48 protein-coding genes, 1 other RNA gene and 1 pseudogene are annotated in these 55,890 nt (G+C 63.0%); 15 read left to right on the top strand and 35 right to left on the bottom strand.

Features of this window, described 5'->3' with window-relative positions; genetic code table 11:
• Positions 1-327 (top strand): OprD family outer membrane porin (locus G559_RS29100; RefSeq protein WP_036997585.1); only part of this gene is annotated, 327 nt, incomplete at its 5' end.
• 220 nt (positions 328-547) lie between these two features.
• Here the strand turns inward: G559_RS29100 and G559_RS0119170 are convergent.
• Positions 548-1,054 carry a DUF1993 domain-containing protein gene (locus G559_RS0119170; RefSeq protein WP_028629797.1) on the bottom strand — a complete coding sequence of 169 codons (507 nt, stop codon included), beginning with the start codon at positions 1,052-1,054 and terminating at the stop codon, positions 548-550.
• Between the two features lie 151 nt (positions 1,055-1,205).
• Here G559_RS0119170 and G559_RS0119165 point away from each other — a divergent pair, with 151 nt between their 5' ends.
• The 5 genes from G559_RS0119165 to G559_RS0119145 all read left to right on the top strand — a co-directional run bounded on the left by G559_RS0119165 (position 1,206) and on the right by G559_RS0119145 (position 4,523).
• Positions 1,206-2,114, top strand: a complete 909-nt coding sequence (locus tag G559_RS0119165) for a LysR substrate-binding domain-containing protein (protein WP_028629796.1) — start codon at positions 1,206-1,208, stop codon at positions 2,112-2,114.
• A gap of 98 nt (positions 2,115-2,212) precedes the next feature.
• The gene (locus tag G559_RS0119160; RefSeq protein WP_028629795.1) at positions 2,213-3,394 is read left to right on the top strand and encodes an MFS transporter; all 1,182 of its coding nucleotides are present in this window, start codon (positions 2,213-2,215) and stop codon (positions 3,392-3,394) included.
• Between the two features lie 16 nt (positions 3,395-3,410).
• Positions 3,411-3,758, top strand: a complete 348-nt coding sequence (locus G559_RS0119155; protein ID WP_028629794.1) for an MmcQ/YjbR family DNA-binding protein — start codon at positions 3,411-3,413, stop codon at positions 3,756-3,758.
• A gap of 68 nt (positions 3,759-3,826) precedes the next feature.
• Positions 3,827-3,961: a hypothetical protein gene (locus tag G559_RS30970; RefSeq protein WP_305955940.1), complete on the top strand. Its 135-nt coding sequence runs from the start codon at positions 3,827-3,829 to the stop codon at positions 3,959-3,961.
• A gap of 4 nt (positions 3,962-3,965) precedes the next feature.
• Positions 3,966-4,523 carry a putative glycolipid-binding domain-containing protein gene (locus tag G559_RS0119145; protein WP_028629793.1) on the top strand — a complete coding sequence of 186 codons (558 nt, stop codon included), beginning with the start codon at positions 3,966-3,968 and terminating at the stop codon, positions 4,521-4,523.
• A gap of 299 nt (positions 4,524-4,822) precedes the next feature.
• On the opposite strand, the gene G559_RS0119140 is transcribed toward G559_RS0119145, so the two are convergent.
• The 6 genes from G559_RS0119140 to G559_RS0119115 all read right to left on the bottom strand — a co-directional run bounded on the left by G559_RS0119140 (position 4,823) and on the right by G559_RS0119115 (position 13,503).
• Complete coding sequence (locus G559_RS0119140) at positions 4,823-7,882, bottom strand: efflux RND transporter permease subunit (protein WP_028629792.1); 3,060 nt, start codon at positions 7,880-7,882, stop codon at positions 4,823-4,825.
• Positions 7,879-8,895, bottom strand: coding sequence for an efflux RND transporter periplasmic adaptor subunit (locus G559_RS0119135; protein ID WP_028629791.1), 1,017 nt, complete (start codon positions 8,893-8,895; stop codon positions 7,879-7,881). The genes G559_RS0119140 and G559_RS0119135 overlap by 4 nt, the downstream gene beginning before the upstream one ends.
• 109 nt (positions 8,896-9,004) lie before the next feature.
• Positions 9,005-9,784, bottom strand: a complete 780-nt coding sequence (locus tag G559_RS0119130; protein ID WP_028629790.1) for an ABC transporter permease — start codon at positions 9,782-9,784, stop codon at positions 9,005-9,007.
• On the bottom strand, positions 9,781-10,713 hold the full coding sequence (locus tag G559_RS0119125) for an ABC transporter ATP-binding protein (protein WP_028629789.1): 933 nt from the start codon (positions 10,711-10,713) through the stop codon (positions 9,781-9,783). Before G559_RS0119125 ends, G559_RS0119130 begins: the two co-directional genes overlap by 4 nt.
• 114 nt (positions 10,714-10,827) lie before the next feature.
• Positions 10,828-11,448, bottom strand: coding sequence for a glutathione S-transferase family protein (locus tag G559_RS0119120; RefSeq protein WP_028629788.1), 621 nt, complete (start codon positions 11,446-11,448; stop codon positions 10,828-10,830).
• A 90-nt stretch (positions 11,449-11,538) separates the two neighbouring features.
• Positions 11,539-13,503 carry a HAMP domain-containing methyl-accepting chemotaxis protein gene (locus G559_RS0119115; protein WP_028629787.1) on the bottom strand — a complete coding sequence of 655 codons (1,965 nt, stop codon included), beginning with the start codon at positions 13,501-13,503 and terminating at the stop codon, positions 11,539-11,541.
• A 261-nt stretch (positions 13,504-13,764) separates the two neighbouring features.
• Here G559_RS0119115 and G559_RS0119105 point away from each other — a divergent pair, with 261 nt between their 5' ends.
• The gene (locus tag G559_RS0119105; RefSeq protein WP_028629785.1) at positions 13,765-16,440 is read left to right on the top strand and encodes a cation-transporting P-type ATPase; all 2,676 of its coding nucleotides are present in this window, start codon (positions 13,765-13,767) and stop codon (positions 16,438-16,440) included.
• Between the two features lie 55 nt (positions 16,441-16,495).
• Here the strand turns inward: G559_RS0119105 and G559_RS0119100 are convergent, their stop codons facing one another.
• The 7 genes from G559_RS0119100 to dnaX form a co-directional block, all read right to left on the bottom strand.
• Positions 16,496-17,104 carry a flavin reductase family protein gene (locus G559_RS0119100; protein WP_028629784.1) on the bottom strand — a complete coding sequence of 203 codons (609 nt, stop codon included), beginning with the start codon at positions 17,102-17,104 and terminating at the stop codon, positions 16,496-16,498.
• A 123-nt stretch (positions 17,105-17,227) separates the two neighbouring features.
• Positions 17,228-17,977 (bottom strand): tetratricopeptide repeat protein, encoded by a 750-nt coding sequence (locus G559_RS0119095; RefSeq protein ID WP_051246775.1) that lies wholly within the window; start codon positions 17,975-17,977, stop codon positions 17,228-17,230.
• Between the two features lie 614 nt (positions 17,978-18,591).
• Positions 18,592-19,125 carry a PaaI family thioesterase gene (locus tag G559_RS0119090; RefSeq protein ID WP_028629782.1) on the bottom strand — a complete coding sequence of 178 codons (534 nt, stop codon included), beginning with the start codon at positions 19,123-19,125 and terminating at the stop codon, positions 18,592-18,594.
• A 97-nt stretch (positions 19,126-19,222) separates the two neighbouring features.
• Positions 19,223-20,371, bottom strand: coding sequence for an acyl-CoA dehydrogenase family protein (locus G559_RS0119085; RefSeq protein WP_028629781.1), 1,149 nt, complete (start codon positions 20,369-20,371; stop codon positions 19,223-19,225).
• Between the two features lie 107 nt (positions 20,372-20,478).
• The gene (gene recR / locus G559_RS0119080; RefSeq protein ID WP_028629780.1) at positions 20,479-21,078 is read right to left on the bottom strand and encodes a recombination mediator RecR; all 600 of its coding nucleotides are present in this window, start codon (positions 21,076-21,078) and stop codon (positions 20,479-20,481) included.
• Positions 21,079-21,221: 143 nt separating this feature from the next.
• On the bottom strand, positions 21,222-21,548 hold the full coding sequence (locus G559_RS0119075; protein ID WP_009619439.1) for a YbaB/EbfC family nucleoid-associated protein: 327 nt from the start codon (positions 21,546-21,548) through the stop codon (positions 21,222-21,224).
• Between the two features lie 11 nt (positions 21,549-21,559).
• Positions 21,560-23,725: a DNA polymerase III subunit gamma/tau gene (gene dnaX / locus G559_RS0119070; RefSeq protein WP_028629779.1), complete on the bottom strand. Its 2,166-nt coding sequence runs from the start codon at positions 23,723-23,725 to the stop codon at positions 21,560-21,562.
• A gap of 142 nt (positions 23,726-23,867) precedes the next feature.
• Between dnaX and G559_RS29095 the strand changes: the two genes are divergently transcribed.
• Positions 23,868-24,485 (top strand): substrate-binding periplasmic protein, encoded by a 618-nt coding sequence (locus tag G559_RS29095; protein WP_245586521.1) that lies wholly within the window; start codon positions 23,868-23,870, stop codon positions 24,483-24,485.
• A gap of 140 nt (positions 24,486-24,625) precedes the next feature.
• On the opposite strand, the gene ffs is transcribed toward G559_RS29095, so the two are convergent.
• Both ffs and G559_RS0119060 read right to left on the bottom strand, forming a co-directional pair.
• Positions 24,626-24,722, bottom strand: an RNA gene (gene ffs / locus G559_RS29985) — signal recognition particle sRNA small type.
• A 104-nt stretch (positions 24,723-24,826) separates the two neighbouring features.
• Positions 24,827-25,105: pseudogene (locus tag G559_RS0119060) on the bottom strand (methyl-accepting chemotaxis protein); the annotation flags it as partial.
• Positions 25,106-25,360: 255 nt separating this feature from the next.
• Between G559_RS0119060 and G559_RS0119055 the strand changes: the two are divergent.
• The gene (locus tag G559_RS0119055; protein WP_256658019.1) at positions 25,361-25,660 is read left to right on the top strand and encodes an HU family DNA-binding protein; all 300 of its coding nucleotides are present in this window, start codon (positions 25,361-25,363) and stop codon (positions 25,658-25,660) included.
• 44 nt (positions 25,661-25,704) lie between these two features.
• Here the strand turns inward: G559_RS0119055 and G559_RS0119050 are convergent, their stop codons facing one another.
• The 14 genes from G559_RS0119050 to G559_RS29980 form a co-directional block, all read right to left on the bottom strand.
• Complete coding sequence (locus G559_RS0119050; protein ID WP_028629776.1) at positions 25,705-26,751, bottom strand: tetratricopeptide repeat protein; 1,047 nt, start codon at positions 26,749-26,751, stop codon at positions 25,705-25,707.
• A gap of 1 nt (position 26,752) precedes the next feature.
• A complete protein-coding gene (locus G559_RS0119045) occupies positions 26,753-27,721 on the bottom strand; it encodes a type II secretion system F family protein (protein WP_028629775.1) in 969 nt (322 codons plus the stop codon).
• 30 nt (positions 27,722-27,751) lie between these two features.
• Positions 27,752-28,738 carry a type II secretion system F family protein gene (locus G559_RS0119040; RefSeq protein ID WP_028629774.1) on the bottom strand — a complete coding sequence of 329 codons (987 nt, stop codon included), beginning with the start codon at positions 28,736-28,738 and terminating at the stop codon, positions 27,752-27,754.
• A 5-nt stretch (positions 28,739-28,743) separates the two neighbouring features.
• Positions 28,744-30,177, bottom strand: coding sequence for a CpaF family protein (locus G559_RS0119035; RefSeq protein ID WP_028629773.1), 1,434 nt, complete (start codon positions 30,175-30,177; stop codon positions 28,744-28,746).
• Positions 30,178-30,180: 3 nt separating this feature from the next.
• Entirely contained in the window at positions 30,181-31,398 is a 1,218-nt protein-coding gene (locus tag G559_RS0119030; protein WP_028629772.1) for an AAA family ATPase, read from the bottom strand.
• On the bottom strand, positions 31,392-31,883 hold the full coding sequence (locus G559_RS0119025) for a TadE/TadG family type IV pilus assembly protein (RefSeq protein ID WP_028629771.1): 492 nt from the start codon (positions 31,881-31,883) through the stop codon (positions 31,392-31,394). The genes G559_RS0119030 and G559_RS0119025 overlap by 7 nt, the downstream gene beginning before the upstream one ends.
• Positions 31,883-32,359, bottom strand: a complete 477-nt coding sequence (locus G559_RS0119020) for a TadE/TadG family type IV pilus assembly protein (RefSeq protein ID WP_028629770.1) — start codon at positions 32,357-32,359, stop codon at positions 31,883-31,885. The genes G559_RS0119025 and G559_RS0119020 overlap by 1 nt, the downstream gene beginning before the upstream one ends.
• 8 nt (positions 32,360-32,367) lie before the next feature.
• Positions 32,368-33,705: a TadE/TadG family type IV pilus assembly protein gene (locus G559_RS0119015; protein WP_036997580.1), complete on the bottom strand. Its 1,338-nt coding sequence runs from the start codon at positions 33,703-33,705 to the stop codon at positions 32,368-32,370.
• A 10-nt stretch (positions 33,706-33,715) separates the two neighbouring features.
• Positions 33,716-33,988 (bottom strand): hypothetical protein, encoded by a 273-nt coding sequence (locus tag G559_RS0119010; RefSeq protein ID WP_028629768.1) that lies wholly within the window; start codon positions 33,986-33,988, stop codon positions 33,716-33,718.
• A gap of 14 nt (positions 33,989-34,002) precedes the next feature.
• Positions 34,003-35,505 (bottom strand): type II and III secretion system protein family protein, encoded by a 1,503-nt coding sequence (locus G559_RS0119005; RefSeq protein WP_028629767.1) that lies wholly within the window; start codon positions 35,503-35,505, stop codon positions 34,003-34,005.
• A 66-nt stretch (positions 35,506-35,571) separates the two neighbouring features.
• Positions 35,572-36,387 (bottom strand): Flp pilus assembly protein CpaB, encoded by an 816-nt coding sequence (gene cpaB, locus G559_RS0119000; RefSeq protein WP_028629766.1) that lies wholly within the window; start codon positions 36,385-36,387, stop codon positions 35,572-35,574.
• A gap of 12 nt (positions 36,388-36,399) precedes the next feature.
• Positions 36,400-37,719, bottom strand: a complete 1,320-nt coding sequence (locus G559_RS0118995) for a P-loop NTPase family protein (protein ID WP_028629765.1) — start codon at positions 37,717-37,719, stop codon at positions 36,400-36,402.
• Between the two features lie 15 nt (positions 37,720-37,734).
• Positions 37,735-38,256 carry an A24 family peptidase gene (locus tag G559_RS0118990; protein WP_028629764.1) on the bottom strand — a complete coding sequence of 174 codons (522 nt, stop codon included), beginning with the start codon at positions 38,254-38,256 and terminating at the stop codon, positions 37,735-37,737.
• Positions 38,257-38,285: 29 nt separating this feature from the next.
• Complete coding sequence (locus tag G559_RS29980) at positions 38,286-38,486, bottom strand: Flp family type IVb pilin (RefSeq protein WP_081668115.1); 201 nt, start codon at positions 38,484-38,486, stop codon at positions 38,286-38,288.
• A gap of 380 nt (positions 38,487-38,866) precedes the next feature.
• Between G559_RS29980 and G559_RS0118985 the strand changes: the two genes are divergently transcribed.
• Positions 38,867-39,724, top strand: a complete 858-nt coding sequence (locus G559_RS0118985) for a helix-turn-helix domain-containing protein (RefSeq protein ID WP_028629763.1) — start codon at positions 38,867-38,869, stop codon at positions 39,722-39,724.
• A 3-nt stretch (positions 39,725-39,727) separates the two neighbouring features.
• Here the strand turns inward: G559_RS0118985 and ligA are convergent, their stop codons facing one another.
• The 4 genes from ligA to G559_RS0118965 all read right to left on the bottom strand — a co-directional run bounded on the left by ligA (position 39,728) and on the right by G559_RS0118965 (position 47,379).
• Entirely contained in the window at positions 39,728-42,103 is a 2,376-nt protein-coding gene (gene ligA, locus G559_RS0118980) for an NAD-dependent DNA ligase LigA (RefSeq protein WP_028629762.1), read from the bottom strand.
• A 68-nt stretch (positions 42,104-42,171) separates the two neighbouring features.
• Positions 42,172-42,987, bottom strand: coding sequence for a cell division protein ZipA (gene zipA, locus G559_RS0118975; protein WP_028629761.1), 816 nt, complete (start codon positions 42,985-42,987; stop codon positions 42,172-42,174).
• Between the two features lie 230 nt (positions 42,988-43,217).
• On the bottom strand, positions 43,218-46,706 hold the full coding sequence (gene smc / locus G559_RS0118970; RefSeq protein WP_028629760.1) for a chromosome segregation protein SMC: 3,489 nt from the start codon (positions 46,704-46,706) through the stop codon (positions 43,218-43,220).
• A 13-nt stretch (positions 46,707-46,719) separates the two neighbouring features.
• Positions 46,720-47,379, bottom strand: a complete 660-nt coding sequence (locus G559_RS0118965; RefSeq protein ID WP_028629759.1) for a GntR family transcriptional regulator — start codon at positions 47,377-47,379, stop codon at positions 46,720-46,722.
• Positions 47,380-47,958: 579 nt separating this feature from the next.
• Between G559_RS0118965 and xdhA the strand changes: the two genes are divergently transcribed.
• The 5 genes from xdhA to guaD all read left to right on the top strand — a co-directional run bounded on the left by xdhA (position 47,959) and on the right by guaD (position 54,267).
• Positions 47,959-49,398 carry a xanthine dehydrogenase small subunit gene (gene xdhA, locus G559_RS0118960; RefSeq protein ID WP_028629758.1) on the top strand — a complete coding sequence of 480 codons (1,440 nt, stop codon included), beginning with the start codon at positions 47,959-47,961 and terminating at the stop codon, positions 49,396-49,398.
• On the top strand, positions 49,391-51,787 hold the full coding sequence (gene xdhB, locus G559_RS0118955; RefSeq protein WP_028629757.1) for a xanthine dehydrogenase molybdopterin binding subunit: 2,397 nt from the start codon (positions 49,391-49,393) through the stop codon (positions 51,785-51,787). Before xdhA ends, xdhB begins: the two co-directional genes overlap by 8 nt.
• A gap of 57 nt (positions 51,788-51,844) precedes the next feature.
• Positions 51,845-51,994 (top strand): hypothetical protein, encoded by a 150-nt coding sequence (locus G559_RS30465; RefSeq protein WP_155945741.1) that lies wholly within the window; start codon positions 51,845-51,847, stop codon positions 51,992-51,994.
• On the top strand, positions 51,991-52,824 hold the full coding sequence (gene xdhC / locus G559_RS0118945) for a xanthine dehydrogenase accessory protein XdhC (RefSeq protein WP_028629756.1): 834 nt from the start codon (positions 51,991-51,993) through the stop codon (positions 52,822-52,824). Before G559_RS30465 ends, xdhC begins: the two co-directional genes overlap by 4 nt.
• A 135-nt stretch (positions 52,825-52,959) precedes the next feature.
• Complete coding sequence (guaD, locus tag G559_RS0118940) at positions 52,960-54,267, top strand: guanine deaminase (RefSeq protein ID WP_028629755.1); 1,308 nt, start codon at positions 52,960-52,962, stop codon at positions 54,265-54,267.
• 357 nt (positions 54,268-54,624) lie between these two features.
• Here the strand turns inward: guaD and G559_RS0118935 are convergent, their stop codons facing one another.
• Positions 54,625-55,395, bottom strand: coding sequence for a GntR family transcriptional regulator (locus tag G559_RS0118935; RefSeq protein ID WP_028629754.1), 771 nt, complete (start codon positions 55,393-55,395; stop codon positions 54,625-54,627).
• Positions 55,396-55,890: the final 495 nt, after the last annotated feature.

Raw genomic sequence — 55,890 nt, 5'->3', positions numbered from 1 at the left:
CTGGTCAACTACGTGCAGATCGGCGACTTCGCCAACAAGGACGAGAAATCCTGGCAGGCCCGTTACGACTACAACTTCGCCAGCCTCGGCATTCCCGGCCTGACCTTCATGACCCGCTACCTGACCGGCGACAACATCGACCTGGGTGCCGGTCGTGAAGACGGCAAGGAGTGGGAACGCAACATGGACATCGCCTACGTCTTCCAGGAAGGCCCGCTGAAGAACTTCGGCGTCAAATGGCGCAACGCAACGGTGCGCTCCACCAACTTCGGTAGCGATATCGACGAAAACCGCCTGATCCTCAGCTACGTGCTGCCGCTCTGGTAAGCCCACCGCAAACGAAGAAGCCCACCCATCCGGTGGGCTTCTTTCATTCGAACGTGGGAAACCACGCCCTTAGGGCGTGGCCATGAGTGATCGGCACTGCTTGTGACGATCGAATTGCCTGATTTACAGAATGAAGTCGGATTGTCAGTAGCCCGGATGCAATCCGAACCACGAACGGCAGACACGAAATGCGGTGTCCAACTGGCACCGGACGAACGCGTCAGACGCCGCCCAGGTAATCCATCTTGCCCACGTCCACGCCGTTGTGGCGGAGGATGGCGTAGGTGGTGGTGATGTGGAAATAGAAGTTCGGCAGGGCGAAGCCGAGCAGATAGTCGCGACCGCTGAAGCTGATCTCGCCACTGCGCATCTTCAGCACCACAGTGCGGCTTTCGCTGCCTTCCAGCTGGGCAGCGTCTATGCCCTGGATGAACGCCTGAGTCTTGGCGATGCGCGCCTGCAGTTCCTCGAAGGTGGTTTCGCTGTCGACCCAACTCGGTACCTCGATGTTGGCCAGGCGCGCCGCGCATCCCTTGGCCATATCGCTGGCGATTTGCACCTGACGGGCCAAGGCGTACATATCCGGCGCCAGGCGCGACTCGATGAACACCTTGGGATCGATGCCACGCGCCAGGGCGTTGGCCTCGCCTTTCTTGAGGATGTTGGACAGGTTGCCGAGCATGCGCGCCAGAACCGGGATAGACGCCTCGTACATAGACAAGGACATGGTGATCGCTCCGTTTTCGGGTGGATGGGAGAGGCTCAGGTATAGCGCTTGGCCGGCCGCCCGGCAATGTGCGCGAAAGTCCCGCCAGATCGGGCAATGGCGCGGTAAAGTCACCCAACGCGATAGCTCGTCCCACCCGCAGGACAAAACCATGCAAGACCTCAACGATCTCTTCTATTTCGCCAAGGTGGTAGAGCACGGCGGCTTCTCGTCTGCCGGCCGCCTGCTCGGCATACCCAAGTCGCGCCTTTCACGGCGCATTGCCGAACTGGAAACCCGGCTCGGCGCGCGTCTGCTGCAACGCACCACACGCAAGCTGGCGCTGACCGATGTTGGCGAGCGCTTCCTGCGCCATTGCCAGGCCATGCTGCTGGAGGCCGAGCAGGCCGAGGAAGTGGTGGCCAGTCTTACCGTCGAACCCCGGGGTCGCCTGCGGGTGTCCTGCCCGGTGGAGCTGGCGCACTCGATGCTCAAGCACGTGATAGCCGAGTTCCTCCAGCACTATCCGCTGGTGCAACTGGACATGATCCTCACCAACCGCCGGGTGGATCTACGTGAGGAAGGCGTGGACGTAGCCCTTCGGGTGCGCGAGGAAGGGGACGAAGACCCGACCCTGATCGCTCGTCCCTTGCGACCGGCGCAGGCCTTCCTGGTGGCCGCGCCCAGCCTGCTGGAGGGCAGGAGTATCCGTACCCCGGACGACCTCCAGCACTTGCCAGCCCTCGGCGGCCTGGAGGCTGACCGACGCATCCACCACTACCTGCATGACGGCCGCGGCAATCGCCGCGAAGTGGTCCTGGAGGCCCGCCTGGGCATCGAGGACTTCGATGTCCGCAAGCACGCGGTGCTGGCGGGCCTGGGTTTCAGCATGCTGCCGCAGATGAACTGCGAAGCCGAGTTGCGCGACGGTAGCCTGGTGCGCCTGCTGCCGGAATGGAGCCTGCCGGGCGGCCATCTGCAAGCGGTCTACACCCACCGGCGCGGCATGCTGCCGGCGGTCCGCGCCTGGATCGAGCACCTCGTGGAAGCCTTCTCCCACAGCCAGATTCCCATCATCTGAACCTTGGCCAGCAAGACAACCATTAGCTAGCTTCCTTTGCCGCCGCGAGTCGGGGATGATGGCGACATTCCCCGTCCGTCCCAATTCCAGGTTCTGCCATGAGCACGCCACGGCCGTCCGCGTCCTCCTCCACGCTGCAGATCATTACCGTCGTCTTCTTCACCTTCATCAGCTTCCTCTGTGTCGGGCTGCCGATTGCCGTGTTGCCCGGCTACGTGCATGACGACATGGGCTACGGATCGGTGATGGCGGGGATCGTCATCAGCGTGCAGTACCTCGCCACCCTCCTCTCCCGCCCCATGTCGGGAAGCCTGGCCGACCGGCTGGGCGCCAAGCGCGCGGTCATGTACGGCATGGCGGGCTGCGGCCTGTCCGGGGTACTGACGCTGCTCTCCACCTCGCTGGCGCAGTTCCCCCTGCTGAGTCTGGCGCTTCTGCTCGGCGGGCGCGTAATGCTGGGCATTGGCCAGGGCCTGGTGGGCACGGGTTCCATCAGTTGGGGCGTGGGCCTGGTGGGTGCGGAAAACATGGCGCGGGTGATTTCCTTCAACGGCATCGCCTCCTATGGCGCGGTGGCCATCGGCGCGCCACTGGGCGTGGTTCTGGTCGATGGCCTCGGCCTATGGAGCATCGGTGGGCTGATGGCAGTGCTCTGTGCCATTGCCCTGCTGCTGGCCTGGCCCAAGCCCCCCTCGCCCATCGTCCACGGCGAGCGGCTGCCCTTCAGCAATGTCTTCCTGCGCATCGCCCCCAACGGCACGGCCCTGGCCCTGGGCTCCATCGGCTTTGGCACCCTGGCCACGTTCATCACCCTCTACTACGCCAGCGTGGGTTGGGAAGGTGCCGCTTACTGCCTCACCGCCTTCGGCTGCGCCTTCATCGGTGCCCGGCTGCTGTTCGTCAACAGCATCAAGCACCTGGGCGGTTACCGGGTGGCCATCGTCTGTCTGGTGGTGGAAAGCCTCGGCTTGTTCCTGTTGTGGGCGGCGCCGACGCCTTGGCTGGCGCTGGCCGGCGCGGCGCTGACCGGTTTCGGCCTGTCGCTGGTCTATCCTGCCCTCGGTGTCGAGGCCGTCACGCGCATTCCAGCCGCCAGCCGCAGTTCGGCCCTGGGCGCCTACGCGGTATTCTTCGACCTGGCCCTGGGTATCGCCGGGCCACTCATGGGCGCAATTGCCAGTGGTGCGGGCTTCGCCACGATCTTCCTGGTCGCTGCGCTGATGGCCCTGACCGGCATGCTAGTGAGCCTCTGGCTGCTACGCAGCGAAACCCGAACCTGAAGGAACAGGAGCACGCATGACCCCTGATCAAGTCGCCGCCTTCTGCCTGCAGCTTCCCGGTGCCCGGGAAGACCTCAAATGGGGCAGCAACCGGGTGTTCTCGATAGCCGGCAACAAGATGTTCGCCATTATTAATTTCCTGGGTGATGGCCTGACCTTCAAGGTCGATAAGGACCTGTTCCTCGGTTACGTCGACCGCCCCGGCATCATTCCCGCGCCTTACCTGGCGCGGGCCCACTGGATCGCCATGCAACGCCCCTACCCCATGGGCGACGGCGAGTTGCGCGAGCTGATCACCCGCTCCCACCAACTGGTGGTCGCGCGCCTGCCGAAGATCCGCCAGGTGGGGCTGCTGCTCGACTGATTCCCCCAACGACAAGGAAGTCCCATGCCCGTTCGCTCGTTTGCCCTGATCGCCCTGCTCCTGTTCGGATGTACCAGGACAATCGCCGCCAGGGCCACAGCCTGGCCTACTTGCTACCCTTCTACCTGTTGACCGCAGCGTTCGCCTCCATCGGGCCACTGCTCTATCTGGTCCTGCGAAAGACCCAGCGCCACGAGGCATGAGCTGATGAGAACCACAGCCCTCTGGACCCACCTCTGGAACAACCGCGCCCCCACCCATGGCCTGGAGGACTTCCGTCTGGAGGGGCGCCGGGTGGACAGCGGCATGCTGGCCTTTGACGACGATGGCAAGCCGTACCGGCTGAACTACACCCTGGAATACGAAAAGGGTTGGGAACCCAGGGCCTTCAGCGCCACGGTGCGTGATGGGCGCGGCAGCCGCACCCTGACCCTGCGCCGTGACGGCCTGCACTGGTTCGATGGCAACGGCCAGAAGCTGCCCGAGCTGTCGGGTAGCCTCGACCTGGACCTCTGGCCCACCCCCTTCACCAACAGCCCGAGCATCTGGCGGCTGTTCCTCAACCCGGAAGAGCGCCGGGAGATCGAGGCAGTGTTCGTCGAAGCGCCGCATCTGAGCGTGCGGCGCATGCGCCAGGCCTACACCCGCCTCGACCAGAGCCATTACCTCTACCAGAACCTCGACGGCAGCGGCTTCGAAGCAGTGCTGACCCTGGACGAGGATGGGCTGGTGAACCGCTATCCGAAGTTCTTTCAGCGCTTGTAACGGGTAGGGGCAACCTGTTGTAGGGGTGAATTCATTCGCTCTGTCTTCGTTAGCTGTTGCGAGAGATTCACCCTCCGACCAAGGGCCCTGTAGGAGCTGGCTCGCCAGCGAAACGGGGCCATTCGCTGGCAAGCCAGCTCCTACGGGTAACGCGACTGCATGCAACACGTCATGCGGACAGAGCCAATACATTCGCCAACCGGACCGCAGGTTCGGCCTCAAGGACCTCAGGGGGGGCAGCTGCGCTGCCCTTGGCGATTGAAATCGCCCCCACAAGCGCAACCATCAGGTGAGCAGGATCACGCTGGCGCCGCCTCCAGCTTGTGGATCGGCTTCCAGCGGCGCAGCAGTTGATAGAGGGTCGGCACCACGAACAGGGTGAAGAAGGTCCCCACCAGCAAACCGCCGACGATCACCATGCCGATCTGCTGCCGGCTTTCCGCACCGGCGCCCGTGGCGATGGCCAGTGGCACCGAGCCCAGCACCATGGCACCGGTGGTCATCAGGATCGGCCGCAGGCGCTTCACCGAGGCTTCCATCACCGCTTCGTGCAGGTCCACGCCCTGGCGCAGCAACTGATTGGCGAATTCGACGATGAGAATGCCGTGCTTGGTGATCAGGCCGATGAGCGTGACCATGCCCACCTGGGAGTAGATGTTCAGGGTGCCGCCGAAGAAGGTCAGCGCCAGCAGCGCACCGGCCATGGAGAGCGGCACGCTGAAGAGGATGATCATCGGGTCGATGAAGCTCTCGAACTGCGCCGCCAGCACCAGGTAGATGAACACCAGGGCCAGGGCGAAGATCAGCGCCACGCCACTGCTGGAATCCTTGAAGTCACGCGAGGTGCCGGTGTAGTCGAACTGGGTGTCTGGCGGGAACACCTCGCGCGCCGCCACTTCCAGGTGGTCGAGGGCCTCACCCAGGGTGTAGCCGGAACCGACGTTGGCGGTCACGGTGACTGCGCGCAGCTGGTTGAAGTGATTGAGCTCGCGGGGCGCCACGGTTTCGCGAACGTCGATCAGGTTGGCCAGTTGCACCATGCTGTCGTTGCGGCCGCGCACGTACACGCGGTTGAGGTCGTCCGGGTTGCTGCGGTCGACGTTGGCCAGTTGCACCAGCACGTCGTACTGCTCGCCGTTCTGCTTGAAGCGCGTTACCTGGCGGCTGCCGAACAGGCTTTCCAGGCTACGGCCGATGGCCGCGGTGTCCGTGCCCACCGCCACCGCCTGCTCGCGGTTGACCGTGACCTTGAGCTGCGGCGCGTTGAGCTTGAGGTCGCTGTCCAGGCTTTCCAGCCCGGGAAAGTCGCGCACGCGCTCCATCAACTGATCGACGTACCCCTGCAGCTCGCTGTACTCCAGCGACGAGCGGATCACGAAGTTCACCGGCTGGTTGCGTGCGCTCTGCCCCAGCGGCGGACGGTTGATGGGGAAGGCCCGCACGCCGGGAATGTCGCGCAGTTTGGGCAGGAGTTCGTCACGGATTTCGAACTGGCTGCGCTCGCGGTCATCCCAGGGCTCCAGCTTGAGGAAGGACAGGCCCTGGGCCACGGTCGGGAAGCCCACCACCACCATGTAGCGGTTGGCTTCGGGGATGGTCTGGTAGGCCTCTTCCAGCATTTTCGCGTAGCGACTGGTGTATTCGATGGTGGCGCCGTCGGGGCCGTTGAACGAGCCGACGATGGTGCCGGTGTCTTCGGTGGGGGCCAGCTCGCTGCGCAAGCCGCTGAACAGCACCAGGCACAACACCAGGATCGCCGCCAACAGCAGGACAATGAGCATCCAGGCGTGCAGCACCCGCTCCAGCAGGTGGCGATAGCTGTAGGTCAGTGCGTGGAGAAAGGACTCCACCAGGTTGTAGAAGCGCCCATGCTGCTGCGCCCCGTGGGGCTTGAGCAGGTGGCCGCACATCATCGGCGACAGGGTCAGGGCGACGAAGCCGGATACCAGCACCGCACCAGCCAGGGTCCAGGAGAATTCGGTGAAGAGCTTGCCGGAGGTGCCCTGCATGAAACCGATGGGGGCATAGACGGCCGCCAGGGTCAGGGTCATGGCGACAACCGCGAAGGCAATCTCGCGACTGCCCTTGTAGGCAGCCTGGAGCGGCGACATGCCCTCCTCGATGTGCCGGTGGATGTTCTCCAGCACGACGATGGCATCGTCCACTACAAGGCCGATGGCGAGCACCATGGCCAGCAGCGTCAGGGTATTGATGGAGAAACCCAGTAGCACCATGAGGCTGAAGGCGCCGATCAGCGACACCGGGATGGTCACCAGCGGAATCAGGGTGGCGCGCAGGGAACGCAGGAACAGGAAGATGATCAGGATGACCAGCACCACCGCTTCCCAGATGGTGGTGTAGACGTTGTCGATGGACTCGCGGATGAACAGCGAGCTGTCGTTGGCGATGGTCATTTTCATGCCGTCGGGCAGCAAGGCTTGCAGTTCCGGCAGCGCGGCATTGAGACCGTCGGAGATTTCCAGCGGATTGGCCGTAGCCTGTTTGACCAGCCCGAGGGACACGGCCGAGCGCCCATTGAAGCGCACGATGCTGCGCTCGTCTGCGGCGCCGATCTCGGCATGACCGACGTCGGCCAGGCGCAGCAGGTAGCCGCGCTGGTCGTTGAGGATCAGGTCGTTGAATTCCTCGGGGGTGCGCAGGTCGGTTTCCGACAGCACGCTGAATTCGCGCTGCACGGACTCGATGCGCCCTGCCGGAATTTCAACGTTCTGCCGGCGCAGGGCATCTTCCACGTCCTGCACCGTGAGGTCGTGGGCGGCGAGCTTTTCCGGGTCCAGCCAGATGCGCATGGCGAAGCGCCGGGCACCACGGATCTGCACCTCGGAGACGCCGGGAATGGTCTGCACGCGGTCGCGTATCACCCGTTCGAGCACATCGGTGATCTCCATCGCCGAATGCCGCTCGCTGTAGAAGGCGATCCAGATCACCGGCTGGGCGTCGGCCTCGACCTTTTGCACGATGGGCTCGTTGATCTCGTCCGGCAGCAGGCCGCGTACCCGGCCCAGGCGGTCGCGCACATCGTTGGCAGCCTCGTCGGCGTTGGTGCCGAGGCGGAACTGTGCGGTGATCTGGGTGTTCTCCGAGCGGCTGATGGAGGCCACGAAGTCCAGGCCCTCGATGCCCGACAGCACGTCCTCGATGGGCTGGGCCACCTGGGATTCCATGATCTCCGGGCTGGCGCCGGGATAGATGACGTTGACGGTGACGATGGGCACGTCGATGTTGGGGTATTCCCGCACCGCGAGGCGCTGATAAGCCAGCAGCCCGAGCAGCACCAGGATCAGCGACAGGACGGTGGCAAATACCGGCCTGCGGATGCACACATCAGAGAGGGTCATGCCCCACCTCGCGCTACGGTGCGGACCTCCAGCCCGGGACTGACCTTCTGCCAGCCCGCAGTAATGACCTGCTCGTTGCCCTGCAGGCCCTCACGAACCTCGGCCTTGCCGCGCAGGCGCTGGCCGATCTTGATCTGCCGGCGCTCCACCTTGCCGTCCACCACGACGTTGACGAACAACTGCTGCCCCACAGGCATCACGGCCTCTTCGGGAATCAGCAGGGCCTGCGGGCGCTCGGCGAGGATCACCGATACCTTCACGAACTGGCCGGGCTTGAGTCGGTGTTCCTTGTTGGGAATCTGCGCGCGGATGGCCTGGCTGCGGCCGATCTCGTCCAGGCGCGGGTTGAGGGCGATGATCTCGCCGCGGAAGCGCTCTCCCGGATAGGTGTCCAGGCTGAGCTCCACCGGCTGGCCAAGACTCACCTGGCTGACCGCCTTCTGCGGGATACGGAAATCCACCTTCAACGGGTCCAGCACTTCCAGGTTGACCATGTCCTGCCCAGCGCTGAGGTAGTCACCGACGCTGACCTGGCGAAGTCCCAGGGTGCCGTCGTAGGGCGCGCGGATCTGGGTCTTGTCGAGGCGTGCCTGGGCCAGCGCCAGGCTGGCACGCGCCGCCTGTTCCTGGGACATTGACTCGTCCTGCGCCTGGGCATTGCTGGCGCCCCGGGAGTACAGCATCTTCGCCCGTTCATAGCTCTTTTCCGCCAGGTCGAGGTTGGCGCGGGCCTGGGCCAGCTCGGCGCGGGCGATGGCGTCGTCCAGGCTGATCAGGAGCTCGCCGCCCTTGACCGTCTCACCCTCGCGGAAATGCAGGCTGGCCACCCTGCCCTCCACTTCCGGGCGGATCATCACCGACTCGTCCGAGCGCAGCGAACCGAAGGTCACCAGTTCGTCGCGCACCAGCGCCCGCTGAGGCTCGGCCACTTCCACCAGCGGCGCCTCCTGGGCCACGGCGGACAACGAGGCAAGCGCCCCGAACAACAGCCAAACACTGCGGCGGACCATCATTTGGAGCCCCTGGGACGATTCGGAAGGAAAGAAGTCTGCCGACTGTATCGGCAGACCTCGATCAGCGGCATCCAGAAGATAATGCCACTCTGTGTCGCTTTGTTTCGCCTTATTGGCGCATGCCGCGACCGCTGACCAGCAGGCGGATGCAGGCAACGTAAAGAATGACCATGGTCAGCAGCATCAGGGCGATGGCGACGCCGATGTTGATGTCGGAAACACCCAGGATGCCGTAACGAAAGGCGTTGACCATGTGCAGGATCGGGTTGCCCAGGGACACCGTCTGCCAGAACGGCGGCAGCTGGTGGATCGAGTAGAACACGCCGCCCAGGTAGGTCAGCGGGGTCAGCACGAAGGTCGGAATGATCGAGATATCGTCGAAGTTGCGCGCATAGACCGCGTTGATGAACCCACCCAGGGAGAAGATGGTGGCAGTCAGCAGCACCACCAGCGCCGTCACCCCGATGTGGTGCACCTGGAGCTTGGTGAAGAACAGCGACAGGAAGGTCACGATCACCCCCACCGCCAGCCCACGCAGCACGCCACCGATGGTGTAACCGAGGAGGATGGTGTGCGCCGACACCGGCGATACCAGCAACTCCTCCACCGAACGCTGGAACTTGCTGCCGAAGAAGCTCGACACCACGTTGCTGTAGGAGTTGGTGATGACCGACATCATGATCAGGCCAGGGACGATGTAGTCCATGTAGCTGAAACCACCCATGTCGCCAATCTGCCGGCCGATCAGGTTGCCGAAGATGACGAAGTACAGGGCCATGGTGATGGCCGGGGGTAGCAGTGTCTGCGGCCAGATCCGCATGAAACGGCGGATTTCGCGATAGACGATGGTATTGAGGGCGACCAGGTTTGCGGAGAGTTCCGAACTCATACGGCCACCTTCGCCAGGTTTTTCTCCACCAGGGACACGAACAGCTCCTCGAGGCGATTGGACTTGTTGCGCATGCTCAGCACGTCGATGTTCAAGGCGGCCAACTGACGGAACAGCTCGGTCAGGCCCTGGGTCTTCTCCACCTGCACTTCCAGGGTGTGGTCATCCACCAGCTCGGCGGGGTAGCCATTGAGCTGGGGCAGCACTTCCAGGGGCTCCTTGAGGTCCAGCAGGAAGGTTTCCTTGTGCAGCTTCTTCAGGAGCTCCTTCATGCTGGTGTTCTCGACGATGCGGCCGTGGTCGATGATGCCGATGTTGCGGCAGAGCTGCTCGGCCTCTTCCAGGTAGTGCGTCGTCAGGATGATGGTGATGCCCTGCTCGTTCAGCTCCGTGAGGAAGCTCCACATGGAGCGGCGCAGCTCGATGTCCACGCCCGCAGTGGGTTCGTCGAGGATCAAGAGGCGCGGCTGGTGGATCAGCGCGCGGGCGATCATCAGGCGGCGCTTCATGCCGCCGGAGAGTTCGCGGGAGGCCGAATTGCGCTTCTCCCACAAGCCGAGCTGGTTCAGGTACTGCTCGGCGCGCTCCTTGGCGATCTTCGCTGGAATGCCATAGTAGCCCGCCTGGGTCACGACGATGTCGAAGACCTTCTCGAACTGGTTGAAGTTGAACTCCTGCGGCACCACGCCCAGGCAGCGCTTGAGCGCGTAGGGCGACTTGTCCAGGTCATTGCCAAAAACACTGACGGTGCCGCTGGTCTTGTTCACCAGGGTGGACAGGATGCCGATGGTGGTGGACTTGCCTGCGCCGTTGGGGCCGAGCAAGGCGAAGAAATCACCTTCGGCCACTTCCAGATCGATGCCTTTGAGGGCCTGGAAGCCATTGCCGTAGGTCTTGGTCAACTGCCGGATGGACAGGGCGGAACTCATGATGGATTCGTCTGCTTCTAAGGAAAGGGGCTAGATAAGGCCGAGTGCCAGCTAATACAACCGGGGATCGCTGCCACTCAGCCTAGGTTCCAATGGCTCTATCGGCGAGCCGGATCAGGTCAGCGCCGTCATCACCGCCTTCTTGTAGGCCGGCCGGGCCTTCAGGCGCGCGTACCAGGCTTCGAGGTTGGGCAGCTCGGGGCGCAGGATCGGCATCTCGAACCAAGCGTAGGCGAAGCAGCCGAGCGGGATATCGCCCATCGCCAGGGCTTCACCCGACAAGTAGGGGCGCTCGGCCAGGGCACGATCGGGAATGGCCAGCAGCTCACCGCAGCGGGTCAGCGCGGTATCGATCAGCGCCTGGTTACGCTCGGCCGGCGGTGTGCGCAGGGTGCCCCAGAACAGGTCGCGAAACGGTGTGGCAAAGCTGGAGGTGGCCCAGTCCATCCACTTGTCACCCTCGGCACGCGCCACCGGCGACTCGGGATAGAGGCTACCCGCGGCATAGCGTGCCGCCAGGTATCGGACAATGGCGTTTGACTCCCAGAGCACCAGGTCGCCGTCCTCGATCATCGGCACCAGGCCGTTGGGATTACGCGCGCGGTAGGTCGGCTCGTTGACCAGGCCAAAGGCACCGCCGGCGTCCCGCTGCTCGTAGGCGACTCCGGCTTCTTCAGCGCACCAGAGCGCCTTGCGCACGTTGGTGGAATTGATTCGCCCCCAGATCTTCAGCATTGCAACACTCCAGGCCGGTTGGACAGGGGCACCATTCTAGGGCCCCGGTCCGCACGACGGAATGCCGAATCCTCCACACTTGCTGCGGACTCAGAGCCGGAAATGCCCCGCCATGCCCTGCAACTCCTGTCCCAGCCGCGCGAGCTGGACGCTGGAGGTTGCCGTTTCGTCCATGGCCATGGCGGACTGGTCGGCGATATCCCGGATGCTGGTGACGCTGCGATTGATCTCCTCGGCTACCGCGCTCTGCTGCTCGGCCGCCGCAGCGATCTGCTGGTTCATCTGGTGGATCAGGGTCACGGCGTCGGCAATGCCGGCCAGTGCTTCCTCGGTCAGGTTGGCATCCTGCACGGTCAGTCCGACCAGGCTTTCGCTCTGCTGCATGTGCTCCACCGAACTGCGCACGCCATCGCGCAGGGTAGCGATCAGCCGTTCGATCTCGGCGGTGGACTGCTGGGTCCGCCGCGCCAGCGCCCGCACTTCGTCCGCGACCACGGCGAATCCACGTCCCTGCTCACCGGCACGGGCCGCTTCGATGGCAGCATTGAGCGCCAGCAGGTTGGTCTGTTCTGCAACGCTCTTGATCACGTCGAGCACGGTACCGATGCTTTGAGTGTCCTGGCTGAGGCGCTGGATGCTGGAAGTGGTTTCCTCCATCGCACGGGCCAGTTGATTGACCCGCTCCAGGGTCTGGCGCACGACCTGGCTGCCGGTGCTGACGCGGTTGTCGGCGGCCTCGGTGGAACTGGCGGCTGCCTCGGCATTGCGCGCCACTTCCTGCACGGTGGCGGCCATCTGGCTCATGGCGGTGGCGACCTGGTCGGTTTCTTCCTTCTGGCCATTCACGCCTACGCGGGTCTGCTCGGTGACGCTGGACAACGCCTGGGCCGAAGAGGAAATCTGCGCCACGCCGCCCTGCAAGCGGCCGACCATGTCCCGCAGATTGCCGGACATGCCCTGCATGGCTTCCATCAACTGACCGATCTCGTCGCGGCGCTGCACCTCGATGCGGGCACTGAGATCACCCTCGGCGATCTGCCGAGCCAGGCTGATGACCCGGCGCAGCGGCCGAACGATCAACAGGCTGATCAGAGCAGTAGCCGCCAGGCCGATCACCAAGGCCAGGGCCGCTGCCAGCAGGATCAGCAGTGAGCTGGCATCCTGCTGGGCGCGCATGTCGGCCTTTTGCAGTTCGTAGGCGCGCTCTACGGCCTGCACCACCCGGTCAGCCTGGGTCGCCAGGTGCATGTACTCCTGGCGCTGCTGCTCCAGGGACGCGGTGTAATCCTTCAAGCGTTCATTGAAGGAGTCGACGTTGCCGATCACTTCAGTGAGCACGGCGGCGTAGCCGGGGTCCTGCATGGCGTCGCGCAGCTCGGCGGCGAGCTTCTGAGCGTCCAGGGCTTCCTGGATCTGCGGGGCACCGGCCCCTTCCGTGCCCCGGCTCTGCTCCAGGCGCAGGCGGGCCTGGTTGAGCGCCTGCAGGAGCAGTTGATAAACGCGACTGATCTGCCCGCCCTGGGTCACCAGCTCCGCGCCTTCGGCCCCCTGCGAACTCTTCAGCAGGTCTACGCCATCCTCGTTCAGACCGCTTTGCAGCACGTCAAGGCTGTTGGACGCGCTGACCACCAGCCAGTTGGCAGCCTCCAGCGCCAGGCGCTGGTTGTCGGTGAGCTCTACGTAACGGTCAAAAGCCGCGCGGTACTCCGCCATGGCCTGGGTGACTTCGCCCAGGGCCTCGCGCCCCGGACCAGACAATTGCGCGGCCAGTGCCTCGCTGCGGGTGACTATGGCTTCGGCCTGCTGACGCAGCGCCTCGGCGTGCTTGGCGTCAGAGGTAAGGGCATAGTCCTTTTCCGTGCGCCGGATCATCAGCACATCACCGCTGATGGCACGCATCTCCTCAAGAAGACGAGCCCGGCCGTCCACCGCGCGCAGAGCACTGAAGCCGGTGGCCGCTACCACCAGGGTGAGTGCCAGTACGATGCCGAACCCCAGTATCAGCTTGTTGGCCGTGCTCAGGCTCGCCAGCCTGCGTTGCAAGACAGTCCACATGCTCCAACCTCCCCACAAGGCGACAACTGCATGGACGCGATCTGCTATCCGCTTCCCTGAAAGGCCGAACATAGGAGCTGCAGAATACTGGCGACAAGCCACAATCCTGTCAGCTCGGAGGCCATGCTGTTTTTGACTAACTGGAGGTCGCTTTGGGATAGCTTTCTATGCTTCTCACGAAGCCATAGGAACTGACCCACGCCAATAAAGGAAATTGCCCGGGGAACTAGGCTTGACTCACGACTCGCCAAGGAGGACGCCATGACCGCTCCAACTTCCACCCACTGGCATGCTCAGTCTGTCGATGACAGCCTGCGACAACTGGACAGCGGGCCAACCGGGCTCGACACGGATGAAGCCGAGCGCCGCCTGGCCAGCGTTGGCCCCAATCGCCTACCCGAACGCGCCAGCGCCGGTCCCTTGAAGCGCTTTCTGCTGCAGTTCCACAACCTGCTCATCTATGTGCTGCTGGCCTCCACCCTGGTTACCCTGGCCCTGGGCGAATGGCTGGATAGCGCGGTGATCTTCGGGGTGGTGCTGATCAACGCCGTGGTCGGCTTCATCCAGGAAGGCAAGGCCGAATCAGCGATGCGCGCCATCCAGAAGCTGCTGACCCTGGACAGCCGGGTGAAACGCAGCGGCGAGGTACGCCAGGTGCCGGCGGAGAACTTGGTGCCGGGCGACCTGGTGCTGCTGGAAGCCGGCGACCGCGTTCCGGCGGACCTGCGCCTGCTGGAAACACGCGACCTGCGTATCGAGGAAGCGGCACTGACCGGGGAATCCGTCCCCACCGACAAGACCAGCCGCCCAGTCACCCCCGATGCCAGCCTGGGCGACCGCCACAGCATGGCCTACTCCGGCACCCTGGTCAGTGCCGGCAGCGGCGTCGGCCTGGTGGTCGCCACCGCCGGCGAAACCGAACTGGGGCGCATCAGTCACCTGCTGGGCTCGGTGGAGCAGCTGCAGACACCGCTGCTGGCGGACATGGCGCGCTTCGCCCGCCAACTTACCCTGATCATCCTGGTACTGGCGGTGGCCACCTTCGCCTTCGGCATCCTGCTGCGCGGCTACAGCGCCAGCGACATGCTGATGGCCGCCGTCGGCCTCGCGGTGGCGGCCATTCCCGAAGGCCTGCCGGCTGTGCTGACCATCATCCTGGCCTTGGGCGTCCAGCGCATGGCCCGCCGCCAATCGATCATCCGCCGGCTGCCGGCAGTGGAGAGCCTCGGCGCGGTGACCGTGATCTGCTCCGACAAGACCGGCACCCTGACCCGCAATGAGATGACCGTGCAGCGCGTCTACACCGCAACCCGACGCTACGAAATCTCTGGCGTGGGGTACGCCCCCGACGGTGACGTCAGCCCCACCATCGACCTCGCCCACGACCTGCACGAACTGGCCCGCGCCGGGCTGCTGGCCAACAGCGCCAGCCTTTGCGAGGTGGACAGCCAGTGGTGCATCACGGGCGACCCTACCGAAGCGGCGCTGCTCACCCTGGCCGGCAAGCTGCAACTGGACTCGGACGACGAAGCCAGCCGCCACCCCCGAGTCGACGCCCTCCCCTTCAGCTCCGAGCGCCGCTACCTGGCCAGCCTGCATCGCGACGAGCACGGCCGTGGCGTCATCTACCTGATCGGTGCCCCGGAGCGACTGCTGGAAGTCTGCGACCAGCAATGGCGTGACGGCAGCGCCGAGCCGCTGGACCCACGCATCTGGGACGACGTGCTGGGAGAAGGCGCAGCCGCCGGCTTGCGCATGATCGGCCTGGCCCGCCGCAGCGCCGGCAACGGCCAGCACGAGCTCAACCATGCCGACCTGGACAGTGGCTTCGTGCTGCTGGGCCTGGTGGGCATGATGGACCCGCCCCGGGAGGAAGCCATCCTCGCCATCGAGGAATGCCACAACGCCGGTATCCACGTGAAAATGATCACTGGCGATCACGCCGCCACCGCCGCCGCCATTGCCGAGCGACTGGGACTGCCGGCCGGCAATCCGCTGACCGGCGCTGACCTGGATGACCTGAGCGATTCCGAGCTGGATGCCCTACTCAAGGAAACCAGCGTTTTCGCGCGCACCAGCCCAAGCCACAAGCTGCGTCTGGTGGAGCGTCTGCAAGCCATTGGCGAACGGGTGGCCATGACCGGCGACGGGGTCAACGACTCCCCTGCCCTCAAGCGCGCCGACATCGGCATCGCCATGGGCATCAAGGGCACCGAGGCGGCCAAGGAAGCGGCGCAGATGGTCCTGGCCGACGACAATTTCGCAACCATCGCCCACGCGGTGGAAGAAGGTCGCACGGTCTACGACAACCTGAAAAAGTCGATCCTCTTCATCCTGCCCACCAACGGCGCCCAGGCCATTGTCCTGCTCACCGCCATCCTGCTGGGCCTGACGCTGCCCATCACGCCGCTGCAGATCCTCTGGGTGAACATGATCACCGCCGTCACCCTGGCCTTGGCGTTGGCCTTCGAGCCGGCCGAGGACGATCTCATGGAGCGACCGCCACGAGACCCGAAAGCACCGCTGCTATCGAGCGAGCTGCTCTGGCTGATCCTGTTGGTATCGGTACTGCTGACCGTGGCCAGCCTCGGACTGTTCATCTACACCCAGCAGATCGGCTGGAGCATGGAGGCCAGCCGAACCCTGGCGGTCAACGCCCTGGTATTCGGCGAGATCGGCTACCTGTTCAGCAGCCGCCGACTGAATGGCCCGGCGCGTTTCAGCTTCAGGGACAACCCAATGGTCTGGGGCATGGTCGGCCTGATGGTGTTGCTGCAACTGGGCTTCACCTACCTGCCGGCGCTGCAGACGCTGTTCGGCACCAGCGGGCTGAGCCTGGTGGGCTGGAGCTGGTGCCTGGTAACGGCGGTGGCCACCTGCGCGGTAGTGGAGGTCGACAAGATCGTTCGGCGCACGATCCTGCGTAAGCACCGCTAGCGCCCGAACAAGCGCGCCGCCTACCCGCGTCGGACGCCGGTGGGAGGCGCTGGGCTCAGCTCGGCCGCACCATGTTGAATGTGTCGCGGGTGCGGGTGTAGGCACTTCCGCCCAGACGCCCCACCAGATCCAGGCGATGCGGGTCCACCCGGCCAGCCTCGGTCAACACCGCATCATCGACATGCGCCAGCAGCACTTCGGCGAACACCAGATGACAGTTGGGGTTGGCACGTGGATAAGGCTGAACCTCGGCCACCCGGCACTCGAAAGCCACCGGCGCGCCCTGCACCCGCGGCGCCTGCACACGCAGCGACGCTTCGGTGGCAATGCCACACTTCTCGAACTCGCTCACACCATGGGGCAACAAGGCCGCACTGGCGTTCATGGCTTCCGCCTGCTCGAAGGACACCAACTGGATCACCAGCTCGCCGGTGTCCTGCACGTTGCGCAGGGTGTCCTTCAGTTGCCCATCGTCACGGGTGTTGACGTTCACCATCAAGGTCGGCGGGTTGTCGCTGATGACCTGGAAAAAGCTGAACGGCGCCAGGTTGCTGACCCCATCCTTCGACAGTGTGGAAACCCAGGCGATAGGGCGCGGCGTAACAGTGGAGGCAAGCCAGCGGTAGGCGTCCAGCGGGGCCAGTTGGGTGAAGTCGAGCTGCATGAAAAGGCTCCAGCAGGGAGAAAGCGGCGATTATGCCTTGCCGCCCCAAGCGGCAACACGGGTACCTTGGTCGAAGGCCGGGAGCTCTATGTGCAGGAACCTGGGCGCCATCAAACCCTGGCCTCAGCCACGCACCAGGTAGGCACCCTGCGGAACCCGATTCTGCAGCTTCTTGCATTTACCAGGTGCGGGCTGTTGTCCCACCGGGCGATCAGGGAACCAGATCCGACACTTGCCACGCGGTGGCATCTGGCCACGCGGGATACGCACCTCGTCATACGCCGGCTGTGAATCGAACGAAGCGGCCTGGAAGCCACCGGCATCATGGGATTCCCAGTCACCCGCCTGCGACTCGGTTACGAAGCCGTCCTGCTCCGCTGTGGCCAGACCACCGGCTGCAATACCCGCCTCACTTGGCCTTGCGCGTTGCTGATACAGGCCCACTCGGACTTGAGCCTGTTCATCCACCGCGACCTCCGCTTCCGAACCACTCGCCACGCCCGGCCCCATGCTCTGCCGGGCGGCCTGGATCAACTGGAGATTGCGATTGCGCAACTCGGTATTGGTGCGAGCGCGCGCAGTGGATCTCTTGGCCAAGGCGATGGCCTGCTCAAACTGCCCCTGCTGAAACCGCACCTGCCCCAGATAATGCAAGGTCGCGGGATTGTTCGGCTCGATGCGCAAAGCACGCTCCAGCGTGTCGCCAGCCTGTTCCACCTCGCCAAACTCCAGTTGCAGCGACGCCGCCTCCAATAGGGCAGCTGACGCACTGTTATTGCCCTGGACCGCCCACTGATCAGCGGAGTACGCCGGCAGCGAAGAAACCGCGTAAAGGGTGAACGTCAGGATCGACATAAAACACGTGGCGTACATCGAGGGCACTCTCACCAGGGCTCGGGGTATGGCGGGTTACAGGCTTTGCCTGCGCCGGTTATCCGCTCCGCCCCGGCGTCACCTGCGTGAGCCAGAGACGGAAATCACGGCGTTCTCCGACCTGCACCAGTGCCCTGAAGTTCCCACGAAGCAACCGCCAGAGCCGCGCGTCCGGCCGACGTCTGCGACCTGGGGAAACAACATTGGAAGCGCCAACGGGATGACTTGACTGCGAGGCGCCGCCGAGAGGTGGTCGGGACGGGAAATCCCGCTTACTGATAAACTACGCGCCCTTCACGCCGCCCGGCGCCGCAACACAGCCGTCATTACCGATGAATCAGCCGCAAGCCCAGCCCCAGCCCACCGACCGCCCTGCCCTGTCCCGCCGCTTCTCCGTGGCGCCGATGATGGACTGGAGCGATTGAGCCCTACAGACCCCGCAGAATGTGGCCTCCAATCAACTCCCCCTCTTTTAAGCACTGCTTTTAGCACTTCCCACCAATTTACCCACTTCCCTGACTGTCGACCCGCTCATCCCCCAAACTCTGCGAAGAACCTTTTTCTGGGCCAGCCCCCCTTCCTGGCTCAGTCCCCACAGACCGCCAACTAGCTAATCACTTCCCGCCGAGGATCAGGCAGGTGGTGGAGCCGGTCGCATAGAGCTTGCCATCCACATCGTAGATACGCCCCTCGGCCAGGGCGGTGGAACGCCCCACGTGGATGATCCGACCCTCGGCGCGTACCGGCCCGGTTTTGGTGGTCAGGGCACGGATGTAGCTGATGCGCAGGTCGGTGGTCGTGTAGCCCTGCCCCCTCTCCAGATTGGCGTGAATGGCACAGCCCATCGCCGAATCCAGCAGCGTCGCCGCGTAGCCGCCGTGCACCGAGCCGATGGGGTTGTAATGCTGCATCTGCGGCACGCCCTGGAAGATGAAGCAGTCCTTTGACCATTCGATGGGCACAAAACCCATCAGCTCACCGATGGGTGGCGCCGGCAAATCGCCCTGACCAATACCGTCGAAGAACTCCAGGGGACTCAACGTCGCCACGTCCGCGATGCTCATGGTGCCGGGCTTGAGGCGGGCACGAATCTCAGCTTCGGCCGCCAGCCAGGCTTGCAGTGTTTCTTCGCGGGTCAGATCACGCATCGGACTACTCCTGGGTCACTCGTTCAAATTGAATGTCGATCGTAATATATATGATCCAGAAAAAACCGGAACGCCCATTCGGAAGTTCCGGTCCGGTTCAGAGATTCATCTGCTTGGCGATGATCTCGTTCATGATCTCCCGCGTACCGCCGCCGATGGAGAGAATGCGATTGTCGCGATACAGCCGCTCCACCAGGCTTTCGCGCATGTAACCCATGCCCCCGAGAATCTGCACGGCGTCATAGGTGAGGCGGTCAGCGATATCGGTGGCAAAGTTCTTCGCCATGGAGATTTCCTTGATCACGCTCTTGCCCACTGCCATCTTCGCGGCCTGGCGGTAGGTGAACTCACGGGAAACCTCCAACTGGGTGGCCATTTCCGCCAGACGATGCTTGAGCACCTGGAACTTGCCAATCGGTTTGCCGAACGCCTCACGCTCGCAGCCCCATTTGAGGGATTCCTCCAGTGCAAGCTGGGCCGTCATGTTGGCCATGATCGCCAGCGCCAGGCGCTCGCTCTGGAAGTTGGCCATGATGCAGGCGAAGCCCATGTTCTCCATGCCGATCAGGTTCTCCACTGGCACCAAGCAATCGTCAAAGAACAGTTCGGCAGTGTCCGAGGCCCACCAGCCCATCTTCTTCAACTTGCGGCCAACGGTGAATCCCGGCGTGCCCTTCTCCACCAGCAGCAGGCTGACCCCGCCGAAGCCTTCGCCACCGGTGCGCACTGCGACCGTGTAGTAGTCGGCACGCACACCGCTTGTAATGAAGGTCTTGCTGCCAGAGACCCGATAGAAATCGCCTTCCCGCACGGCACGGGTCTTGAGACTGGCCACATCCGATCCACCCGATGGCTCCGTCACCGCCAGGGCCATGATCTTCTCGCCGGCCAACACCTGGGGCACAACGCGCTCACGCAACTCAGTGCGCCCCCACTTGATCACCGGAGGCAGGCCGATATCCAGGGAGCCCAATCCAGCCACCAGCCCTCCGGAACCGCAGCGCATCAACTCTTCGCTGGCTGCCACTTTGGCGAACACGTCACCTTCGTGGCTGCCACCGAACTGCTCCGGGTAGCCGATGCCGAGGATTCCGGCCGCACCGGCCTTGAGGTAAAGCTCGCGGGGAAACTCCTCGGCCTCTTCCCATTCGGCGATGTGGGGCAGGATTTCCCGCTCGACGAAGCGGCGCACAGAGTCCCGAACCAGTTGATGGGACTCGTCGAAATATTCCTGATAGGCAGACATGGCAAGACTCCCCGGTAAGATCGATCGAACTTACCGAGCGCTTGCTTGGTTAGCAAGATGAGAGTTGCGCCATCGATCCGGCCGTATCGGCCTCGACGTCTCGCGGATCAGAGCCCGATCGGACGACGCCCGGCCAACGCATGGGCCAGTGTGCCACCATCCACCAGCTCCAACTCGCCCCCCAGCGGCACGCCATGGGCGATGCGGGAAACGGTGATGGACCTGGGCGCCAACAATTGGGCGATGTAGTGGGCGGTGGCCTCCCCCTCCACGGTGGGGTTGGTCGCCAGGATCACTTCAGCGAACTGGCCCGCCTCGATGCGCGCAATCAGCTCCGGGATGCCAATCGCTTCCGGGCCAAGGCCATCCAGGGGTGACAGATGCCCCTTGAGCACGAAGAAGCGACCGCGATAGCCGGTCTGCTCCACCGCGAATACATCCAAGGGCCCCTCAACCACGCAGAGCAGAGAATCATCGCGACGCGGGTCGGCGCACTGCGGGCAGAGCTCATCCTCGCTCAGGGTGCGGCACTGCTTGCAATGGCCGACCCCTTCCATGGCCGCCGTCAGCGCCTGTGCCAGGCGCAGCCCGCCACTGCGGTCGCGCTCCAACATCTGCAGCGCCATGCGTTGCGCCGTCTTCTGGCCCACACCGGGCAGGATGCGCAAGGCGTCGATCAGTTGGCGGATCAGCGGGCTGAAGCTCATGGGCGTCTCGGGATGGATGGAAGTGAGAGGTAGGGTGGGCTTCAGCCCACCAATCCCGGCGGTGGGCTGAAGCCCACCCTACGTGAAGCCGGGCGCGACCGGCGTAGCCACTGCATCAGAGCAGTGGCTCGCCACATGGTCACTTAGAAGGGCATTTTGAAGCCGGGGGGCAGCTGCATGCCGGCAGTCATGCCTGCCATTTTTTCCTGGTTGTTCTGCTCGATCTTGCGGACCGCATCGTTCACCGCAGCAGCGATCAGGTCTTCAAGGATTTCCTTGTCTTCCTGCATCAGGCTGTCGTCCAGGGAGACGCGCTTGACGTCGTGACGCCCCGTCATCACCACGCTCACCAGGCCAGCACCGGACTGGCCGGTGACTTCGGCATTGGCCAGTTCTTCCTGCATCTTCTGCATTTTTTCCTGCATTTGCTGGGCCTGCTTCATCAGGCCTGCCATGCCACCTTTCATCATGGTGATTGTCCTCAGCGGTCAAGTGGTTCAATGGTGTCGGCGCGCACCTGGGCGCCGAACAGTTCGATCATTTTCAACACCAGCGGATCACTGGCAATGGCCGCTTCGGCCTGGCGCTGACGAGCGGCACGTTTACGAGCGGCGGCCTGGGCCGGGGTTTCCTGCTCAGGGCGACGCACTTCAACTTCCAGCTTCAGATTACGCCCGTGGTACTGGTTAAGCGCATCGTTCAGACGACGCTGCTGGTTGGCATTGAACAGTGCGCTCTGCGCAGGGTCCAGGTGCAGGCGCCAGACGTCACCGTCCACCGCCACCAGGGTGCAGTTGGCGCCAATGTTGCCGGTCATGCCCGACAGACCAAGGCGCGGGAACAGGTCCAGCCACTCGGCGGCCAGTCCCGTGGCCGGCTGCGCGGCAGGCAGGATCTCCGGTACCGCGGCGGGTTCTTCCGACGGGCCGAAGTCGTCCATGTAGGCAATGCTGTCGGCATCCGACTCGTAGTAGTCCTCGTAGTCACCGAGCGGGGGTTCGTCTTCGGTCTCATCAGCCGTTGCAGCCACCTCGGACTGAGCGCCAGGCTCGGGCACAACTGGCATCGACTCAGCCACGACCTCCGGTTCGGATTCAGGCAGGGGCTCGACAGAAGGCGCCACTGCCGCTGGCGTGGATGGCTCCTCCCAAGGCAGGTCGACCACCTCGGCTGGGGCTTCAGCCGCAGGCGCGGGCGCGTCTACCGCGGGTTCCGCAGTCGGCTCGGCAACAGCTTCAACGATAGGTTCGGCAACGAGTGTAGGCGGAATGGCTTCCGCCACGGCAGTCACGACAGGAGCCTCGACCGCCGGAGCGGGCGCAGGCGTTTCGACGACCGGAGCCGGAGCCGGAGCCGGAGCCGGAGCCGGAGCCGGAATAGGCTGGCTGGCCACTGGTGCCGGCGCAACGACGGGAGCAGGCGGTTCTACGGGGGCGGGTTGCGGCGCGGCAACGGCCACCGGAGCCGACGAGGCGGCTCCGGCCACTGGGTTCGTCCGGGGATCAACCGTGGCCTGGCTGATCCCCGGGTCCTTTAGCTGGACCTTGGGTGTGCCTTCGGCATCCGCTGGGCGGAACGCCAGCATGCGTAGCAGCACCATCTCGAAGCCGCTGCGCGGGTCTGGCGCCAACGGCAGATCGCGCCGACCGATCAGGCCCATCTGGTAGTAGAACTGCACATCCTCGCCGGGCAACGCCTGGGCCAGCGCCAGCACACGCTCGCGGTCACCCTGGCCGTTGTCGATGGCATCCGGCAGCACCTGGGCGATGGCCACTCGGTGCAGCACATTCAGCATCTCGGAGAGCACGCCATTCCAGTCCGGCCCCTGCTCAGCCAGATGGCGCACCGCCTCCAGCAACGCGCGGGCATCGCCCTCCAGTAATGCATGAAGCACACCGTAAACCTGACCGTGATCAAGGGTTCCGAGCATGGCGCGCACATCAGCAGCCAGCACCTTGCCTTCACCGAAGGCGATGGCCTGGTCGGTGAGGCTCATGGCGTCACGCATCGAGCCATCAGCGGCACGACCCAGCAGCCAGAGCGCGTCGGCCTCGAAGGGCACATTCTCGGCGCCGAGTACGTGGGTCAGGTGCTCGACCACGCGCTCCGGCGGCATGTTCTTCAGGGAGAACTGCAGGCAGCGCGAGAGGATGGTGACAGGCAGTTTCTGCGGGTCGGTGGTGGCCAACAGGAACTTGACGTGAGGCGGCGGCTCTTCGAGGGTCTTCAGCAATGCGTTGAACGAGTGCGTAGAAAGCATGTGCACTTCGTCGATCAGGTAGACCTTGTAGCGACCGCGGCTGGGCGCGTACTGCACGTTGTCGAGCAGTTCGCGGGTGTCTTCCACCTTGGTACGGCTGGCGGCGTCCACTTCGATCAGGTCGACGAATCGCCCCTCATCGATCTCACGGCACACCGAGCACTGGCCGCACGGCGTGGAGCTTATGCCGGTCTCGCAGTTCAGGCACTTGGCGAGAATACGCGCGATGGTGGTCTTGCCCACGCCGCGGGTACCGGTGAACAGGTAGGCGTGATGCAGGCGCTGGTTGTCCAGGGCATTGATCAAGGCTTTCAGCACATGAGTCTGGCCGACCATTTCGCGGAACGAGCGCGGACGCCACTTACGTGCAAGAACCTGATAACTCATTGAAAACCATCGCGTCTGGAAAGCAGAAGGCGCTAATGCTAGCGGAGCGATGCGTAAATTGCATCCGATGCGAACGGCGCCCTGTTCAATCAATGTGGCAAAGGGCATTGTGGAGCACCGCCCAACCAGACGAGGGAGCCCGATGCGCTCATTAGTCCTCGCCCTTCTCCTCTGCTGGAGCACCTTTGGCAACGCCGCACCGGCGCCGCTGCGCTTTTCGGCAGTGGACAGCTGGGGCATGCCGCTCGCAGAGCTCGAGGACAACCGCCTGGTCGGCGGCATCATTCATGATGTGATCGAACGCCTGGTGCAACGACTCGATGTGCCGTCGCAAATCCAGGTCCTGCCGCGCAACCGCGTGGAACTGGCCCTGTCGCAAGGCGAGATCGATGTGCGCTGCTATATCCGCCCGAAGTGGATCACCCACAGCGAGAACTTCCTCTGGAGCGTGCCGTTCATCCACCAGCGCGATCTGATCGTGGCCCGCAGGGGCAGCCCGCGCCTGACCAGTCCGGACGCGCTGTCCGGGCTAAGCGTCGGCACCGTACTGGGTTACACCTATCCGCGCCTTCAGCACCTGATCGACCGGGGCGCCCTGCATCGCGACGAAGCCCGCAACCAGGAACTGGTACTACAGAAGCTGCTGGCCGGGCGCTATCAGTTTGCAGTGAGCAACGAACTGGCCCTGAACTGGTTCAACCGTGACCTGCCTGACAGCGACCGCCTTGAGAACGTCGCCACCCTGGAGAGGAACCTGTGAGCTGCCTGGTGCGCAATGACCCGGCCCTGCCAACGCAGCGCATTCTGCGCACGCTGTTGCAGATGAAGGAATCGGGGGAGATCGAAGGGGTTCTGGCGCGCTACCGCTGAGATTCGGTAGCTGGGAGGAATTGGAGGTGACCCCACCAGCCACACCCCGGCACACGATTTCACCGCTGCGGCTGCTCCCTTCCGGGCCTGACCGGGTTCACGGCTGATCGTTGCGGGGGGACCGGCAGGGCCACCATCACGCCGCTCGCCAGATCGGCGAGCCGCGCCATTGTACCGGCTCTTCGCCAACTTACAACCGGTAAAACCGGTTTCCTTACAAGCACTTGCGGATCAGACCCGGAAACGCCCCACCAACTGCGCCAGGCCGCTGGAAAGCTGGGAGAGGTGCTGGCTGGCCTGGGTACTACAGATATCGCTGATGTTACGGGCTATCTCTTCGGTGACACTGCTCTGCTCTTCGCAGGCGGAGGCAATCTGTGCCGCCATATCGTTGATCCGCTGAACCGAGCCGCCCATGTTGGACAACGCCTGGTCGACTCCCGCCGCGCGCTCTGCGCTGTCCCGCGCCCGGAGGCTGCCCGAGCGCATCGCCTTGACCGCCTCCTGCATGCAGAACTGCGGCCATCAGCATCTGTAGACGCCGGATTCGCAGCAACGGTGACGACCTGTCGTCGGTTGCGATGAGCGAGTAAAAGTTGCGTCAAATCGACGCAAACCCTGGGTTCGCGCACAGGAGCGCCGCACCTTTTGTGCTAGCTTGCTCACCGGTTGCGGCCTGTCCCCTACAACCTCAGCCGCACTTCCAGACGCACCGCTTGTCTCATCAGGGCCGGCGCGACCGGCCAGGCCACAAGCCAGACACTCATTGAATGGAGCAACACCATGGCACTCACCAAAGACCAGTTGATCTCTGACATCGCAGAAGCTACCGACACCACCAAGGCCGCCGTACGCGCCGTGCTGGAGCAACTGGGCGAGATCGTCAGCGACTCACTGGAAAACAGTGATGAGATCACCCTGCCGGGCATCGGCAAGCTGAAAGTTGGCGAGCGCCCCGCTCGCACCGGCCGCAACCCGCAGACCGGCAAGGCCATCGAGATCGCCGCCAAGAAGGTGGTCAAGTTCGTACCGGCCAAGGCCCTGACCGACGCGGTCAACAAGTAATAGAAAAGGGGCAGGCCCAAGGCCTGCCCCTTCCTTTTTCCAACCTACGGCAAGGCGACCGGCCTCACCTCCGCCCCTGGAATCACCGCCACCGGCTCACCCACCGAAGTAGCGCCCCCCATCCCGCGCAAACGGCGAATCTGTTGGACCCGATTGAGATTGTCCCAGGCCGTTTCATAGTGCGCTGGCGACTGATCGATGGCGCTGCGGAAGAACTGCTCCGCTTCCTCCAGCTTGCCCTCCACCAGGCAGATGTAACCGACATCGTTGCTCGCCTCGGCACGCTTCTCGACTTGCTCGAAGGCCGAGATTGCTTCCTCGTAGCGCCCCATGCGTGCCAGTAGCAGTCCGTAGTTGCGCCATAGCGGATGGTAGGCCGGCTCGTAGCTGATGCCCTGCTTGTAGGCCCGCTCGGCCTGCTCCCAATGCCCGCCCAGGTAATAGGAATAGCCGAGGCTGTTCTGCACCAGCGCAGAACGCGGATCGACCTGCATGGCAAGGCGGTAGAAAGCCTCGGCCTGGGGAAAGTCCTCGCGCAGGTCGGCCAGCACGCCGAGCCCATTGTAGGCCTTAAGCGGCGACTTGCTGTCGACCTTGAGCGTCCCGACATCGGCCAGGCCGATTTCCGGCTTGCCCCCGAGACGGCGCTGGTCTTCGCCAACGGCCTTGAGCAAGAGTTCCTGGGCCTGTTCGTGGCGCCGCTGGGACAGGTTCAGCAGCCCCAGTTCCGTCTGTGCATCGACATGGCCGGGCTCACTGGTCAATACGTCGTTGAAGGCCATTTCGGCAAGCTGGTTGTTACCACGCTCTTTGTGGATCCGGCCGACCCAGACCAAGGCCTGATAGCGCTTCGGATCCAGTTCGATGGCGCGCAGGTATTGGAACAGAGCAAGGTCCAGATCACCGGCCTGGTACGCCCGCCCCGCCATCAGCATCGCCTGGTCCGGCGAGTTGATCTCCTTCTGCACCTGATAGAGCACGGAATTATCGCCGCTGTAGACCGAGCGGAAACCGTTCGGCTTATCCGGCCCCATCGTCTGACATCCGGACAGCACGGCCATCATGGCCAACAGCAGACTGACTCTGTTCATGTCATAGTTTCCCTAAAGCTCTCAGAACCCCAATGATTGCGGGACCAACGGCCACCAGGAAAAAACTTGGCCACAGACAGAAAGTTAGCGGGAATATCAGTTTGGTGCCGATTTTAGCTGCCTTTTCTTCAGCCGCCTGACTCCTCCTGTCGCGAAACTCCTCGGCGTAGATGCGCAGGGTATTAGCGATACTGGAGCCAAAACGAATACTCTGCGCCAGCAGACTGACCAGCCCCTGCACTTCCTCCAAGCCGGTTCGATCCGCCAGCAGCTTGAGCGCCTGGGCACTTGGGATGCCCGCACGAATTGCCGCATTCACCAGTGCCAGCTCCTCTGCCAGCTCCACCTGGCTCACCGTCATTTCTTCGGCCACCCGCTCGATGGCTTGGGGCAGCGACAGCCCTGACTCCACACAAACCACCATGAGGTCCAGGGCATCGGGAAAAGCAGCACGCAGACGATTCAGCCGCGCCCCCTTGCGCTTGTCCACGTATACCGCTGGCGCCAGCCAGCCAATGCCTGTGGCGCCTGCCGCCAACGCCAGACCCAGCACCAACGAGATTTTCGGCAACAAGGGCAATGCCAACACCGTCACGGCCAGCAACGACAGCGGCAGCAGCAGGCGAATGGCCCAGTAAATTTGTGCTGCCGAATGCGAGCGGTAACCGGCATGCATCAACAGGATACGAGTGGCGGAAAGCTTGCTGTCCTCGACGGATGCAAAGCGCTGCCCGACCTGCTCCAGCAACAGTTGCAGGTTGCTGGGGGGGCGCTGGTCAGTGGACTGTCCGCCATGGCCTCGCTTGATCAACGCCAGGCGGCGCTGTACTGGGTCCTGCAAGCCCAGCACCAGTATGCCCACGGTGACCAAGGCAAGCACTGCACTCAGCCCAATCGCGCCGATGAACAGCAGACGAGCCAGTTCCTCGCTGCCCACTGAGCCCCTGATCAAACCAAGTAGGTAGTCCATGACACACTCCGTGCAGCTCGCGAGTAACACTCACACCTGGATACGAATGATTCTGCGGATCCAGTAAATTCCCAGCAGCATGGCTAAGAATGCCGCCATCACCAGTTGCTGGCCTATGTGCTCTTTGATCAGCCTGGGAATGTAATCGGGAGTCGTCAGGATGATCATGATGGTCAAAATGAACGGAATCGAAACCAGCACCCAGGCCGACATGCGCCCCTCAGCGGAAAGGGTCTTTACCTTGCGCTGAAAGCGGAAACGCCCGCGAATCAGGCCACTCAGCCGCTCCAGCACCTCCGTCAGGTTTCCGCCGGTTTCGCGGTGAATCAGTATCGAGGTCACCAACATCATCACCGTCATGCTCGGCATCCGTTCCAGCAGACCTAGCATGGCCCGGCGCACATCGTTGCCATAGTTGATATCGGCAAAAGTGAGGCCGAACTCATGGGCCACCGGCCCCTTGTGCTCCTCCGCAACCAGATTCAGGGTTTCGTTGAACGGATGCCCCGCGCGCAGGGCGCGGCACATAGCATCCAGGGCATCCGGCAAGCCCTCCTCGAAAGCGGCGAAGCGCTTGTTCCGGTCGCTGGCGACCTTCAGGACGGGCAGCCAGAACACCACTGAAGCCAGTATCAGGGCTGCCCACCAGAGCTTCAGCAGAAACCAGAGGCAGAGACCGGCGCCAACAGCCAGGAGCAGGCCCAGCATCAGCACTCGGTAGGCACGGTACTCATGGCCTGCCTGCTCGATCATCTGCGCCAGGCGCTCCATGAACGGCAGTTGCTCCAACGCCGCCTCAATAGGCGACAGCCGCTTCAGGTACTTCCGCCGAAGCACGCTCTGCATGTTCGGCTGGTTGCTGGCATGCTCGAGCCGATCCAACCTCGAGCGGATCCGCTTGCGCACCTTGCTCGCCTCACCAAACACGGGCACTACCAGCCCCTGGCTGAGGAGGAACACCGCAACGAACACCATGCCCAGGAAGGCCAGGATGAACTCGGAGGGAATCTGGTTCATGATCGCTAGGCCTCCATCCATTCGGGGCGGAACAGATTCAACGGCAACTCGATGCCGCGCTTGGCCAGCACATCGCGGAACGCAGGAACCATGCCGGTTGGCCGGAAGTCCCCCAGCACCTCGCCATGCTCGCCCATGCCGCGGCGATCGAAACCGAAGATCTCGGTCATGGTGATGATCTCGCCTTCCATACCGTTGATTTCCTGCACGCTGACCAGACGTCGCCGACCATCCTCCTGTCGTTCCAGCTGGATCACGACATCGATAGCCGAGGCTATCTGCTGGCGCATGGCCTTGATCGGGAAGGTGGCACCGGTCATGGACACCATGTTCTCGATCCGCCCCAGTGCATCGCGAGCGGTATTCGCGTGAATGGTGGTGATCGAGCCGTCGTGCCCGGTGTTCATTGCAGTGAGCATGTCCAGGGCCTCGGCGCCACGAACCTCGCCGATGACGATCCGGTCCGGGCGCATGCGCAGGCTGTTGCGTACCAACTCGCGTTGACTCACCTCGCCGCGCCCTTCGATGTTCGACGGGCGGGTTTCCAGGCGCACCACATGGGGTTGTTGCAGTTGCAACTCCGCCGAGTCTTCGATGGTGACAATCCGCTCGTTGTGCGGAATGAAGCTGGACAACACGTTGAGCATGGTGGTCTTGCCGGTACCGGTGCCTCCGGACACCAGTACATTCAGGCGCCCGCGCACTATGGCCTTGAGCACCAGAGCAATGGCCGGGGTCAGCGTGCCCATCTGGATCAGGCTCTCGGTGTTGAGCAGGTCCACGGCGAACCGGCGGATCGACATGCTTGGCCCATCGATGGCCAGCGGCGGGATAATGGCATTGACCCGGGAACCATCCTTCAAGCGCGCATCCACCAGTGGCGATGACTCATCGATACGCCGCCCCAGGCTGGAGACGATGCGGTCGATGATGTTCAACAGATGCTGGTCATCACGGAAACGCACGTCGGTACGCTGCAACTTGCCATGGCGCTCGATATATACCGAAGCATGTCCATTGACCAGGATGTCGGACACGCTGTGGTCGGCCAGCAAGGGCTCCAGCGGCCCGAGACCGAGCACCTCATCGGTGATCTGCTTGATGATCAGTTGACGGCAGTTGGAACTCACCGGGGCCGAGTGCTCATCCAGCAGACGCAGGCAAATTTCGCGAATCTGCCGCGCCGCCTCTGCCGGTTCAAGGGAGTCCAGCAGGGACAGGTCCATGACCTTGAGCAACTGCTGGTAGATCCTCTCCCTCCACTCGGCTTCCACCGGGTTGAGCTGGGTCTTGGTCTCGTACACTGCATCAGGCGCACTGATTTCCCAAGCCATCAGCGCACTGGTGCCCTCCAGACCCTCTTCATTTACGTCCTGCTGGGCACTATCGGCTTTCTTGGCAGCCGGCTGGCGCAGGCGATTGCGAAATTCGCTGAGCATGGTCTATCCCCCGAACAGTCGGCTGAAGGTACGTTTCAGCAGGCCTTGCCTGGCCGCCTCGGTGCCGAGCAGTTCCTGGCTGAGTTCGCGGATGGCGAGGCTCACCGGCGCCCGCGGCGCATGGAGCACCAGGGGCACTCCGGTGTTCTGGCTCTCGCTGACCACGGCATAGTCGTTGGGCAACTTCTGCAGCTCCGAACAGCGCAGCGTTTCGGCAATATCCTTGAGCGACACAGGCGCGGTCTTGTTGTAGCGATTGACCACCACCTGCAAGCGGTTGCCCTGCACCCCGAGATCGTCACGCAGGATACGTACCAGGCGATTGGCATCTTTCAGATGGCTCAGGCTTTGCTGCACCACGATGTATACCCGGTCGGCCTGCTCCAGGGTGACGCCGGTGATATGGTCGATCTGCCGCGGCAGGTCCACCACCACCCAGTCGTAGGTGTTACGGGCCAGGGCCAGCAGGGTCTCCAGTTGCTCCAGGCGCACATCCTGGTACAGGCAGAGCTCGCTTGTACGCCCACCGAGCACATGCAGGCTGGGGCTGAAGTGGCTGCAGAAACCGCGCAATGCGACGCTGTCCAGCTCGTCGACCTGCTGCAGCACATCCAGGTGGCTGTGCGGGGTCTGCACATCCAGGTAATGGGACACACTGCCGAACTGCAGGTCCAGGTCCAGCAGCAAGGTGCCCTTGCACGCCACACTGAGCTGTTGGGCGAGGTTACAGGCCAGCAGGGTTGCCCCAGAACCGCCCTTGGCATTCATCACGGCGATAAGTTTCCCGCCCGTGGTGCTACCCGTGCGGGCGTCCACCAGCATGCGGCCGAGCGCCGCGCGCAACTCTTCTTCCGCGACGGGTTCTGGCAGGAAGTCTCGGGCGCCAGCCTGCATGGCCAGGCGAATGCCCTCGCGTTCCTCCAGAGGGCCGCAGATCAGCAGCGGCGGACGCTCCTGCGCCGGCCTCTGGAGCAATGCGGCCAACTCCTCGCGCCACAAGTGGCTGACGCGCAGGAGCAGAAAGTCGGGCATCTGCTCTAGGCCATACAAGGGATCCGTATGGCCGTTGGTGACCAGCCGCGTATTGACCAGCAGACCCGATACGCGTTGGCAGCAACCTTGCAAATGTCGCAGCGCCTCGGCGTCACGGCTACTGATCAGCAGCCGCAGCGCCTGCTTGTTCGGATGATTGCCTGCGGAAGACTCTCTTGAGGTCAACATTGTGTATTCCCCTCGACACTTCGCCCGAGGCTTTCCCTGGGCAGGGTTGCCCTGAATACCGGCAGGGTGATCGTTTTCCCCAAGGTGGGAATCAGTAGATAGAAGGTGAAATTCGCCACTTCCAAGTGAACGTAACGTATGGCGCGAAACCCATTGACTCCTGCTTCATCGGCGGGATTTCCAACCAGGGCGCCGTTCTCGTCCAGGTAAGTCAACGTCACGTGACTGCTTTTCAACCCCCCCACCAGTTCGCTGGTCCCATCGCCACCCACCGTGTCGAAGATCGCTCTTTCGAGGATCACCTGTTTGTCGCTGATGTTGCATACCGCCGCCAGGCGGGCGCCGCGACGAACGACCTCATTGAGAGTATTCACGGTGTAGTAGAGTCGCCCCATCTCGAGCACCCCGAACAACAGGATGAACAGCATCAGGCCGATGATGGCGAACTCCACCACATACACCCCGCGCATTCGCCTGGCGTTCATCACAGCGCCCTCATGACGGTGGTGGCGACGAGGGTCAAGCCCAGTGGTACGCCCTTGCCCTTGCCCAGAAAACCAGGAATGCCACTGCCCAGCAGCGGGACAAAGGTATAACTGGTGCTCACCTGGACGTGCTCGGTACCCACCGGCGTGACCTGTACGTTATTGGTCGTCAGCCCCACAACCACGGGCTTGCTGCCCGCGGAGGTTGCAGGCACGCCGTAGACGGCCAGGTTCTTGGTCTGGGTCTCCAGAGCGGTACTCACTTCGACCTTTCCAAGGGTCGAGTTCCATGCCTTGCCAGAGACGTAACGCACGGCATCGCGGTTGGCCTGTAGCAAAGAGTTGTACTGAAACAGCATGCGGCCGAACTCACCGATGGCGAACAGCAGCAGCAGCAGCAGTGGCAGGGTGATGGCGAACTCCACCATGGCCACCCCGCGCTGCCCCTTCACGGCCTTGCATTCCCGACGTCCCATGACGCCCCCTAGGAGTCCTTACTCACTGTGGTAGTGGTGAGGTAGGTTTTGTAGAGCTGAATGATGTTGGGTCCGACATCGTCTGAAGGCGTGGGGCCGGGCACATTGTCCCCCTCGCACTCCTCGACGAACTGGCCGAATATCTGCGCCTGGTTGCCCTGCTGGGCCACCGTCTGCAGCAGAAAGAAGCAACCGAACCCAAGCACCGGCACGGACGTCTGGCCACCCGACGCCCCATTGCAGTTGCCCACGACGATCTTGATCATGCGTCGCTCGAAAACACCGTTGGAATTGCACCCACTGGGGCAGTTGCCGATTGCCTGACGCCAGTCGTTGTAATCCAGCAGGCTGCCGCTGCTGGTAGAAAGGTCCCCGCCGTTCGAGGTTACGACCTGCCCCCCGTATTCCACCCGGGGGGGAGAAGCATTGTCGTTGTAAGTCATATTGGGATTGCTGAAGCTGGTCACCAGGTCCGGTGGATAAGAGCCGGAGCTATTGCCCATCGGCCCGGTGTACTCTCCGAAACGGGTGTTGAGCCCTTGTGCGACCGGGCCCACCGAGTTACCCGGTTCGGTTTCCACGTCCTCGCCCACCTCGTTGCATTGATCGATACCGCCGGCCAGGGCTTCGCGAATATCGTCCGCACCGGTGTTGTCGCCCAGGCGAATCAGCTGGAAGTTGCCGGGACCAATGGCGGGCTCGTTGCCGGCAGCGCTCTTGAGCACCTCCAGGTCACCGAACTGGTAGCCCCAGAAAATGCCATCCTCCGGGTCGTACTGGTTTGGGTTGCCACACACCATGAGAGGCGCAATATCGCAAGGGCTAGTGGGACTGGGGCCGGCCGTGGCAATAGCCGCCACCGCCTTCGTCGGGCTGTTCCCATTACCGAAGGCACCGAGCATTCCCCAGAAAAACCCGGCAAGCGGATAGTTCGGTACCGACACCCTGACGTAGCGCGCATCCGACGGCCCAGGAAAGGCGAAGGGTCCAACGACGCTGTTGGACAATTCCACCACGGCGAATCCGGCATTGCCGGCCATGGCCTTGGCCAGTTCACCATTGCCAGGTGCTGACGCATTCAGATTCAGCGTGGCCAATGCTGCATCCCGTGCCTCGGTGGAGGCATTGCCCGACCCCATGACCTGTTGTAGGGTCTTGGCGCCGCTCAGGGCTGCCGCATCCACCGCGTTCTGCAACCGGGTCTTGTTCAGCAGCATATGGCTGCCGTCCAGCGCCAGCGCGGCCATGAACAGCATGGCCAGCAGGGCTATCGCCACCAACACCAGCACTGCGCCCCGCTGGCGCCCCGGCGGCGAAGAGAAAGGTCTCCAGATTGGCTGGGTCATCGCGATGTCCTCAGTTGCCAATATTGATCTCAATCGGCTGGCCGATCTGTTTCGCGTCGCCTGTCACTCCCCGATAACCGTCCATGGCATTTTCCGTTACCGGGCCGTCCCTGCCGACGGATGACACCTCGGTGCCGGGGTTGGCCGCCCGCTCCTTGTCGGCTATTTGCTGGTAGGTGGTCTGGTAGACGCTGTAGCCCAGGGTCCCGACCCGGCCTTCCTCGTAGCTCATGACGCAACCGCAGGACAGCGCCATCAGGCAGAACGGAATGATCAGTTTCATGGTCATGCCTCCGGTTACTTGAGATCGTGGCCAAACCGGCCTTCGCTGACGCCGAGGCTGACCGGCACAGGCCTTCCCGGCTCGCGGCCCTTGGTCTTGCCCAGCAGGTAGAAGTCCAGGTCGCTTGGCTCGACGAACTTTTCAGTGGGCAGGCGCACTGCCTTGGCGTCGATCGGTTTGGCCAGGTGCGGCGTGACCAGGATCACCAGTTCGGTTTCCCCATTTTGGAATGACTGACTACGGAACAGGTGCCCCAGTACCGGAATGTCGCCCAGGCCTGGGAAGCGGCTGACGAAGTCGCGGGTGTTCTCGCTGATCAGGCCGGCAATGGCGATGGTCTGGCCATTGCCCAGTTCGACGGTGGACTCGGCGCTGCGCTTGGTCAGCGAAGGAATGATCTGGGTGACGCCGTCGCCCAGAATGCTCTCCAGCCCGGTATCCAGCGACAGGGCGTTGGCGTTGGATAGTTCACTCACCGAGACATTGAGATTCAGGTTGATGCGTCCTTCATCCAGTACCACCGGAAGGAACTTCACGCCTACCCCGAACTCCTTGAACTCGATGGTAATGCCATCGTCCTCGGTGATGGGCACCGGAAACTCGCCGCCGGAAATGAACTCTGCCTGTTGGCCACTGAGGGTGGTCAGAGTGGGTTCGGCCAGCACCTTGGCCGAACCATTGTCCTTGGCCGCCTCAAGCACCACGTTGAATAGGAAGTCGTCCGAGAGGAACTGGCCGAAGAAGCCCTTGCCATTGCCCAACAGCGCGGTCGGGTTGACGAATCCGTCCCCGTCGAAGCCTAGGCCCTGGCCGTTATTGAAGCCCCCCGTGGCCCAGTTGCCGCCCATATGCAAGGCGTTGAAGCGTACGTCGAGGGTCTTGAGCAGGTTGCGCTGAATTTCCGCCACCTTGACCTCCAGCATCACCTGCTGGCTGCCGCCGACACTGAGCAGGTTGATCACCTCCAGCGACTGGGCCGGGGCCAGCTTGGCCGCCTCGCCTTCCCCCTGGACCACGCTGGAAGTCTGGGCGGCGTAACTCTTGGCCACTTTCACCGCCGTGTCCATGACCGCAGCGCTGCTGACCTGGCCACGCAGCACCAGTGAGCCCTGGGAACTGAACACCTCTATGCGCTCGTTGGGCATCAGTTGGTGCAGCTTTTCCTTGACGCCGCCGAGGTCATGCACCACGTCCAGGTCGAGGCTGTCGATCAGGCGGTTGCTGTTGTCCCAAAGCAGCACGTTGGTGCTGCCCAAGGAACGCCCCAGCAGGTAGAGCTGGGTCGGGCTGGTCATGAGCAGGTCGGCCACCTCGGGATTGCCCACCGAGATGCGCTTCACCGGCGCCCGGGTGGTGAGGATGCGTGCCTTGTAGATAGGCACCTGGATGCGACCTGTGTTGCCGAGCTGCATGGGCTGCGCCGTCACCGCTGGCTGCGCGGCCTCCAGGGGTACAGGTTGCAGAGTCCAGGCCAGCAGGAGCAGCGCCAGGAATCCAAGCTTCCGAATTCTATGCATAACCCTCTCCTCGTCTCGCTGGTCACTGACTGCCCCACCCCTTTGCCGGATGGCAAAAGGAATGGCCTAGAGTTGAGCCTTCGCCACCTTCACTTCGGTGCCACGGATGATGATCACGCCGTAGCCATCATCGCTGCGACGCACTATCGGCCTGGGTTTAACCGGTGCCAGGGGTACGGGAGCTGCCGCCTTCGGCGCACCAGCCAGCTTGGGCTCGGGTTTCTTCTGGTCGTCCAGCGGGTTGCGCAGGGCCAGTTGCAGGCGGCCTTCGGTCATGGCCTTGACCAGGATTTCGGCCTGCCTGGGGCTCATTTCCAGGGTCACGGCACGCACGACCACAGGCTGGGTCTTGTCGGTGCTGGCGGTCTGGTCCACGGCCAGCACGCGCAGGTCTTCGAGAATGGTCTTGGATTCGGCGTCGGTACCGTTGCCGCCTACTTTCTTGGTGGCCAGCACATCGACCCGGTTGCCCGGTAGCAGGAAGCCGCCCACGCCCACCACGTCGTCCACCCGCACCGATACCGCGCGCTTGTCCGACTCAATCAACGAAGCCAGGGTGCTGCCACCCAGGTGCTCGGCTACCCGCGCTTCACGCAGGATGTCGCCGCGCAGCATGGCAAAGGTGGCGATCTTTCCCACCACCTTTTCGGTGGCATCGAAGGCGTCGTCCGGAACCGTGCCCTTGGGCATGCGCACCAGGGTAACCTGCTGGGCCTCGATCATCTGGCCGAAGGGAATCTCCACCGTGGCGACCACCACAGACTGCAGGTTGTCGTCCGGGCTGGCATTGAGCCGGGCGCTCAGCCAGTTGTTGGCCATCCAGGCGGCGCCCAGGCCGAGAATCAGCGACAGGGCAATCAGGGTGAGAGTACGAGCACTCATGTCGGCGTCTCCTTATCCAAGGCTTTCGAGCTGGACGAAATAGTTGTGCCAGGCCCACTCCAGGTCGCGGGGCGACAGGGGGCCCGATTCGCCCAGGTAGCGCTGGCGGTCCTGGGCCATGCCGAGCAGGTCGCGGGGGTGACAGGGCACCAGCGGCATCCCCTGCTCCTCGTAAAGTCCCTGCAGCACATAACGCAGAAGCACCGGGTCATAGACGATGCCCAGACGCTCGGTCTCCTGGCGCCAGATGCGCTCGAACTCTTCCGGATGCAGGTAAGTGAAATTCAGCTTGTAGCCAATGCGCCGGAGAAAGGCCTCGTCGGCCAGTTCCAGCGGATTGAGGTTGGTGGAGAACACCAGGATCAGATCGAAGGGCAGTTCGCAGTGGCGCCCGCCGCCCAGGTTGAGGAAGTCGCGCTTCTCTTCCATGGGCACGATCCAGCGGTTCAGCAGCTCAGCCGGCGCCATGCGCTGGCGCCCCATATCGTCAATGATGAACACGCCGTTGCTGGCCTTGAGCTGCAACGGGGCCTGGTAGAGGCGGGAGAAGGGATCGTAGCGGATATCCAGCTGTTCCATGCTGAGCTCGCCACCGGTGATCACTATGGGCCGTTTGCAGCATAGCAGGCGGCGGTCGATACCCTGGTCCAGCAGCAATTTGTTCTGCTCGCCTTCGTCCAGGCGCTGGTGGACCTGTGGGTCGTAGATCTCGATCACCGATTCGTTCACGGCAATCGCGTAGGGAACCCAGATGGCTTCGGCGAAGAGGCGGATCAGGCGGCTGCTGATATAGGTCTTGCCGGTACCCGCAGGCCCGTAAATCATGATGGCGCGCCCTGAATTCATGGCCACGCCCAACTGGTCCAGCATGCTGTCCGCCAGAACCACGCCATGGAAGGCGGCGTGCATGTCGCGGGCGGTGATGCGCCCGTGGTGGATGGTCTGCACCTTCAGCAGGGAACGATAGGCGCTGACCGGAAAGGGCGCCGCACCCAGGTAGCCGCTGCGCGAGAGGGCATCGCGCGCCGACCCACGACCACGTTCGGTGAGTCCATAGCGCAAGGCCTGCCCGCCTGCCTGGCCGAGCACCTCGATACGGCCATCCTTGCGCAGGAACGCGAGTATCTCCTCCAGCACGGCGCCGGTCAGCGCCAGGCGCTCCACCAGGCGCGACATGTCCAGCACGCCGGCGTCGTGGAGGTGCTTGCACACCAGGTCGCCCAGAAAGTTCTCCGCCAGGCCTGTCTCGCCGATCGTGCGCGGCTGCGGCGCAAGTCGCTGTACGGCCTCTCGCTCGCTGGGATAAGCATCGCTGTCGGTGATGGCATACATGATGAACTCCCTCGGCTACAGAAGAACGACGAACCACCACAGGCCACTGGCCAAGGTGCCGAGCAGGATCGCAACCGAGTAAGGGAAGGTTTGGCTGGCTACTTCGTCCACTGCGGGAGCGATGTATGCCCGTGCCCGAATCATCAACCCATAGCGAGCAAGGGTCTGTAGCAGCTGGCCACGGGCCAGGACAATCAATAACCCGCAGATTCCCCCGACAACCAGGCAACTGAGCGCAGCTGAAAGCGAGGCATAGGGGGTGAGGAACGCACCGACCATGGCCATCAGCTTGACGTCGCCGGCGGCCATTCCGCCCAGCGCATAAAGCGGGAGAAAAACGGCGAAACCGATCGCCAGCCCCAGCGCTCCATTGCCTAGCCCGGTCAGCCCGTCCGCATAGCTCTGGCCAGCCAGCCCCAGAGCCATGCCCAAGAGCACCAGGAGGTTGGGAATGCGGTGGCGGCGAAGATCGCACGCCACCGCTACGCCCAGCAGCCCGAGCAGTACAACTGCAAGTAATATCTGCTCCGTGGACATTGATGCATCTCCCAACAGCTAAAGAATTGCTAGCAGCCGGTTGTGCCGTTGCCAGCAATACAAGTCGCAAGCCTGTTGATTTCAGTTGTAACGGCAGTTCCCAAACCTGTGAAGGCAATAATTACTGCCCCAGCGACCAAAGAGCCGGCCACGGCATACTCCACGGTTGTAAGACCAGCTTCATCCTTAACGAACTTCACCACCGATTGTTTGATCGCTTCAAAAGTCATTTCGCCCACCTCACTCAGTTGTATCTGCAGTGTCCGGCGGCACTTCTCGCCCCGCCTGAGTCCACCCTAGGTGCCCCAAAAGTGGGGAGTTAGGAGTTTTTTGCGGATCGCTAGGACTTTCTTGCAGCGAATGGGGGGAAATCATGGCGCAAGGCCAGAGTGGCTCTGACCCAGACAGGGCGCGGCTTACAGCCAGGTGACTGGTCGGGTGACGAACGGTCGCGCGGGTGCGGAAGCCGCGAAAAATGGGGCACCCACTTTTGGGTAGAACGGTATTGCAGGAAGCAGGGTCTGCTTATAGGGATTGGTTCTTTGGCGTAATAGCACAGTGACAATACTGCAGCTCGGGAAGCCACAATAAATGGGCGCAGGGTTAGAACATGCAGTCAAACTCCGCCGTAGAACCAGTGCTGCTCTGGCTCGACCTGACTCGTGACAGGTCGACGCCCGCACTCATGTCGCAATTCGGGGGACGCTGCGAATGCCGGCTGGCGGAGGGCCGCGCCGGTGTAGCAAAGGAACAGTTGCGCCAGATCGACATGATCTGCGTGCATTTCGACCGCCCCGATGCAAACGGGCTCAACCTGCTGCTGGAAACCAAGCGCACCTACCCCTCCATCCCTATCACCATGTTCACCGTGCAGCACTCGGAGGAGCTGGCGATCTGGGCAATGCGGGCGCGAGTCTGGGAGTTCGTGGTACTGCCCCTGGCAGTGGAGGAGCAGAATCGCTATCTGGAAAGCCTGCAGCAACTCTGCGAAGTACGCCGAGCCGTCACCAGCCTGGGCCGCAAGCCTGTACTGGAACGCAACCCGCCACTACCGGGCAGCATTCGCCTGACCACCAGCCACCAAAAGCACAAAGCCCTGAGCAAGGTGATGCCCTACATCGAGCAACACTTCCGCGAAAGCGTGGACCAGAAGAAGCTGGCCCAGCAATGCGGCATGACGCCCTTCCGCTTCAGTCGGCTGTTCAAGGAGGTCAACGGCGTCGGCTTCATGGAGTACATCCTTGGCAAGCGCATGGACTTCGCCAAGCACCTGCTGGAGAACAGCCAGATGCCGGTGACCAGCATCGGCTACGAGGCTGGATTCAAGGACCCGTCTTATTTCGCCCGCGCCTTCAAGCAGCTGGCCGGCTGCAGCCCCAGCGACTACCGCCAGAGCGTTCGCACGGCCACGACTATCGACGCATCCGTCTCCGAAGCAGACCAGACGGCGCTGGGCATCGGCGCCTAGGTCTCAGCCCAGCCGCGCCAGTTCGGCGAGGAACTGCTCCTCGTCCAGCACGCGTACGCCCAACTCGTTGGCCTTGGCCAGCTTGGAGCCAGCACCCGGTCCGGCCACCACGCAATGGGTACGTGCCGACACCGAACCCGCCACCTTGGCCCCCAGCGCCTCCAGCTTTTCCTTGGCCACCTCCCGACTCATGACTTCCAGGGTGCCGGTCAACACCCAGGTCTGTCCCGCCAACGGCAGCCCATCCACGGCCTTCTTCTCGCTTTCCCAGTGCATGCCGAAGTCGCGCAACTGGGCTTCGATTGCGCGGGCACGCTGAACGCTCTCCTCCGCCACGAAGAATTCGCGCAGGGCCTGCTTGGCCTTTTCGTTCAGGCCTTTCATCACGCTCAGGTCCAGCCAGTCGCGACTAAGGGCAATCAGGCCATCCAGGTTGCCGGTCTTTTCAGCCAGGTTTTTCGCGCCTGTGGCCGCGATACCGGAAATGTTGAGCTTTTCGATGAAGCCGGCGAAGGTTGCGCAGGCGGCAAACTCCGGACTCAGATCCCCCTCCTCCTGCAACTCGATACCGCGCGCCATCAAGTCGCCAATCACCTTCTCGTTATGAGCATCGGCGAAGAACGCGTGGATTTCGTGGGCGACTTCCAACCCCACGTCAGGCAGGTAGGTGAGCACGTCAGGCAGTGCCCGCTGAATGCGCTCCAGAGAACCCAGGGCGCGAGCCAACAGCTTGGCGGTTTCCTCCCCCACGTCCGGGATACCCAGGGCGTAGACGAAGCGCACCAGGGCGGGCTTGCGGCTGTCGGCAATCGCGCCCAGCAGGTTGCGGGTGGAGAGGTCAGCGAAGCCTTCCAGCTCTACCACCTGTTCGTACTTGAGGGTGTACAGATCAGCCGGCGAGGCGACCAGCCCGGCGTCCACCAACTGCTCGACGATTTTGTCGCCCAGGCCTTCGATGTCCAGGGCGCGGCGCGAGGCAAAGTGGATGATCGCCTGCTTCAACTGGGCACCGCAGGCCAGACGACCGACGCAGCGATAGATCGAGCCTTCACTGGTGGTTTCCTTGCCCTTGGCGCGCTTGACCAGTTGGGTACGTTCGACTGCGGAACCACATACCGGGCATTGCTCGGGAACATGCACGGGGCTCGCATTGGGAGGGCGACGTTCCAGAACGACCTGCATCACCTGCGGAATCACGTCACCAGCCCGGCGGATGATCACGGTATCGCCAATCCTCAGATCCAGGCGCGCGACCTCGTCCATGTTGTGCAGGGTGGCGTTGGAAACGGTGACGCCGGCCACCTGCACCGGCTTGAGGCGAGCGACCGGCGTCACGGCGCCTGTACGACCGACCTGGAACTCCACATCCAGCAGTTCGGTGAGTTCTTCACGGGCCGGGAATTTGTGAGCCAGGGCCCAGCGCGGCTCTCGGGCGCGGAAGCCCAGCTCGCGCTGCCAGGCCAGGTTGTTGAGCTTGTAGACCACGCCATCGATTTCGTAGGCGAGATTGTCGCGGCGCTCGCCGATATCGCGGTAATAGGCCAGGCAGCCCTGGGCACCCGTGACCAGTTTCAGCTCACGGCTGATGGGCAGGCCCCAGCCCTTGAGCGCCTGGAGTATGGCGAACTGGTTATCTGGCAGCTCGCCCTCCACCCGACCGAAACCATAGGTACAGAACTCGAGCGGGCGACTGGCGGTGATCTTCGAGTCCAGCTGACGCAGACTCCCTGCGGCGGCATTTCGCGGATTGGCGAAGGTCTTGGCGCCGAGCTCCAGGTTGCGGGCATTGAGCGCCTCGAAGCCGGCCTTGGACATGAAGACCTCACCCCGCACCTCCAGCACGGCGGGCCAACCCTCGCCCTGCAACTTCAGCGGCACATTGCGGATGGTGCGCACATTGCTGCTGATATCCTCGCCCGTGGTGCCGTCGCCGCGAGTCGCCCCGCGCACCAGCAAGCCGTTCTCGTACAGCAGGCTCACGGCCAGGCCGTCCAGCTTGGGCTCACAGGTGTATTCCACTTCCGGGCCACTACCGAACAGGTCGCCGCCTGGAAGCAACTCACCCAGCCCTTCGCGCACCCGCCGATCGAAGTCCAGCAGGTCCTGCTCCTCGAAGGCGTTCCCCAAGCTGAGCATGGGCACTTCGTGGCGCACCTCGCCGAAGGCCGACAGGGCCGCACCGCTGACCCGCTGGGTCGGCGATTCCGGGGTCACCAGTTCAGGGTGCTCCGCCTCCAGGGCCTGCAGCTCACGAAACAGGCGGTCGTACTCGGCGTCCGGCACGCTGGGCTCATCCAGCACGTAGTAACGGTAGTTGTGCGCATCCAGCTCGGCGCGCAGCGCGTAGATGCGTTCGGCGGCAGTTTGGGCATCGATCATGGTTCAGGCTCGTTCTCTTGAAACAAAAAGAGCAGCCGGGGCTGCTCTTTCGTTGACTGCGCGCTGGATCAGCGCTTATGGGTCAGGTGCTTGCGCTCGAATTCGACGATGCGCTGGCGGTAGTGCTCGATGGTCTGGGCAGTCATCACGCTGCGCTGATCATCCTTCAGCTCGCCGTTCAGCTCCTGGGACAGCTTACGGGCGGCGGCAACCATCACGTCGAAGGCTTGCTTCGGATGGCGTGGGCCCGGCAGACCGAGGAAGAAACTCACAGCGCGCGTGCTGAAGTGGTCGATGTCGTCCAGGTCAAAGGTGCCGGGCTTGACACCGTTGGCCATGGAAAACAGCACTTCGCCATTACCGGCCATGCTTTCGTGGCGATGGAAGATGTCCATGGCACCGAAGCGCAGACCGCTTTCCAGGATGTTCTGCAGCAGAGCCGGTCCCTTGAAGCCGGCTTCGTCGCGTGCAACGACGTTGATCACCAGGACTTCCTCAACCGGAACTTCCGGGGTCTGCAGCTGCGGATGGGGCTTGCCGTTCTTTTTCCCTTCATCAACCGGGTTGAGCAGGGTCGGTACCGGCTCATCGAGGTTCAGATCGCCCTGTTGCGGCTCGCCGCGACGCTTGCCGGCTTCGCGGGCGCTCAGGGAAGGCAGGTCTTCCTCGTCCAGAGACGGCTCCTGATGAGCACGATCCTTGACCCGCGCCGGGCCAAGCAGGTTCGGATCGTCTTCATCGCCCGGGGCATTGGAAAAACTGCGATCCAGTCTGAATTTGAGTTTCCCCTTGCCGCCACTCATGCGGCGCCAGCCATCGAACAGAATGCCGGCGATTACGATGATGCCAATGACAATCAGCCACTCGCGCAGACCGATATCCATGTAGTCCTGTGTCCCCTAGTGAAAATGCAAACAATGGTGAAGAAAGGACATCCCGTCCCCTGAAACGTGGCGCCCAACTCCATGTTCTGAATGGCGTTTTCCACGTGCGACAAAATTGGGCATAAAGCTAGCACGACCAGCCCAGCAGAGAAACCTCTGATAGAGGCTTACACCGATGCCAACGCGAATTTGATCTCCAGACCCACCTGGAGTTCGCATTCGACTGGCTACTAGGCCTCAACCATCGACATCGCCTCCTCGACATCCACCGCTACCAGGCGCGAGCATCCGGGCTCGTGCATGGTTACGCCCATCAACTGGTCAGCCATTTCCATGGCGATCTTGTTGTGGGTGATGTAGATGAACTGCACCTTCTCGGACATTTCCTTCACCAGACGCGCATAACGGCCGACGTTGGCGTCGTCCAGTGGCGCATCCACCTCGTCCAGCATGCAGAACGGCGCCGGATTGAGCTGGAAGATCGCGAAGACCAGGGCCAACGCGGTGAGCGCCTTCTCACCACCGGACAGCAGGTGAATCGTGCTGTTCTTCTTACCCGGCGGCCGCGCCATGATGGCCACACCGGTGTCCAGCAGGTCTTCGCCTGTCAGTTCAAGATAAGCATGGCCACCACCGAACACTTTCGGGAACAGCGCCTGCAGACCGGCGTTGATCTGGTCGAAGGTTTCCTTGAAGCGATTGCGGGTTTCCTTGTCGATCTTGCGGATGACGTTTTCCAGCGTCTCCAGGGCTTCCACAAGGTCGTCATTCTGCGCGTCCAGATAGCGCTTGCGCTCGGACTGCTGCTGGTACTCGTCGATGGCCGCGAGGTTGATCGGTCCGAGGCGCTGGATGCGCGCCGCCAGTCGCTCGAGCTCCTCTTCCCAGGCACTTTCGCTGGCTTCAGCTGGAAGCGTGGCGAGCACTCCGTGCAGATCGTAGCCGTCTTCATGCAGTTGATCCTGCAGCGTCTTGCGACGAACCGTGAGGGCCTGCCATTCCAGACGCTGTTGCTCCAGTTGGCCACGCAGCAATTGCGCCTGCTGCTCGGCCTGGGTGCGGCGTTTTTCGGCGTCGCGCAGTTCACGGTCGGCATCTTCAAGCGCCAGCCTTGCCAGCTTGAGCTCTTCCTCTACACCCAGGCGCTTATCCAGCAACTCCTCCAGCTTCAGGCGCAGCTCCTCCAACGGCGCAGCGCCCTCCTCCAGGTTCAGGCTGAGCTGTTCGCGCCGCTCGTTGAGGCGCTCGAACTGCAACGACAGGCGTTCCAGAGCCTGACGCGTCGAATCATGCTGCGCTCGCAGCGAGCCGACGCGCACGGCCAGTTGGTGGGCATGGTCCTTGTGCTGGCGAGCCTCCTGGCGAATCCGGTCGAGACGCTCGCGCAAGCTGTCGCGCTCGGCGAGCAGTTTTTCGCGCTGCTCGGTGTCGCTGGCCATCGCGTCCAGGGCGTCCTGCAGGGTCAGGCGCGCCTCGCCCAACTGCTCGAGCTCGAGGGCACGCTGCTCGTCCAACTCTCGGACTTCGTCTTCCAGGCGACGACGACGCAAGGTCAGTTGTTCCACTTTCGCCTGCTGGGCGGACAGGCGAGCCTTCAGTTCGCCCAGGCTGCGCGACTCTTCCTGCAACAGACGACGTTGCTGCTCGCGGGACTCCTCCTGCTGACGCTGGCTGTCGCGCAGCTGGTGCAGGCGTTCTTCCAGCTTCTCCAGGGCGGCTTCGCGCTCCTCGCGTTCGGCATGCAGACGTTCCAGCTCCTGACCACGGGCCAGCAGGCCGCTCTCCGCTTCGCTGGCGCGGCGAACCCGCAGGAAGTTGCGACCGACCCAGTAACCGTCACGGCTGATCAGGCTTTCGCCCTCGCCGAGTATGCCGCGCTGGGCCAAGGCCTGATCCAGGTTCTCCACCGGCAGGACCTTGGCCAGCCAGGGCGCCAGATCAATGGGCGCCTCTACCTTCTCCAACAGACTGCCGGGGGCTCGCGCCCCGCCCCTGCCGGCGCTGGCCAGGCGCAGCTCACCCTGGCTGAAGCCGGATAGATCGAGGCCGGTGAATTCCTCCAGTAATACGGCTTGCAGATCGGCGCCGAGCACGGTTTCCACCGCCAGCTCCCAGCCCTGCTCCACCCGCAGGCCTTCGGCCAGACGCGGACGTTCGGACAGCTGCTGTTCACGAAGCCATTCGGCAGCGCCCTTGCCAGGGTTCAGTGCGGCCTGTTGCAGGGCTTCCAGCGAAACGATACGTCCATTCAGCCGCTGCAGCTCGCCCTGGGCCTGCTGCTGGGCCTGATTGGCCTGCTGCAATTCTTCACGCAGCTCGTCCAGGCGTTCCGCCAGGCCTTGCTCGGCGACCTGGAGTTCTTCCAGGCGCATTTCGCCTACCGCGAGTTCCTCGCTCAGCTCCAGCACCGCCGCATCTTCCGGATCAGCGGCCAATTGAGCGCGCTCATCGTTCAGGCGGCGCTCGCGCTCCAGCAGACGCTCCAGGCTCTGCTCCAGCTGCTGGATGCGCGACTGCTGCACCTCAGCCTGGCGACGCGGTTCGGCGCTTCGCTGGTTGAAACCATCCCACTGTTCCTGCCAGGCGTGCATGCCGGTTTCGGCTTCTTCCAACTGGGCGGAGGCTTCTTCCGCAGCGGCGGCGCTCATTTCCTGTTCAGGGCCAAGCATGTCCAGCTCTTCGCTCAGCGTGGCGAGCAAAGTACGGTCGTGGCCCAGGTGGGATTCGGTTTCCTGGCGCGCGCGCTCGGCGTCGCGCAGGTCGTCCTGCAGCTGACGCAGGCGCTGCTGGCCGTGTTGGATGCTCTGCTCCACGCGGGCGATATCGCCACCCACGGAGTAGAAGCGCCCCTGCACCAGATTGAAGCGCTCGGACAGTTCATGATGCCCATCGCGCAGACGCTCGATGCTCGCGTCGGCATTGCGCTGTTCGGCCACCAGGGCCTCGAAGCTGACTTCCTGGTTGCCGATTACCGCCTCGCGCTGGCCGACCTGGTCGTTCAACGCCCGCCATTTCAGGGCGGCGAGCTGGGCCTTGAGCTGACGCTCCTCGGCCTTGTACTCCTGGTACTTCTCGGCGGACTGGGCCTGGCGATGAAGACGCTCCAGCTGGCGCTCCAATTCCTCACGCAGGTCAGTCAGGCGCGCCAGGTTCTCCTGGGTGCGGCGGATGCGGCTCTCGGTCTCGCGGCGGCGCTCCTTGTACTTGGAAATGCCGGCCGCTTCTTCGATGAAGTTGCGCAGGTCCTCAGGCTTGGCCTCGATCAGTTTGGAGATCATCCCCTGCTCGATGATCGAGTAGCTGCGCGGCCCCAGGCCGGTGCCGAGGAAGATATCGGTGATGTCGCGACGGCGGCACTTGGTGCCGTTGAGGAAGTAGGTGTTCTGGCCGTCGCGGCTGACGCGGCGGCGAATGGAAATCTCGGCGAAGGCGGCGTATTCGCCTACCAGGCTGTTGTCGGAGTTGTCGAAGATCAGCTCGATGCTGGCCTGAGCCACCGGCTTGCGGGTGTTGGAGCCGTTGAAGATGACGTCCGTCATCGACTCACCGCGCAGGTTCTTCGCCGAACTCTCACCCATGACCCAGCGAACGGCGTCGATGATGTTCGACTTTCCGCAACCATTGGGGCCGACCACGGCCGCCATGTTGCTGGGGAAGCTGACGGTGGTCGGGTCCACGAAGGACTTGAACCCGGCCAGCTTGATGCACTTCAGCCGCATCGGTGCGCTCCGCTCAACGCTCGGCCAGGGCCGCGAGCACCAGCTCGCAGTTCTGTTTGCCGTAGCCCAGCAGTACTTCGCGAATCTTCGCCTGGTCGCGGCCGATCACGGCCATCAACAGGTCGTCGAAAACCGCACCGAACTGGCTCATCTGGCCTCGGCGGCGCTCCAGGGCGATGTAGTAAGTACGCGCGATGGCCGGCTGCAGGTTGTCCAGGGTCTGCTGCAGGTAAGGGTTATCGGCGAACGGATAGGCCGCCTGCATGATGGCGAAGCTGGAGTCGACGAACGCCAGGATGTCTTCACGCTCGCGCGCTTCTGCCAGGCGCTGCTGAATCGAACGAAATGGCGCGAGATCGTCCTCCCCGCGCCAATGCTCGGCAACGGCGTAACCCAGCAGGATGTAGAGCTCCATCACGAGGGTATAGAGGCTGCGTACATGCTGCTGCGTCAACTCGGACACCTGGGCGCCACGGCGCGGCAGGATGGTGATCAGGTGGCGACGCTCGAGGATCAGCAGCGCCTCGCGCACGGAACCCCGGCTGACATTCATGGCCTGGGTGACTTTCTGTTCCTGGATACGCTCACGCTCTTTAAGCTCGCCGCGGATGATGCGTTCGGCCAAATGGCGGGCAATCTGCTCGGAGAGGCTGTCCGGTGCCTTGAACGTCATGGTTTTCCTTTGAACTGGGGAACATTGTGCGCTGTGCCGGAGCTTTCCCACGCCAAAGCTCCGGCGCTGACAGTACTACGGGTACGGGCAGTGGACGCAAGAGCAAAAGGGGGGAAATGTCCGACTCTGCCACAGGACGCTGGCAGGGCGCGGAGTCTATCACAAGGCAGCAAGAGCTCCTGTAGAGCCGAACTCATTGGCTACGCCTGCATTGCGTGTTGCAAGCACTTGCATCGCCTGTAGAAGCTGGCTTGCCAGCGAATGGCCGCGTTTCGCCGGCAAGCCAGCTCCTACAAGGTTCTTGGCCCGATGGTAAATCTCTCGCAACAGCTAACGCAGACAGAGCCAATGAATTCACCCCGACAAAAAGCGCCCTGCCCTCCCTTACCTACACTTAGGACAGGTGGCACGAATTGCGCTTGAACCTTGAGACAGAGCCGGTACGGCGGGCTAATAACCGAAAGAGATGAAGATTTCCTGACTTTCGAGTCAAATATTTATTGACCCAAAAGTCAGACGCCTCTAAATTTGCCCCCATACGAGCCCTCGTAAAAACAATAAAGTGCCTGGAGGTCGTCCTTGATCCAGTTTTTACTCAATCGGGAGCTGCGCACCGAGCAAGCCCTCGATCCCAATGTCACGGTGCTCAACTACCTGCGTGAGCATGTCGGCAAACCCGGTACCAAAGAAGGCTGTGCCTCGGGCGATTGCGGTGCTTGCACCGTCGTTGTCGGCGAGCTGGACGGGGACCGCGTCCGCTATCGCACCCTCAACTCCTGCCTGACCTTCGTGTCCTCGCTGCACGGCAAGCAACTGATCACCGTGGAAGACCTCAAGCACCAGGGCCAACTGCACTCCGTGCAACAGGCCATGGTTGATTGCCACGGCTCCCAGTGCGGCTTCTGCACCCCTGGATTCGTCATGTCGCTGTTCGCGTTGCAAAAAAACAGCAACGGCTTCGACAAGGCGCAGACCATGGAAGCCCTGGCCGGCAACCTGTGCCGCTGCACCGGCTATCGCCCGATCATCGACGCCGCCGAGCAGGCCTGCTGCCAGAAGCAGCCGGACCAGTTCGACAATGCCGAAGCGCAGACCGTCGCCCAGCTGAAGGCCATTGCCCCGCGCGAAACCGCCGAGTTGAACAGCGGCGACAAGCGCTGCCTGGTGCCGCTGACCGTGGCAGACCTTGCCGACTTCTACGTCTCCAACCCGCAGGCCCGCCTGCTGGCCGGTGGCACCGACCTGGCCCTGGAAGTCACCCAGTTCCACCGTGAGCTGCCGGTGATGATCTACGTCGGCCATATCGACGCCATGAAGCGCATCGAGGAAAACGGCGACTTCATCGAGATCGGCGCAGCCACTTCGCTGTCCGACTGCTACGAAACCCTGTCCCGCGAGTACCCGGACTTCGGCGAGCTGCTGCACCGCTTCGCCTCCCTGCAGATTCGCAACCAGGGCACCCTGGGCGGCAACATTGGAAACGCCTCGCCCATCGGCGACGCCCCGCCGCTGCTGATCGCCCTGGGCGCCGAGATCGTTCTGCGCAAAGGCAACCAGACCCGCATCCTGCCGCTGGACGAATACTTCCTCGACTACAAGGTCACTGCCCGCCAGGATTCCGAGTTCATCGAAAAGGTGCGCGTGCCCCGCGCCCGCAAGAACCAGGCGTTCCGCGCCTACAAGGTGTCCAAGCGCCTGGACGACGACATCTCCGCTGTCTGCGCCGCCTTCAACCTGGTGATCGAGAACGGTGTGGTACGCAAGGCCCGAGTCGCCTTCGGCGGCATGGCCGGCATTCCCAAGCGCGCAAGCGCCTGTGAACAGGCCCTGATAGGCGCCTCTTGGTACCCGGGCACTGTCGAGCGCGCCTGCGAGGCCCTCGCCAAGGACTTCACCCCGCTCTCGGACTTCCGCGCCAGCAAGGAATACCGCCTGCTGACCGCGCAGAACCTGCTGCGCAAGTTCTTCCTCGAACTGCAATCCCCAGAAGTCGAAACCCGGGTGACCGCGTATGTCTAACAATCACCATCACAAAACCCAGGAAGAACTGGCGGAACTGTTCCGTGCCGACATCACCACCGGCGTCGGCCGCAGCGTCAAGCACGAGAGCGCGCCGAAACACGTGACTGGCGAAGCCGTGTACGTGGATGACCGCCTGGAGTTCCCCAACCAGCTCCACGTCTACGCCCGCATGAGCGACCGCGCCCACGCGCGCATCACCCGCATCGATACCACGCCCTGCTACCAGTTCCCGGGGGTGGCGATTGCCATCACCGCCAAGGACGTGCCCGGCCAGTTGGACATCGGCCCGGTGGTCGCCGGTGACCCGCTGCTGGCAGACGGCAAGGTCGAGTATGTCGGCCAGGTGATACTGGCCGTCGGTGCCGACAGCCTGGAGACCGCGCGCAAGGCCGCGATGGCAGCCATCGTCGAGTTCGAGGACCTGGAGCCCGTGCTGGACGTTGTCGACGCCCTGCGCAAGAAGCATTTCGTGCTGGACAGCCACCAGCACAAGCGCGGTGACTCGACCACCGCACTGGCCAATGCGAAGAACCGGCTGCAAGGTTCCTTGCACATCGGCGGCCAGGAGCACTTCTATCTGGAGACCCAGATCTCCTCCGTCATGCCCACCGAAGACGGCGGCATGATCGTCTACACCTCGACCCAGAACGCCACCGAAGTCCAGAAGCTGGTCGGCGAAGTGCTGGGCGTGCCGATGAACAAGATCGTCATCGACATGCGCCGCATGGGCGGCGGTTTCGGCGGCAAGGAAACCCAGGCGGCCGGCCCGGCCTGCCTGTGCGCCGTGATCGCGCACCTGACCCGGCGCCCGACCAAGATGCGCCTGCCGCGCATGGAAGACATGTCGATCACCGGCAAGCGCCACCCCTTTTACGTCGAGTACGACGTGGGCTTCGACGATAACGGCCTGCTCACCGGCATCGAACTGGAACTGGCCGGCAACTGCGGCTATTCGCCTGACCTGTCTGGCTCGATCGTCGACCGCGCGATGTTCCACTCGGACAACGCCTACTTCCTCGAAAACGCCACCATCAATGGTCACCGCTGCAAGACCAACACCGCCTCGAACACCGCCTACCGTGGTTTCGGTGGCCCACAGGGCATGGTCGCGATCGAAGAGATCATGGACGCCATTGCCCGCAGCCTCGGCAAGGACCCGCTGGAAGTTCGCAAGCTGAACTACTACGGCAAGGACGAGCGCAACGTTACCCACTACTACCAGACCGTCGAGCACAACATGCTCGCCGAAATGACTGCTGAGCTCGAAGCCAGCAGCGAGTACGCCAAGCGCCGCGAGGAAATCCGCGAGTTCAACGCCAAGAGCCCCGTGCTGAAGAAAGGCCTGGCGATGACCCCGGTGAAGTTCGGCATCAGCTTTACCGCCACCTTCCTCAACCAGGCCGGCGCGCTGGTGCACGTCTACACCGATGGCAGCATTCACCTGAACCACGGCGGCACCGAGATGGGCCAGGGCCTGAACACCAAGGTCGCCCAGGTCGTGGCCGAAGTCTTCCAGGTGGATATCGGCCGCATCCAGATCACCTCCACCAACACCGACAAGGTGCCCAACACCTCGCCGACCGCAGCGTCCAGCGGTACGGACCTGAACGGCAAGGCGGCGCAGAACGCGGCCGAAACCATCAAGGGCCGGCTGGTGGAGTTCCTCGCCAATCACTTCAAGGTGACGACCGAGGATGTGGAGTTCAAGAACGAGCAGGTGCGCGTGCGCGACCGCTACCTTTCCTTCGAGGAAATGATTCAGCTCGCCTACTTCAACCAGATCTCGCTCTCCAGCACCGGTTTCTACCGCACACCGAAGATTTTCTACGACCGCGACAAGGCCGCCGGCCGCCCCTTCTATTACTTCGCCTACGGTGCAGCCTGCGCCGAAGTCCTCGTGGACACGCTGACCGGCGAGTACAAGATGCTGCGTACCGACATCCTGCATGACGTGGGTGCTTCGCTGAACCCGGCCATCGACATCGGCCAGGTGGAAGGTGCCTTCGTCCAGGGTATGGGCTGGCTGACCATGGAAGAGCTGGTCTGGAACGCCAAGGGCAAGCTGATGACCAACGGTCCGGCCAGCTACAAGATCCCGGCCATCGCCGACATGCCCATCGATCTGCGCGTGAAGCTGGTGGAGAACCGCAAGAACCCCGAGCAGACGGTGTTCCATTCCAAGGCAGTGGGCGAGCCGCCCTTCATGCTGGGCATCGCCGTCTGGTGCGCCATCAAGGACGCCGTGGCGAGCCTCGGGGATTACAAGGCCCAGCCGAACATCGACGCGCCGGCCACCCCCGAACGCGTGCTCTGGGGCGTCGAGCAGATGAAGAAACTGCAACAACCCGCCAAGGCTGCCTCGCAGACGCAGCCCGAACCGGCATGACCCGTGGCGGCCGCCCCGCAAGGGTCGGCCGCCACACGAAACCCACGGTGAAGAACAATGACAACATCCACCGATCGACCGAAGACAATGCAGCAAGACACCGAAGCGGTGCTGCTGGAAACGCTGCCGGCACCCGTGCGTCCCAAGGACGACTGGCGCCTGTCGCGAACCACCAGGCCACTGCGTAGCTGGAGACTGAGCAAATGAGTTGGATCAGCGCCCTCGCCGACCTGCAGCAACGCAGTGAACCCTGCGTGCTGGTGACCATCATCGAGGAGCGCGGCTCGACCCCGCGCAATGCCGGCTCCAAGATGGTTGTCACTGCCGAGCGAATCTTCGAGACCATCGGTGGCGGTCATCTCGAATTCAAGGCGATGGAGATCGCCCGCGAGATGCTCGAAAATCGCAGCCAGGACACCCGCCTGGAGCGCTTCAGCCTGGGCGCCAGCCTCGGCCAGTGCTGCGGCGGCGCCACCGTGCTGCTGTTCGAACCCATGGGCCAGCCCCAGGCGCATATCGCCGTGTTCGGCGCTGGCCACGTCGGCCGCGCCCTGGTGCCGCTGCTCGCCAGCCTGCCCTGCAAGGTGCGCTGGATCGACTCGCGGGAGAATGAGTTCCCGGAGCACATTCCGGCCGGCGTGGAGAAAGTGGTCAACGAAGACGTGATCGACGAGATCGCCGAGATGCCCAAGGGCAGCTACTTCATCGTCATGACCCACAATCACCAGCTGGACCTGGAACTGACATCCGAAATCCTCAAGCGCAACGACTTCGCCTACTTCGGCCTGATCGGCTCGAAGACCAAGCGCGTCAAGTTCGAACATCGTCTGCGCGAGCGTGGCTTCGCCGCCGAAACCGTCCAGCGCATGCGTTGCCCTATGGGTATCCAGGACGTCAAAGGCAAGCTGCCGATCGAGATCGCCATCTCCATCGCCGGTGAAGTCGTCGCCACCTACAACGCCAACTTCGGCCAGGAAGTGAAAAAGGGCGAGACGGTCGCCAAGCTGATTCCTTCCTCCCGCCGCGAACAGGCCTGAGTTTTTTCCTCTTCCCTGGGAAGTGGATGACGCGTAGTGCCGGGTGGGGGGAGCCGCGTGACAGGGCGCCCCCCACTTCGGCCCCTCCCCTTGGGCGAGGACGCAAGAATCGTAATGCTAACGAACGAGACTGACATGACCAGCCACGTAACCGCCTACCGCTCCGCCATCCTGCACAGCATCGCCGACCCAGCCCTGGTGGGCGTCGAGCAGTCCTACCAGTATTTCGACGACGGCCTGCTGGTGGTCGAGGACGGTCGCGTCAAGGCCGTGGGCGAAGCCAAGTCCCTGCTGCCAGGCCTGGATGCCAGCGTCGAAGTACGTGAGTACCGCGACGCCCTGATCACCCCCGGCTTCATCGACACCCACATCCACTTCCCGCAGACCGGCATGATCGCCTCCTACGGCGAGCAACTGCTGGACTGGCTGAACACCTACACCTTCCCCACCGAAAAGCAGTTTGCCGACAAGGCCCATGCTGCTGACGTTGCTGGCATCTTCATCAAGGAGCTGCTGCGCAACGGCACCACCACGGCCCTGGTGTTCGGCACGGTGCACAAAGAGTCGGTGGACGCCTTCTTCGAAGCCGCGCAAGCGCTCAACCTGCGGATGATCGCCGGCAAGGTGCTGATGGACCGCAATGCCCCGGACTACCTGACCGACACCGCCGAATCCGGCTATGCCGACAGCAAGGAATTGATCGAGCGCTGGCACGGCAAGGGTCGCCTGCACTATGCGGTCACCCCGCGTTTCGCCCCCACCAGCACCCCGGAACAGCTGGAGCTGGCCGGCAAGCTGTATGCCGAGTACCCGGGCCTGTACATGCACACCCACCTGTCCGAGAACCGCAAGGAAATCGAGTGGGTGAAGGAGCTGTTCCCGGAACGCAAGGGCTACCTGGACGTCTATGACCACTTCAAGCTGATCGGCGAGCGCTCGGTATTCGCCCACGGTGTGCACCTGTGCGATGACGAGTGCAAACGCCTCGCGGAAACCGGTTCGGCGGTAGCGTTCTGTCCCACCTCCAACCTGTTCCTCGGCAGCGGCCTGTTCGACCTGCAGAAGCTGGAAGAGTACGGCGTGCGCGTGGGCCTGGGCACCGATGTCGGCGCCGGCACCAGCTTCTCCCAGCTGCAGTCGCTGAACGAGGCCTACAAGGTCATGCAATTGCAGGGCAAGAAGCTCGACCCGTTCAAGTCCCTGTACCTGGCCACCCTCGGGGGCGCCCGCTCGCTCTACCTGGATGACCGGATCGGCAACTTCCAGAGCGGCAAGGACGCTGACTTCGTGGTCCTTGACTACAAAGCCACCCCGCTGATGGATTACCGCCTGCAGCAAGCTCGCAGCCTCGAGGAAAAGCTGTTCGCCCTGACCATCCTCGGCGACGACCGTACCGTGAAGGAAACCTTCGCCGCCGGCCGCAGCGTGCATCAGCGTGGCTAACGCTCGCATGATGAAAAGAACCCCGCTTCGGCGGGGTTTTCTTTTGGCGCCCCAGTGGGGGCGAACTCATTCGCTCTGTCTGCGTAAAGTGTTGAAGGTCCAGGAATCCTTTGTAGGAGCTAGCTTGCTAGCGAATGCGGACATTTTCGCCCGCAAGAACTCGGCGTCCTACAGGCTCCAACAGGCGCTCACGCTCACCGGGTGGCTAACGCAGACATAGCCAATTCATTCGCCAAGGATCGCGCAGTGGCCCTGGAAGCTGGTCCGGGGGCAGGTCTTCGACCTGCTTGGCGAACGAATTCACCCCTACAGAAAGCAAAAAGCCCCGCATGCGCGGGGCTCATTCGTCAGGCTGGCTCAGGCGCTGCGGGGCGTGTTGCGGCCTGGCTTCTTCTTGGTCTGCAGCAGGTGCGAAAACACCGCGTGCAGGTCATCCGAAGCGCCGCCTTCGTCCAGATTCAACTTGTCATCGATGTGATCCATGTGATGCATCATCAGCATCACCGCGCGCTCGGCGTCGCGCGACTCGATGGCATCGATCAGGCGATTGTGTTCATCGAAGGAACAGTGGGAGCGGCTACCGCTCTCGTATTGGGCAATGATGAGCGACGTCTGGGACACCAGACTGCGCTGGAAACTGACCAAGGGAGCGTTCTTCGCCGCCTCGGCCAGCTTCAGGTGGAACTCACCGGAAAGACGGATGCCAGCACCACGGTCGCCACGAGAGAAGCAGGCCTGCTCCTCGCTGACCATCTGCCGAAGCTCCTGCAACTGCTCGGCGGTGGCGTGTTCCACCGCCAACTCGGTAATGGCTCGCTCAACCAGGCGGCGGGCGTAGAAGATCTGGCGGGCTTCCTCGACGCTGGGGCTCGCGACCACAGCGCCGCGATTCGGTCGCAGCAGCACCACACCTTCATGGGCAAGGCGCGACAGCGAGCGGCGGATGATGGTGCGGCTGACGCCGAATATCTCGCCCAGGGCCTCCTCGCTCAGCTTGGTACCGGGTGCGAGGCGCTGCTCGAGAATGGCATCGAAAATATGCGCATAGACGACATCGTCCTGCGTGCCGCTGCGGGTGCTTTTGGCGGTGCGCGGCTGCTTCTTGAGTGGCTGCAACTGTTCGTTCATGGGGGCTCGCGTCAAAGGGATTCGGCGGTCTTCCAGGGCCCTTTTTGCCCCTCTCCGCCGGGCTGAGCAGGTGTGTCAGCGAGGGAAATCAGGGAAAAAGCGAGTGATATTGTACACAATCATCCAGCCTTGAACAGTTTCGCCGCAGCTCAAGCCCCATTCCTGACCAGTTGCACAGGTTTTTCCAGTACTTCTCGAATGGCTCCGGTCGACGAAGGCATAAGCGACAGAAAGACAGATTTCCCTACATTTTTTTGTCATAAGCGCAATTGCTCCAGTGCCATTCAGTGCTTTGGCGCTTCCTTCCCTTTCCTGCCCTCGCACAAGCCACTCCTCTCAACCCATTGTTTTTAAATGACTTTATTAATTCATCGCCCAACGAATTGTCGCAGCAAAATCTGCCCTCACGGTCAGCTTTAACGAATTGGTGCGATTTTTCGAACATTGAAAACATTATTTGTTTTTTTTGTATACAAAGGCATAATCGCGCCGTGA

The sequence above is a fragment of the Metapseudomonas resinovorans DSM 21078 genome (assembly GCF_000423545.1).
Classification (GTDB): domain Bacteria; phylum Pseudomonadota; class Gammaproteobacteria; order Pseudomonadales; family Pseudomonadaceae; genus Metapseudomonas; species Metapseudomonas resinovorans.
Note: the sequence above shows the minus strand (reverse complement) of the source record. Positions and strands in the feature narration are given on the sequence as shown.

Coding starts and splice junctions, on each gene's coding strand:
- G559_RS0119165 (WP_028629796.1), top strand. CDS start 1,206: ATGCAAGACCTCAACGATCTCTTCTATTTCGCCAAGGTGGTAGAGCAC.
- dnaX (WP_028629779.1), bottom strand. CDS start 23,725: ATGAGTTATCAGGTTCTTGCACGTAAGTGGCGTCCGCGCTCGTTCCGC.
- G559_RS0119020 (WP_028629770.1), bottom strand. CDS start 32,359: ATGGGACGTCGGGAATGCAAGGCCGTGAAGGGGCAGCGCGGGGTGGCC.
- G559_RS0119130 (WP_028629790.1), bottom strand. CDS start 9,784: ATGAGTTCGGAACTCTCCGCAAACCTGGTCGCCCTCAATACCATCGTC.
- G559_RS0119010 (WP_028629768.1), bottom strand. CDS start 33,988: ATGAAACTGATCATTCCGTTCTGCCTGATGGCGCTGTCCTGCGGTTGC.
- G559_RS0118965 (WP_028629759.1), bottom strand. CDS start 47,379: ATGACGTTCAAGGCACCGGACAGCCTCTCCGAGCAGATTGCCCGCCAT.
- G559_RS0119095 (WP_051246775.1), bottom strand. CDS start 17,977: ATGTACGCCACGTGTTTTATGTCGATCCTGACGTTCACCCTTTACGCG.
- guaD (WP_028629755.1), top strand. CDS start 52,960: ATGACCAGCCACGTAACCGCCTACCGCTCCGCCATCCTGCACAGCATC.
- zipA (WP_028629761.1), bottom strand. CDS start 42,987: ATGGATATCGGTCTGCGCGAGTGGCTGATTGTCATTGGCATCATCGTA.
- G559_RS0119045 (WP_028629775.1), bottom strand. CDS start 27,721: ATGGACTACCTACTTGGTTTGATCAGGGGCTCAGTGGGCAGCGAGGAA.
- G559_RS0119105 (WP_028629785.1), top strand. CDS start 13,765: ATGACCGCTCCAACTTCCACCCACTGGCATGCTCAGTCTGTCGATGAC.
- G559_RS0118990 (WP_028629764.1), bottom strand. CDS start 38,256: ATGTCCACGGAGCAGATATTACTTGCAGTTGTACTGCTCGGGCTGCTG.
- G559_RS0119015 (WP_036997580.1), bottom strand. CDS start 33,705: ATGACCCAGCCAATCTGGAGACCTTTCTCTTCGCCGCCGGGGCGCCAG.
- G559_RS0119115 (WP_028629787.1), bottom strand. CDS start 13,503: ATGTGGACTGTCTTGCAACGCAGGCTGGCGAGCCTGAGCACGGCCAAC.
- G559_RS0119085 (WP_028629781.1), bottom strand. CDS start 20,371: ATGTCTGCCTATCAGGAATATTTCGACGAGTCCCATCAACTGGTTCGG.
- G559_RS30970 (WP_305955940.1), top strand. CDS start 3,827: ATGTACCAGGACAATCGCCGCCAGGGCCACAGCCTGGCCTACTTGCTA.
- G559_RS0119120 (WP_028629788.1), bottom strand. CDS start 11,448: ATGCTGAAGATCTGGGGGCGAATCAATTCCACCAACGTGCGCAAGGCG.
- G559_RS0119035 (WP_028629773.1), bottom strand. CDS start 30,177: ATGCTCAGCGAATTTCGCAATCGCCTGCGCCAGCCGGCTGCCAAGAAA.
- G559_RS0119090 (WP_028629782.1), bottom strand. CDS start 19,125: ATGCGTGATCTGACCCGCGAAGAAACACTGCAAGCCTGGCTGGCGGCC.
- cpaB (WP_028629766.1), bottom strand. CDS start 36,387: ATGAGTGCTCGTACTCTCACCCTGATTGCCCTGTCGCTGATTCTCGGC.
- G559_RS0119125 (WP_028629789.1), bottom strand. CDS start 10,713: ATGAGTTCCGCCCTGTCCATCCGGCAGTTGACCAAGACCTACGGCAAT.
- G559_RS0119155 (WP_028629794.1), top strand. CDS start 3,411: ATGACCCCTGATCAAGTCGCCGCCTTCTGCCTGCAGCTTCCCGGTGCC.
- recR (WP_028629780.1), bottom strand. CDS start 21,078: ATGAGCTTCAGCCCGCTGATCCGCCAACTGATCGACGCCTTGCGCATC.
- G559_RS0119160 (WP_028629795.1), top strand. CDS start 2,213: ATGAGCACGCCACGGCCGTCCGCGTCCTCCTCCACGCTGCAGATCATT.
- G559_RS0119145 (WP_028629793.1), top strand. CDS start 3,966: ATGAGAACCACAGCCCTCTGGACCCACCTCTGGAACAACCGCGCCCCC.
- G559_RS0119030 (WP_028629772.1), bottom strand. CDS start 31,398: ATGTTGACCTCAAGAGAGTCTTCCGCAGGCAATCATCCGAACAAGCAG.
- G559_RS0119005 (WP_028629767.1), bottom strand. CDS start 35,505: ATGCATAGAATTCGGAAGCTTGGATTCCTGGCGCTGCTCCTGCTGGCC.
- G559_RS0119170 (WP_028629797.1), bottom strand. CDS start 1,054: ATGTCCTTGTCTATGTACGAGGCGTCTATCCCGGTTCTGGCGCGCATG.
- xdhB (WP_028629757.1), top strand. CDS start 49,391: ATGTCTAACAATCACCATCACAAAACCCAGGAAGAACTGGCGGAACTG.
- smc (WP_028629760.1), bottom strand. CDS start 46,706: ATGCGGCTGAAGTGCATCAAGCTGGCCGGGTTCAAGTCCTTCGTGGAC.
- G559_RS0119140 (WP_028629792.1), bottom strand. CDS start 7,882: ATGACCCTCTCTGATGTGTGCATCCGCAGGCCGGTATTTGCCACCGTC.
- G559_RS0118995 (WP_028629765.1), bottom strand. CDS start 37,719: ATGTATGCCATCACCGACAGCGATGCTTATCCCAGCGAGCGAGAGGCC.
- G559_RS30465 (WP_155945741.1), top strand. CDS start 51,845: ATGACAACATCCACCGATCGACCGAAGACAATGCAGCAAGACACCGAA.
- G559_RS0119135 (WP_028629791.1), bottom strand. CDS start 8,895: ATGATGGTCCGCCGCAGTGTTTGGCTGTTGTTCGGGGCGCTTGCCTCG.
- ligA (WP_028629762.1), bottom strand. CDS start 42,103: ATGATCGATGCCCAAACTGCCGCCGAACGCATCTACGCGCTGCGCGCC.
- G559_RS0118985 (WP_028629763.1), top strand. CDS start 38,867: ATGCAGTCAAACTCCGCCGTAGAACCAGTGCTGCTCTGGCTCGACCTG.
- G559_RS0118935 (WP_028629754.1), bottom strand. CDS start 55,395: ATGAACGAACAGTTGCAGCCACTCAAGAAGCAGCCGCGCACCGCCAAA.
- G559_RS29095 (WP_245586521.1), top strand. CDS start 23,868: ATGCGCTCATTAGTCCTCGCCCTTCTCCTCTGCTGGAGCACCTTTGGC.
- xdhC (WP_028629756.1), top strand. CDS start 51,991: ATGAGTTGGATCAGCGCCCTCGCCGACCTGCAGCAACGCAGTGAACCC.
- G559_RS0119050 (WP_028629776.1), bottom strand. CDS start 26,751: ATGAACAGAGTCAGTCTGCTGTTGGCCATGATGGCCGTGCTGTCCGGA.
- G559_RS0119025 (WP_028629771.1), bottom strand. CDS start 31,883: ATGAACGCCAGGCGAATGCGCGGGGTGTATGTGGTGGAGTTCGCCATC.
- G559_RS0119075 (WP_009619439.1), bottom strand. CDS start 21,548: ATGATGAAAGGTGGCATGGCAGGCCTGATGAAGCAGGCCCAGCAAATG.
- G559_RS0119100 (WP_028629784.1), bottom strand. CDS start 17,104: ATGCAGCTCGACTTCACCCAACTGGCCCCGCTGGACGCCTACCGCTGG.
- G559_RS0119040 (WP_028629774.1), bottom strand. CDS start 28,738: ATGAACCAGATTCCCTCCGAGTTCATCCTGGCCTTCCTGGGCATGGTG.
- G559_RS29980 (WP_081668115.1), bottom strand. CDS start 38,486: ATGACTTTTGAAGCGATCAAACAATCGGTGGTGAAGTTCGTTAAGGAT.